The 57671-nt window shown below is 71.4% G+C and carries 55 protein-coding genes (1 of these 55 running past the window's edge); 8 read left to right on the top strand and 47 right to left on the bottom strand.

Features of this window, described 5'->3' with window-relative positions; genetic code table 11:
* Positions 1 to 230 precede the first annotated feature (230 nt).
* From coaBC to pyrR, 12 genes are all read right to left on the bottom strand, one after another.
* Complete coding sequence (gene coaBC, locus IE241_RS25100) at positions 231 to 1439, bottom strand: bifunctional phosphopantothenoylcysteine decarboxylase/phosphopantothenate--cysteine ligase CoaBC (protein WP_190024112.1); 1209 nt, start codon at positions 1437 to 1439, stop codon at positions 231 to 233.
* Positions 1440 to 1549: 110 nt separating this feature from the next.
* Positions 1550 to 1822 (bottom strand): DNA-directed RNA polymerase subunit omega, encoded by a 273-nt coding sequence (gene rpoZ / locus IE241_RS25105; RefSeq protein ID WP_004948662.1) that lies wholly within the window; start codon positions 1820 to 1822, stop codon positions 1550 to 1552.
* A 35-nt stretch (positions 1823 to 1857) separates the two neighbouring features.
* Positions 1858 to 2448, bottom strand: coding sequence for a guanylate kinase (gmk, locus tag IE241_RS25110; protein WP_190024113.1), 591 nt, complete (start codon positions 2446 to 2448; stop codon positions 1858 to 1860).
* Between the two features lie 38 nt (positions 2449 to 2486).
* A complete protein-coding gene (locus tag IE241_RS25115; protein WP_030365336.1) occupies positions 2487 to 2810 on the bottom strand; it encodes an integration host factor in 324 nt (107 codons plus the stop codon).
* Positions 2811 to 3086: 276 nt separating this feature from the next.
* The gene (gene pyrF, locus IE241_RS25120) at positions 3087 to 3953 is read right to left on the bottom strand and encodes an orotidine-5'-phosphate decarboxylase (RefSeq protein ID WP_190024114.1); all 867 of its coding nucleotides are present in this window, start codon (positions 3951 to 3953) and stop codon (positions 3087 to 3089) included.
* Positions 3950 to 5083: a quinone-dependent dihydroorotate dehydrogenase gene (locus IE241_RS25125; protein ID WP_190024342.1), complete on the bottom strand. Its 1134-nt coding sequence runs from the start codon at positions 5081 to 5083 to the stop codon at positions 3950 to 3952. Before IE241_RS25125 ends, pyrF begins: the two co-directional genes overlap by 4 nt.
* A gap of 82 nt (positions 5084 to 5165) precedes the next feature.
* The gene (gene carB, locus IE241_RS25130; protein ID WP_190024115.1) at positions 5166 to 8477 is read right to left on the bottom strand and encodes a carbamoyl-phosphate synthase large subunit; all 3312 of its coding nucleotides are present in this window, start codon (positions 8475 to 8477) and stop codon (positions 5166 to 5168) included.
* On the bottom strand, positions 8470 to 9612 hold the full coding sequence (gene carA, locus IE241_RS25135; RefSeq protein ID WP_190024116.1) for a glutamine-hydrolyzing carbamoyl-phosphate synthase small subunit: 1143 nt from the start codon (positions 9610 to 9612) through the stop codon (positions 8470 to 8472). Before carA ends, carB begins: the two co-directional genes overlap by 8 nt.
* A complete protein-coding gene (locus IE241_RS25140) occupies positions 9609 to 10190 on the bottom strand; it encodes a PH-like domain-containing protein (protein ID WP_229899792.1) in 582 nt (193 codons plus the stop codon). The genes carA and IE241_RS25140 overlap by 4 nt, the downstream gene beginning before the upstream one ends.
* Positions 10187 to 11476 (bottom strand): dihydroorotase, encoded by a 1290-nt coding sequence (locus IE241_RS25145; RefSeq protein ID WP_190024117.1) that lies wholly within the window; start codon positions 11474 to 11476, stop codon positions 10187 to 10189. The genes IE241_RS25140 and IE241_RS25145 overlap by 4 nt, the downstream gene beginning before the upstream one ends.
* Complete coding sequence (locus tag IE241_RS25150; protein WP_190024118.1) at positions 11476 to 12462, bottom strand: aspartate carbamoyltransferase catalytic subunit; 987 nt, start codon at positions 12460 to 12462, stop codon at positions 11476 to 11478. Before IE241_RS25150 ends, IE241_RS25145 begins: the two co-directional genes overlap by 1 nt.
* A 101-nt stretch (positions 12463 to 12563) precedes the next feature.
* On the bottom strand, positions 12564 to 13154 hold the full coding sequence (gene pyrR / locus IE241_RS25155; protein WP_190024119.1) for a bifunctional pyr operon transcriptional regulator/uracil phosphoribosyltransferase PyrR: 591 nt from the start codon (positions 13152 to 13154) through the stop codon (positions 12564 to 12566).
* Positions 13155 to 13350: 196 nt separating this feature from the next.
* Between pyrR and bldD the strand changes: the two genes are divergently transcribed.
* On the top strand, positions 13351 to 13851 hold the full coding sequence (bldD, locus tag IE241_RS25160; RefSeq protein ID WP_004948690.1) for a transcriptional regulator BldD: 501 nt from the start codon (positions 13351 to 13353) through the stop codon (positions 13849 to 13851).
* A gap of 118 nt (positions 13852 to 13969) precedes the next feature.
* Here the strand turns inward: bldD and nusB are convergent, their stop codons facing one another.
* The 10 genes from nusB to mltG all read right to left on the bottom strand — a co-directional run bounded on the left by nusB (position 13970) and on the right by mltG (position 22890).
* On the bottom strand, positions 13970 to 14404 hold the full coding sequence (gene nusB / locus IE241_RS25165; RefSeq protein WP_190024120.1) for a transcription antitermination factor NusB: 435 nt from the start codon (positions 14402 to 14404) through the stop codon (positions 13970 to 13972).
* A gap of 2 nt (positions 14405 to 14406) precedes the next feature.
* Complete coding sequence (gene efp, locus IE241_RS25170) at positions 14407 to 14973, bottom strand: elongation factor P (RefSeq protein WP_190024121.1); 567 nt, start codon at positions 14971 to 14973, stop codon at positions 14407 to 14409.
* 50 nt (positions 14974 to 15023) lie between these two features.
* Positions 15024 to 16133: a M24 family metallopeptidase gene (locus tag IE241_RS25175; RefSeq protein WP_190024122.1), complete on the bottom strand. Its 1110-nt coding sequence runs from the start codon at positions 16131 to 16133 to the stop codon at positions 15024 to 15026.
* Positions 16134 to 16295: 162 nt separating this feature from the next.
* Positions 16296 to 17132, bottom strand: a complete 837-nt coding sequence (locus IE241_RS25180) for an AAA family ATPase (RefSeq protein WP_190024123.1) — start codon at positions 17130 to 17132, stop codon at positions 16296 to 16298.
* A gap of 196 nt (positions 17133 to 17328) precedes the next feature.
* Positions 17329 to 17781, bottom strand: a complete 453-nt coding sequence (aroQ, locus tag IE241_RS25185; protein ID WP_190024124.1) for a type II 3-dehydroquinate dehydratase — start codon at positions 17779 to 17781, stop codon at positions 17329 to 17331.
* Positions 17778 to 18869: a 3-dehydroquinate synthase gene (gene aroB / locus IE241_RS25190; RefSeq protein ID WP_190024125.1), complete on the bottom strand. Its 1092-nt coding sequence runs from the start codon at positions 18867 to 18869 to the stop codon at positions 17778 to 17780. The genes aroQ and aroB overlap by 4 nt, the downstream gene beginning before the upstream one ends.
* 7 nt (positions 18870 to 18876) lie before the next feature.
* The gene (locus IE241_RS25195) at positions 18877 to 19422 is read right to left on the bottom strand and encodes a shikimate kinase (protein ID WP_190024126.1); all 546 of its coding nucleotides are present in this window, start codon (positions 19420 to 19422) and stop codon (positions 18877 to 18879) included.
* Positions 19419 to 20603: a chorismate synthase gene (aroC, locus tag IE241_RS25200; RefSeq protein WP_190024127.1), complete on the bottom strand. Its 1185-nt coding sequence runs from the start codon at positions 20601 to 20603 to the stop codon at positions 19419 to 19421. The genes IE241_RS25195 and aroC overlap by 4 nt, the downstream gene beginning before the upstream one ends.
* Before the next feature lie 164 nt (positions 20604 to 20767).
* The gene (locus IE241_RS25205) at positions 20768 to 21598 is read right to left on the bottom strand and encodes a shikimate dehydrogenase (protein WP_190024128.1); all 831 of its coding nucleotides are present in this window, start codon (positions 21596 to 21598) and stop codon (positions 20768 to 20770) included.
* A complete protein-coding gene (gene mltG, locus IE241_RS25210; RefSeq protein ID WP_308433740.1) occupies positions 21595 to 22890 on the bottom strand; it encodes an endolytic transglycosylase MltG in 1296 nt (431 codons plus the stop codon). Before mltG ends, IE241_RS25205 begins: the two co-directional genes overlap by 4 nt.
* Between mltG and IE241_RS34840 the strand changes: the two genes are divergently transcribed.
* Complete coding sequence (locus tag IE241_RS34840; RefSeq protein ID WP_308433741.1) at positions 22870 to 23412, top strand: hypothetical protein; 543 nt, start codon at positions 22870 to 22872, stop codon at positions 23410 to 23412. The genes mltG and IE241_RS34840 overlap by 21 nt on opposite strands.
* On the opposite strand, the gene ruvX is transcribed toward IE241_RS34840, so the two are convergent.
* From ruvX to rpsD, 5 genes are all read right to left on the bottom strand, one after another.
* Positions 23405 to 23869: a Holliday junction resolvase RuvX gene (gene ruvX, locus IE241_RS25215; protein WP_043188057.1), complete on the bottom strand. Its 465-nt coding sequence runs from the start codon at positions 23867 to 23869 to the stop codon at positions 23405 to 23407. The two genes, IE241_RS34840 and ruvX, sit on opposite strands and share 8 nt — an antisense overlap.
* 2 nt (positions 23870 to 23871) lie before the next feature.
* Positions 23872 to 26541: an alanine--tRNA ligase gene (gene alaS / locus IE241_RS25220; RefSeq protein WP_190024130.1), complete on the bottom strand. Its 2670-nt coding sequence runs from the start codon at positions 26539 to 26541 to the stop codon at positions 23872 to 23874.
* Positions 26541 to 26870, bottom strand: coding sequence for a DUF6167 family protein (locus IE241_RS25225; protein WP_190024131.1), 330 nt, complete (start codon positions 26868 to 26870; stop codon positions 26541 to 26543). Before IE241_RS25225 ends, alaS begins: the two co-directional genes overlap by 1 nt.
* 7 nt (positions 26871 to 26877) lie before the next feature.
* Complete coding sequence (locus IE241_RS25230) at positions 26878 to 27318, bottom strand: DUF948 domain-containing protein (RefSeq protein ID WP_229899794.1); 441 nt, start codon at positions 27316 to 27318, stop codon at positions 26878 to 26880.
* 229 nt (positions 27319 to 27547) lie between these two features.
* Complete coding sequence (gene rpsD, locus IE241_RS25235) at positions 27548 to 28162, bottom strand: 30S ribosomal protein S4 (protein WP_190024133.1); 615 nt, start codon at positions 28160 to 28162, stop codon at positions 27548 to 27550.
* Between the two features lie 188 nt (positions 28163 to 28350).
* Here rpsD and IE241_RS25240 point away from each other — a divergent pair, with 188 nt between their 5' ends.
* Positions 28351 to 29064, top strand: coding sequence for a DUF2470 domain-containing protein (locus IE241_RS25240; RefSeq protein ID WP_190024344.1), 714 nt, complete (start codon positions 28351 to 28353; stop codon positions 29062 to 29064).
* Positions 29065 to 29243: 179 nt separating this feature from the next.
* On the opposite strand, the gene IE241_RS25245 is transcribed toward IE241_RS25240, so the two are convergent.
* The 4 genes from IE241_RS25245 to IE241_RS25260 form a co-directional block, all read right to left on the bottom strand.
* A complete protein-coding gene (locus IE241_RS25245; protein ID WP_190024134.1) occupies positions 29244 to 30602 on the bottom strand; it encodes a replication-associated recombination protein A in 1359 nt (452 codons plus the stop codon).
* An 81-nt stretch (positions 30603 to 30683) separates the two neighbouring features.
* A complete protein-coding gene (locus IE241_RS25250; protein WP_190024135.1) occupies positions 30684 to 31346 on the bottom strand; it encodes a vitamin K epoxide reductase family protein in 663 nt (220 codons plus the stop codon).
* Positions 31347 to 31406: 60 nt separating this feature from the next.
* Positions 31407 to 32669, bottom strand: a complete 1263-nt coding sequence (gene hisS / locus IE241_RS25255) for a histidine--tRNA ligase (protein WP_190024136.1) — start codon at positions 32667 to 32669, stop codon at positions 31407 to 31409.
* 10 nt (positions 32670 to 32679) lie between these two features.
* Positions 32680 to 33402 (bottom strand): MBL fold metallo-hydrolase, encoded by a 723-nt coding sequence (locus tag IE241_RS25260; RefSeq protein ID WP_190024137.1) that lies wholly within the window; start codon positions 33400 to 33402, stop codon positions 32680 to 32682.
* A gap of 186 nt (positions 33403 to 33588) precedes the next feature.
* Here IE241_RS25260 and IE241_RS25265 point away from each other — a divergent pair, with 186 nt between their 5' ends.
* Positions 33589 to 34410, top strand: coding sequence for a peptidylprolyl isomerase (locus IE241_RS25265; RefSeq protein ID WP_190024138.1), 822 nt, complete (start codon positions 33589 to 33591; stop codon positions 34408 to 34410).
* A 254-nt stretch (positions 34411 to 34664) separates the two neighbouring features.
* Positions 34665 to 35894, top strand: a complete 1230-nt coding sequence (locus IE241_RS25270) for a DUF349 domain-containing protein (RefSeq protein WP_190024139.1) — start codon at positions 34665 to 34667, stop codon at positions 35892 to 35894.
* Positions 35895 to 35950: 56 nt separating this feature from the next.
* Here the strand turns inward: IE241_RS25270 and IE241_RS25275 are convergent, their stop codons facing one another.
* From IE241_RS25275 to IE241_RS25330, 12 genes are all read right to left on the bottom strand, one after another.
* Complete coding sequence (locus IE241_RS25275) at positions 35951 to 38467, bottom strand: RelA/SpoT family protein (RefSeq protein WP_190024140.1); 2517 nt, start codon at positions 38465 to 38467, stop codon at positions 35951 to 35953.
* A 192-nt stretch (positions 38468 to 38659) separates the two neighbouring features.
* Positions 38660 to 39226 carry an adenine phosphoribosyltransferase gene (locus IE241_RS25280; RefSeq protein ID WP_190024141.1) on the bottom strand — a complete coding sequence of 189 codons (567 nt, stop codon included), beginning with the start codon at positions 39224 to 39226 and terminating at the stop codon, positions 38660 to 38662.
* Entirely contained in the window at positions 39223 to 40347 is a 1125-nt protein-coding gene (gene secF, locus IE241_RS25285) for a protein translocase subunit SecF (protein WP_190024142.1), read from the bottom strand. The genes IE241_RS25280 and secF overlap by 4 nt, the downstream gene beginning before the upstream one ends.
* A 1-nt stretch (position 40348) precedes the next feature.
* Entirely contained in the window at positions 40349 to 42184 is a 1836-nt protein-coding gene (gene secD, locus IE241_RS25290) for a protein translocase subunit SecD (RefSeq protein WP_190024143.1), read from the bottom strand.
* Between the two features lie 148 nt (positions 42185 to 42332).
* Positions 42333 to 42848 carry a preprotein translocase subunit YajC gene (gene yajC, locus IE241_RS25295; protein WP_190024144.1) on the bottom strand — a complete coding sequence of 172 codons (516 nt, stop codon included), beginning with the start codon at positions 42846 to 42848 and terminating at the stop codon, positions 42333 to 42335.
* A 161-nt stretch (positions 42849 to 43009) separates the two neighbouring features.
* Complete coding sequence (gene ruvB / locus IE241_RS25300; protein ID WP_190024145.1) at positions 43010 to 44098, bottom strand: Holliday junction branch migration DNA helicase RuvB; 1089 nt, start codon at positions 44096 to 44098, stop codon at positions 43010 to 43012.
* A gap of 67 nt (positions 44099 to 44165) precedes the next feature.
* A complete protein-coding gene (ruvA, locus tag IE241_RS25305) occupies positions 44166 to 44783 on the bottom strand; it encodes a Holliday junction branch migration protein RuvA (RefSeq protein WP_190024146.1) in 618 nt (205 codons plus the stop codon).
* Complete coding sequence (ruvC, locus tag IE241_RS25310) at positions 44780 to 45331, bottom strand: crossover junction endodeoxyribonuclease RuvC (RefSeq protein WP_190024345.1); 552 nt, start codon at positions 45329 to 45331, stop codon at positions 44780 to 44782. Before ruvC ends, ruvA begins: the two co-directional genes overlap by 4 nt.
* Positions 45332 to 45437: 106 nt before the next feature.
* Positions 45438 to 46190 (bottom strand): YebC/PmpR family DNA-binding transcriptional regulator, encoded by a 753-nt coding sequence (locus tag IE241_RS25315; protein ID WP_190024147.1) that lies wholly within the window; start codon positions 46188 to 46190, stop codon positions 45438 to 45440.
* Positions 46191 to 46254: 64 nt separating this feature from the next.
* Positions 46255 to 46854, bottom strand: a complete 600-nt coding sequence (gene pdxT, locus IE241_RS25320) for a pyridoxal 5'-phosphate synthase glutaminase subunit PdxT (protein ID WP_190024148.1) — start codon at positions 46852 to 46854, stop codon at positions 46255 to 46257.
* A 104-nt stretch (positions 46855 to 46958) separates the two neighbouring features.
* Positions 46959 to 47873: a pyridoxal 5'-phosphate synthase lyase subunit PdxS gene (pdxS, locus tag IE241_RS25325; protein WP_190024149.1), complete on the bottom strand. Its 915-nt coding sequence runs from the start codon at positions 47871 to 47873 to the stop codon at positions 46959 to 46961.
* Between the two features lie 161 nt (positions 47874 to 48034).
* Complete coding sequence (locus IE241_RS25330) at positions 48035 to 48577, bottom strand: LemA family protein (protein WP_190024150.1); 543 nt, start codon at positions 48575 to 48577, stop codon at positions 48035 to 48037.
* 207 nt (positions 48578 to 48784) lie between these two features.
* Here IE241_RS25330 and IE241_RS25335 point away from each other — a divergent pair, with 207 nt between their 5' ends.
* Positions 48785 to 49462, top strand: a complete 678-nt coding sequence (locus tag IE241_RS25335; protein WP_190024151.1) for a VC0807 family protein — start codon at positions 48785 to 48787, stop codon at positions 49460 to 49462.
* Positions 49463 to 49532: 70 nt separating this feature from the next.
* On the opposite strand, the gene IE241_RS25340 is transcribed toward IE241_RS25335, so the two are convergent.
* The 3 genes from IE241_RS25340 to pgsA are packed head-to-tail and all read right to left on the bottom strand — an operon-like array spanning position 49533 to position 52437.
* Positions 49533 to 50693, bottom strand: a complete 1161-nt coding sequence (locus tag IE241_RS25340; protein WP_190024152.1) for a glycosyltransferase family 4 protein — start codon at positions 50691 to 50693, stop codon at positions 49533 to 49535.
* Positions 50690 to 51763, bottom strand: a complete 1074-nt coding sequence (locus IE241_RS25345; RefSeq protein ID WP_190024153.1) for a phosphatidylinositol mannoside acyltransferase — start codon at positions 51761 to 51763, stop codon at positions 50690 to 50692. Before IE241_RS25345 ends, IE241_RS25340 begins: the two co-directional genes overlap by 4 nt.
* A complete protein-coding gene (gene pgsA, locus IE241_RS25350) occupies positions 51760 to 52437 on the bottom strand; it encodes a phosphatidylinositol phosphate synthase (RefSeq protein ID WP_190024154.1) in 678 nt (225 codons plus the stop codon). The genes IE241_RS25345 and pgsA overlap by 4 nt, the downstream gene beginning before the upstream one ends.
* A gap of 244 nt (positions 52438 to 52681) precedes the next feature.
* Here pgsA and IE241_RS25355 point away from each other — a divergent pair, with 244 nt between their 5' ends.
* Both IE241_RS25355 and IE241_RS25360 read left to right on the top strand, forming a co-directional pair.
* Positions 52682 to 54889, top strand: coding sequence for an elongation factor G-like protein EF-G2 (locus tag IE241_RS25355; protein WP_190024155.1), 2208 nt, complete (start codon positions 52682 to 52684; stop codon positions 54887 to 54889).
* Positions 54890 to 54994: 105 nt separating this feature from the next.
* A complete protein-coding gene (locus IE241_RS25360; RefSeq protein WP_373300755.1) occupies positions 54995 to 56719 on the top strand; it encodes an AbeC-like domain-containing protein in 1725 nt (574 codons plus the stop codon).
* Between the two features lie 75 nt (positions 56720 to 56794).
* Here IE241_RS25360 and IE241_RS25365 read toward each other — a convergent pair whose 3' ends face one another.
* Positions 56795 to 57671 carry the 3' portion of a YncE family protein gene (locus IE241_RS25365; protein ID WP_190024157.1) on the bottom strand. 356 nt of this gene lie beyond the right edge of the window, so the window shows 877 of its 1233 coding nt (coding positions 357-1233); its start codon lies off the right edge, out of view; its stop codon occupies positions 56795 to 56797.

The following is a 57671-nucleotide window of genomic DNA, read 5'->3' on the forward strand; positions in this document are numbered from 1 at the left end:
TCTTGTCGGGGTGACCCTCGGTCACGGACTCCGAGGTGAACAGGCGGCGGGACACATCGCTCCCTGGGGTTGCAGCGGCTGCTGGCTGATCATTGACGGACCCGGCCGAGAGCTGCGCTCGACGCGGGGTCCTAGGTCAGTTTATCCGGCGTTCTCGTGGTTGGGGCATCCTGTCTCGTATCACCGCCCCGGTGACCTGCGACACCCGTGCACTCCGGCGCGCAAATCGCTCACGCAAAGCGCCGGACGACCAGGTCCCAGACGGTGTCCGCGAGGTCGTCCTTGGGACCGTAGGGAACGGGCGTCTCAGAGCCGTCAGGGGCCAGGACGACGGCTTCGTTCGCTTCCGAACCGAAGGTCTTCCGCTCCCCCACCTCATTGACAACCAGCAGGTCACAGCCCTTGCGGGCGAGCTTGGCGCGACCGTTGGCGAGGACGTCGTCGGTCTCCGCGGCGAAGCCCACGACGACCTGCCCGGGGCGCGGCCGGCTCCCGGAGAGCTCGGCGAGGACGTCGGGGTTCCGGACGAGCTCGACGGGCGCCGGCTCCTCGCCGTCCTTCTTCTTGATTTTGCCCTCGGCGTAGCGCGCAGGGCGGAAATCGGCCACGGCGGCGGCCATGACGACGGCGTCGGCGTCCGCGGCGGCCTTCAGCACGGCCTCCCGCAGCTGGACGGCCGTGCCCACGTGTATGACGTCGGCCCCGGCCGGATCGGCCAGCTCGCTGTTGGCGGCGACGAGCGTGACCCGGGCGCCGCGCGCGACGGCGGTGCGGGCCAGGGCGTAGCCCTGCTTGCCGGAGGAGCGGTTGCCGAGGAAGCGCACGGGGTCGAGCGGCTCGCGGGTGCCTCCGGCGCTGATGACCACGTGACGGCCGGCGAGGTCGGCGGCCGGGCCCTGGGGCCCGCGGGCCAGTACCCGGCGGCAGACCTCGAAGATCTCCTCGGGGTCGGGGAGGCGGCCCTTGCCGGTGTCGACGCCGGTGAGGCGGCCCACGGCGGGCTCGATGACGATAGCGCCGCGGCGGCGCAGCGTCGCCACGTTCTCCTGGGTGGCCGGGTTCTCCCACATCTCGGTGTGCATGGCGGGGGCGAAGACGACCGGGCAGCGGGCGGTGAGCAGCGTATTGGTCAGCAGGTCGTCGGCGAGGCCGTGGGCGGCCTTGGCCAGCATGTCGGCGGTGGCGGGTGCGACGACGACGAGGCGGGCCTCCTGGCCGATGCGCACGTGGGGCACCTCGTGGACGCTCTCCCACACCTCGGTGCCCGCGGGGTGGCCGGACAGGGCCGACCAGGTCGCCTCGCCGACGAAGTGCAGGGCCGAGGCCGTGGGCACCACCCGGACGTCATGGCCGGACTCGGTGAGCCGGCGCAGCAGCTCGCACGCCTTGTAGGCGGCGATCCCGCCGCTGACCCCCAGGACGACCTTGGGCTTGTCCATCGCTCGCTGTCTCCCCATCCATCGGTTGCGTACAGGTCCCATGACACACCAAGGGTCCGGCAGCCGCGCTGCCGGACCCTTGGTGACGAAAACGACGAAAAACGCCGTGCTTACTGCGCCGGGGCCTCGATGGCCTCGGAGGTCAGCAGGCCCGCGTTGATCTCGCGGAGCGCGATGGAGAGCGGCTTCTCGTGGACGTGGGTGTCCACCAGCGGGCCGACGTACTCCAGCAGGCCCTCGCCGAGCTGCGAGTAGTACGCGTTGATCTGACGGGCGCGCTTGGCGGCGTAGATCACCAGGCTGTACTTCGAGTCGGTTGCCTCGAGCAGCTCATCAATCGGCGGGTTGATGATGCCCTCGGGCGCGGTGATAGAAGAGGACACTCTCTGCCTTCCGAAGGGGGGGTGAAGAAAGATGGTCAACGGAGCAAGGCTAGCAGTTCACGCGCAACGTCCTCGACGGAGGTGTTGACCAGCGTGACGTCGAACTCCGACTCCGCGGCGAGCTCGACCTTGGCCACCGCGAGGCGGCGCTCGATCACCTCGGGCGACTCGGTGCCCCGGCCGGTGAGCCGGCGGACCAGCTCGTCCCAGCTCGGAGGCGCCAGGAAGACCAGCTGAGCCTCCGGCATGGTCTCACGGACCTGCCGGGCGCCCTGGAGGTCGATCTCCAGCAGCACCGGCTCGCCGGCCTCCAGGCGGTCGAGGACCGCCTGGCGCGGCGTGCCGTAGCGGTTGCCGGCGAACTCGGCCCATTCCAGCAGCTCACCGTTGGCGATGAGCTTGTCGAACTCCTCGTCGTCGACGAAGAAGTACTGGACACCGTCCTGCTCGCCGGGGCGCGGCTTGCGGGTGGTGGCCGAGACCGAGAGCCACACCTCGGGGTGCGCCTTGCGCATATGGGCGACGACCGTGCTCTTGCCGACCCCGGAGGGGCCGGAGAGCACGGTCAGCCGCGGTTGTCTGGCCGGGGATACGGGGGACGTCCCCCGGGAGACTGCAGTACTCATGCAGCGATTATCCCGGTTCGCGGGAGTGCCTGGGAACGTCAGGCGGCCTTGCCGCCGAACTCACGCTCCAGCGATGCGATCTGGTTCGAGCCGAGCCCGCGCACACGACGGCTCTCGGAGATCCCGAGCCGCTCCATGATCTGCTTGGCGCGGACCTTGCCCACGCCCGGCAGGCTCTCCAGGAGTGCGCTGACCTTCATCTTGCCGATCACTTCGTTCGTCTGGCCCTGCGCGATGACATCGTGCAGCGAGGCACCGGAGTGCTTGAGCCGATTCTTGACCTCGGCGCGCTCCCGGCGAGCCGCGGCGGCCTTTTCGAGCGCGGCAGCGCGCTGTTCAGGGGTAAGGGGCGGAAGAGCCACGCCTACGTCACCTCGGATATCGAACTGTCGGATAACGGACCGGTGAGGAACCTAGTCGGCCCACACCTGCGGAGCAACGAGCAACGCGCTTGCACGTTCGCTCTCGTCGGAGACTAGCGGCCGATTCCGCTCCAGTCAGCGAGAACAAGCGAAAAGTCCTGGTCAGACTCGCTCGACCAGGACTTTTCCGGACATATGGACCAACAATTTTGACGCTTCCGCGGCAGGCCCTCCGCGCGGCGGGCCCCCGGCGGACCCCCGGCGGCCGTCCGGCGGCTATCCGGCCGCCGGATCCGCGGCGCTCACGGCCTCCCGGACCTCGGCGGCGAACCGCTCGGCGCTCGCCCGCAGCGCCGCTGCGTCCGGTCCGTGCCGGAGCACGCCCCGGCTGACGTTCGGCACCACGTCGCGCACGGCCGCGCCGAAGACCTTGGGCAGGTCGGCGGCGGTCGCGCCCTGCGCACCGATGCCGGGCGCGAGCAGCGGGCCGTTGATGTCCAGGTCCGCGCGCGCCGCGCCGAGCGAGCCTCCCAGGGTGGCGCCGACGACCGCGCCGTACGAGCCCATGGGCGCGGCGTCCGCGTTCTCCGCCCGCAGGTGGTCCAGCATGGTCGCGGCCACGCTCACGCCGTCCGCGCGGACGGCGTGCTGCACCTCGGCGCCCTCCGGGTTCGAGGTGAGGGCCAGGACGAAGACGCCGGTGCCGCTCTCGCGCGCCAGGTCCAGCGCAGGGCGCAGCGAGCCGTAGCCGAGGTACGGGCTCACTGTCACGGCGTCGGAGAAGAGCGGCGAGGCCGGGTCGAGGTAGGTGGCGGCGTAGGCGGCCATGGTGGAGCCGATGTCGCCGCGCTTGGCGTCCATCAGGACCAGCGCGCCGGCCTCGCGGGAGTCGGCGACGGCCTGCTCCAGGACGGCGATGCCGCGCGAGCCGAAGCGCTCGAAGAAGGCGGACTGGGGCTTGAGGACCGCGACGCGGTCGGCCAGCGCCTCGACCACGGTGCGGGTGAACCGCTCCAGGCCGTCGATGGTGTCGGGGAGGCCCCAGTCGGCGAGCAGCGACGCGTGCGGGTCGATGCCGACGCAGAGGGGGCCGCGCGTGTCCATGGCGCGGCGCAGGCGGGCGCCGAAGGGTTCGAGGGTCATGCGGCTGCCTTCTTCCGGGTCTCGGCGCCGACCGCGTCGGCGAGCGTGGCGTACGGGCTGGCCGCGAGGCGCTCCGCCAGGCCCCGGTGGAGCTTGCGGCACCAGAACGGGCCCTCGTAGATGAAGGCGCTGTAGCCCTGGACGAGCGTGGCGCCCGCCAGGATGCGCTCCCAGGCGTCGTCGGCGGTCTCGATGCCCCCGACACCCACAAGGGTGATCCGGTCGCCCACGCGCGCGTACAGGCGGCTCAGGACCTCCAGCGAGCGGGCCTTGAGGGGGGCGCCGGACAGGCCGCCGGCCCCGATGGCCTCGACGGTGCGCTTCGGGGTCGTCAGGCCCAGCCCGTCGCGGGCGATCGTGGTGTTGGTGGCGATGATGCCGTCCAGGCCCAGCTCGACGGCCAGGTCGGCGACGGCGTCGACGTCCTCGTCGGCCAGGTCGGGGGCGATCTTCACCAGCAGCGGCACGCGGCGCGAGGTGACCGTGCGGTCGGCGGCCTCGCGGACGGCGGCGAGCAGCGGCCGCAGCGCCTCGGTGGCCTGCAGGTTGCGCAGCCCGGGCGTGTTGGGCGAGGAGACGTTGACGACGAGGTAGTCGGCGTGGGCGGCCAGGCGCTCGGTGGAGGTGACGTAGTCGGCGACGGCCTCGGCCTCCGGCACGATCTTCGTCTTGCCGATGTTGACGCCCACCGTCGTCCTGCTGTGCTTTTCACCGAGGGCGGCCTTCCGAGCGGCCAGGCGCGCCGCCACGGCCTCGGAGCCGTCGTTGTTGAAGCCCATGCGGTTGACGAGCGCGCGGTCCGCGACGAGGCGGAAGAGGCGCTTCTTGGGGTTGCCGGGCTGCGGCTGGGCGGTGACGGTGCCGATCTCGACGTGGTCGAAGCCGAGCATGGTCATGCCGTCGATGGCGGAGGCGTTCTTGTCGAAGCCGGCGGCGAGCCCGAAGGGGCCGTGCATGCGCAGGCCGAGCGCCTCGGTGCGCAGCGCCTTGTGGCGGGGGGCGAGGACGGCCGCGACGAAGGTGCGCAGGACCGGCACGCGGGCCGCGGCGCGGATCCAGGCGAAGGCGAGGTGGTGGGCCTTCTCGGGGTCCATCCGCTTGAAGATCAGGTCGAAGAAGAGGCGGTACATGGCGGGCCTTCCGGGGCGGGAGGGGCGGACGGGTCGCATGCCGAGGGGGACACCTTCCGGTGTCCCCCTCGGCCCGGGAGCCTTACGCCTCGCGGGCGGCGGTCAGGTGCTCCGCGTGCTCCTGCAGGGAGCGCACGCCCACGTCGCCGCGGGTGAGCGCCTCGATGCCCTGGACGGCGGCCGCGAGGGCCTGGACCGTGGTCAGGCACGGGACCGCGCGGGAGACCGCGGCGGTGCGGATCTCGTAGCCGTCGAGGCGGCCGCCGGTGCCGTACGGGGTGTTGACGATCAGGTCGACCTCACCGTCGTGGATGAGCTGGACGATCGTCTTCTCGCCGTTCGGGCCCTCGCCCTCGCTCTGCTTGCGCACGACGGTGGCGTTGATGCCGTTGCGCTTGAGGACCTCGGCGGTGCCGGAGGTGGCCAGCAGCTCGAAGCCGTGGGCGACCAGCTCACGGGCCGGGAAGATCATCGAGCGCTTGTCCCGGTTGGCCACCGAGACGAAGGCGCGGCCCTTGGTGGGCAGTGCGCCGTAGGCGCCGGCCTGCGACTTGGCGTAGGCGGTGCCGAAGACGCTGTCGATGCCCATGACCTCGCCCGTCGAGCGCATCTCCGGGCCGAGGACGGTGTCCACGCCGCGGCCGGAGGCGTCGCGGAAGCGCGACCACGGCATCACGGCCTCCTTGACGGAGATCGGCGCGTCCAGCGGCAGCGTGCCGCCGTCGCCCTCCTTGGGCAGCATGCCCTCGGCGCGCAGCTCGGCGACGGTCGCGCCCAGGGAGATCCGGGCGGCGGCCTTGGCCAGCGGCACGGCGGTCGCCTTCGAGGTGAAGGGGACCGTGCGGGAGGCGCGCGGGTTGGCCTCCAGGACGTAGAGGATGTCCCCGGCCATGGCGAACTGGATGTTGATCAGTCCGCGCACGCCGACACCCTTGGCGATGGCCTCGGTGGAGGCCCGCAGCCGCTTGATGTCGTAGCCGCCGAGGGTGATCGGGGGCAGGGCGCAGGCGGAGTCGCCGGAGTGGATGCCGGCTTCCTCGATGTGCTCCATGACGCCGCCGAGGTAGAGCTCGTGGCCGTCGTAGAGCGCGTCGACGTCGATCTCGATGGCGTCGTCGAGGAAGCGGTCGATGAGGACCGGGTGCTCGGAGATCAGACCGGCGTGGCGCTCCAGGTACTCGCCGAGGGAGGGCTCGTCGTAGACGATCTCCATGCCGCGGCCGCCGAGCACGTAGGACGGGCGGACCATGACGGGGTAGCCGATCTCGGCGGCGATGCCCTTGGCCTCCGCGAAGGAGAAGGCGGTGCCGTACTTGGGCGCGGGCAGCCCGGCCTCGGTCAGCACGCGGCCGAAGGCGCCGCGCTCCTCGGCGAGGTCGATGGCCTCGGGCGAGGTGCCGACGATCGGCACGCCGTTGTCCTTGAGCGCCTGCGCCAGGCCCAGCGGGGTCTGGCCGCCGAGCTGGACGACGACGCCCGCGACCGGGCCGGCCTCCTGCTCGGCGTGGACGATCTCCAGGACGTCCTCCAGGGTGAGCGGCTCGAAGTAGAGCCGGTCGGAGGTGTCGTAGTCGGTGGAGACGGTCTCGGGGTTGCAGTTGACCATCACGGTCTCGTAGCCGGCGTCGCTGAGCGCGAAGGAGGCGTGGACGCAGGAGTAGTCGAACTCGATGCCCTGGCCGATGCGGTTCGGGCCCGAGCCCAGGATGATCACCGCGGGCTTCTCGCGGGGCGCGACCTCGGACTCCTCGTCGTAGGAGGAGTAGAAGTACGGGGTCTTCGCCGCGAACTCGGCGGCGCAGGTGTCGACCGTCTTGTAGACCGGGCGGACGCCGAGGGCGTGGCGGACCTCGCGGACGACGTCCTCGCGCAGGCCGCGGATCTCGCCGATCTGGGCGTCGGAGAAGCCGTGCCGCTTGGCCTCGGCCAGCAGCTCGGGCTCCAGCTTCTCGGCGGCGGCCAGCTCGTCCGCGATCTCCTTGATCAGGAAGAGCTGGTCGACGAACCACGGGTCGATCTTCGTGGCGTCGAAGACCTCCTCGGGGGTGGCCCCGGCGCGGATGGCCGCCATGACCGTGTTGATGCGGCCGTCCGTGGGGACGACGGCCTTGGCCAGCAGCTCGGTCTTGTCGCCGGGCGCGGAGACGAAGTCGAACTGCGAGCCCTTCTTCTCCAGCGAGCGCAGGGCCTTCTGCAGCGCCTCGGTGAAGTTACGGCCGATGGCCATGGCCTCGCCCACCGACTTCATGGTGGTGGTGAGGGTGGCGTCGGCGGCCGGGAACTTCTCGAAGGCGAAGCGGGGCGCCTTGACCACGACGTAGTCGAGCGTGGGCTCGAAGGACGCCGGGGTCTTCTCGGTGATGTCGTTGGGGATCTCGTCCAGCGTGTAGCCGACGGCGAGGCGAGCCGCGATCTTGGCGATCGGGAAGCCGGTGGCCTTGGAGGCGAGCGCGGAGGAGCGCGAGACGCGCGGGTTCATCTCGATGACGATGACCCGGCCGTCGTCGGGGTTGACGGCGAACTGGATGTTGCAGCCGCCGGTGTCGACGCCGACCTCGCGGATGATCGCGATGCCGACGTCGCGCAGGATCTGGTACTCGCGGTCGGTCAGCGTCATCGCCGGGGCGACGGTGATCGAGTCACCGGTGTGCACGCCCATCGGGTCGAAGTTCTCGATGGAGCAGACGACCACGACGTTGTCGTTCTTGTCGCGCATCAGCTCCAGCTCGTACTCCTTCCAGCCGAGGATGGACTCCTCCAGGAGCACCTCGGTGGTCGGGGAGAGCGTGAGGCCCTGGCCGGCGATGCGGCGCAGCTCCTCCTCGTCGTGCGCGAAGCCGGAGCCGGCGCCGCCCATGGTGAAGGAGGGGCGGACGACGACGGGGTAGCCGCCGAGGGTGTCGACGCCCGCGATGACCTCGTCCATGGTGTGGCAGATGACCGAGCGGGCGGACTCGCCGTGGCCGATCTTGGCGTGGACGGCCTCGACGACGCCCTTGAACAGGTCGCGGTCCTCGCCCTTGTGGATGGCCTCGACGTTGGCGCCGATCAGCTCCACGCCGTACTTCTGCAGCACGCCGTTCTCGTGCATGGAGATCGCGGTGTTGAGCGCGGTCTGGCCGCCGAGGGTGGGCAGGAGGGCGTCGGGGCGCTCCTTGGCGATGATCTTCTCGACGAACTCGGGGGTGATCGGCTCGACGTAGGTCGCGTCGGCGATCTCCGGGTCGGTCATGATCGTGGCCGGGTTGGAGTTGACGAGGATGACCCGCAGGCCCTCGGACTTCAGCACGCGGCAGGCCTGGGTGCCGGAGTAGTCGAACTCCGCGGCCTGGCCGATGACGATCGGGCCGGAGCCGATGACCAGAACGGACTGGATGTCGGTGCGCTTAGGCACGCTGGCCCTCCATCAGGGAGACGAAGCGGTCGAACAGGTACGCGGCGTCGTGCGGGCCTGCGGCTGCCTCGGGGTGGTACTGGACGCTGAATGCCGGCTGGTCGAGCAACTGGAGGCCTTCCACCACGTCGTCGTTCAGACACACGTGGGAGACCTCCACCCGGCCGTACGGCGTGTCGGTCGCCCGGTCGAGCGGGGCGTCGACGGCGAAGCCGTGGTTGTGCGCGGTGACCTCGACCTTGCCGGTCGTACGGTCCTGCACCGGCTGGTTGATGCCTCGGTGGCCGTACTTCAGCTTGTACGTGCCGAAGCCGAGCGCGCGGCCGAGGATCTGGTTGCCGAAGCAGATGCCGAACAGCGGCGTCTTGCGGGAGAGGACCTCGCGCATGACGGCGACCGGGTGGTCGGCGGTGGACGGGTCGCCCGGGCCGTTGGAGAAGAACACGCCGTCGGGGTTCACGGCGTAGACGTCCTCGGCGGTGGCCGTGGCCGGCAGGACGTGCACCTCGATGCCGCGCTCGGCCATCCGGTGCGGGGTCATGCCCTTGATGCCCAGGTCGACCGCGGCGACGGTGAACTTCTTCTCACCGATCGCGGGGACGACGTAGGTCTCCTTGGTGGCGACCTCGGCGGAGAGGTCGGCGCCCTTCATCTCGGGGGCCTGGCGCACCTCGGCGAGCATCGTGCCCTCGTCGGGCAGGGAGTGCCCGGAGAAGATGCCGACGCGCATGGCGCCGCGCTCGCGCAGGTGGCGGGTGAGGGCGCGGGTGTCGATGTCGCAGATGCCGACGACGCCCTGCTTGGCCAGCTCCTCGTCCAGGGAGCGGCGCGAGCGCCAGTTGGACGGGACGCGGGCGGGGTCGCGCACCACGTAGCCCGCGACCCAGATGCGCGCGGACTCGGGGTCCTCGTCGTTGACGCCGGTGTTGCCGACGTGCGGGGCGGTCATCACGACCACCTGGCGGTGGTACGAGGGGTCGGTCAGGGTCTCCTGGTAGCCGGTCATGCCGGTGGAGAACACGGCCTCGCCGAAGGTCTCCCCCACGGCCCCGTAGGCCCGGCCGCGGAAGATCCGGCCGTCCTCCAGGACGAGTACGGCGGGGATCTTGGCAGTCCCCCTGGTGGAGGTCGTCATCGTGCGCCTTCCGTGTCGCTGTTCAGGTGGTGCAGGTGGGTGAGGGCCTCGACCCAGGCGGAGTGCTCGGCCGCCTGGTCGGAGCGGAAACCGGAATCGATCTCGCGGTCCCCGTGCACCCAGGTGATCACCAGCAGGCCGCCCTCGGTGAGGACCTTGCCGGCGATGCCCTTGTCGAGCCGGGCGCCGCGCACCCGGTCGGCGGGGATGAAGAAGTCCTGGGCCCCGGGGCGCACGACGGTGACGCCCTGGTCCGTCAGGGTGAGCTCGGCCCGGCTGCGGGTGCCGAGGCCGTGCGCGACGATGCGGTCGAGCCACTGGCCGGCCGTGGTGGAGCCGTGGTAGCGGCCCTCCATGGTGAGCGTGGGCTCACCCGCGTCGGCGGGGACGGCGGGCAGCTCGGGCAGGTCGCCCTGGAGCGCGCCGCGCCACTTCCAGCCCTCGCGCATCAGCCAGTAGACGAGCGCGATGAAGAGCAGCAGTCCCACGACCCAGCCGATGCGTGCGGCCCAGTCGGTGACGTCGGCAGACTTCTGCTCGGCCGCCAGGTTGATCAGTGCAGATGGTGCTGATGTCACGCGAGTTTCCCGTCCACGACCGTAGCCCGGCCCCGCAGGAAGGTGTGGGTGACGCGACCCGGCAGCTCGCGGCCCTCGTAGGGGGTGTTGCGGCTGCGGGAGGCGAAGCCCGCGGGGTCCACGACACCACGGTAAGCGGAATCGACCAGGGTGAGGTTGGCGGGCTCACCGGCGGCGATCGGCCGGCCGTGCCCGGCGAGGCTGCCGATGCGGGCGGGCTTGAACGACATGCGCTCGGCGACGCCGGCCCAGTCCAGCAGCCCGGTCTCGACCATCGTGTGCTGGACGACGGACAGCGCGGTCTCCAGGCCCACCATGCCCATGGCGGCCGCGGCCCACTCGCAGTCCTTGTCCTCGTGCGGGTGCGGAGCGTGGTCGGTGGCGACGATGTCGATCGTGCCGTCCGCCAGGGCCTCGCGCAGCGCCATCACGTCGCGCTCGGTGCGCAGCGGCGGGTTCACCTTGTAGACGGGGTTGTACGACCGCACCAGCTCGTCGGTGAGGAGCAGGTGGTGCGGGGTGACCTCGGCGGTGACGTCGATGCCGCGCGACTTGGCCCAGCGGACGATCTCGACGGAGCCGGCCGTGGACAGGTGGCAGATGTGCACCCGGGAGCCGACGTGCTCGGCGAGCAGGACGTCGCGGGCGATGACCGACTCCTCGGCGACGGCCGGCCAGCCGCCCAGACCGAGCTCGGCGGAGACGACGCCCTCGTTCATCTGGGCGCCCTCGGTGAGGCGGGGCTCCTGCGCGTGCTGGGCGACGACGCCGCCGAAGGCCTTCACGTACTCCAGCGCGCGGCGCATGATCACGGCGTCGTCGACGCACTTGCCGTCGTCGGAGAAGACGGTGACGCCGGCGGCGGACTCGTGCATGGCGCCCAGCTCGGAGAGCTGCTTGCCCTCCAGGCCGACGGTGACGGCGCCGATGGGCTGCACGTCGCAGTAGCCGGACTCCTTGCCCAGGCGCCAGACCTGCTCGACGACGCCGGCGGTGTCGGCGACGGGGAAGGTGTTGGCCATGGCGAAGACGGCCGTGTAGCCGCCGCTCGCGGCCGCCCGGGTGCCGGTCAGGACCGTCTCGGAGTCCTCGCGGCCGGGCTCGCGCAGGTGGGTGTGGAGGTCGACCAGACCGGGCAGCAGGATCTTGCCGCCGGCCTCGATCACCTGGGCGCCCTCGGGGGCGGTCAGGCCCGTGCCGACCTCGGCGATGGTCTCGCCGTCGATCAGGACGTCCTGGGGCTCGCCGCCGAGGACCTTCGCACCGCGGATCAGGATCTTGGTCATTACTTGTTCTCCTCGGTGCGGGCGTTGTTCAGGGTGACGGCCGGCTCGGAGCCGCCGAGCAGCAGGTAGAGGACGGCCATCCGGGTGCTGACGCCGTTGGCGACCTGCTCGACGGCCGTGCAGCGGTCGGAGTCGGCGACCTCGGCGGTGATCTCCATGCCGCGGTTCATCGGGCCGGGGTGCATCACGACGGCGTGCTCGGGCATCTTCGCCATGCGGTCGCCGTTCAGGCCGTAGCGGCGTGCGTACTCGCGCTCGGTCGGGAAGAAGGCGGCGTTCATCCGCTCGCGCTGGACGCGCAGCATCATCACGGCGTCGGACTTCGGCAGCACGGCGTCGAGGTCGTAGGAGACCTCGCAGGGCCAGCTCTCGACGCCGACGGGCACCAGCGTGGGCGGCGCGACGAGGGTGACCTCGGCGCCGAGGGTCGTCAGCAGGTGGACGTTGGAGCGAGCGACGCGGCTGTGCAGCACGTCGCCGACGATCGTGATCCGGCGCCCGGAGAGGTCCTGCCCGATGCCGGCGTCCCGCCCGACCAGGCGGCGGCGCATGGTGAAGGCGTCCAGCAGGGCCTGGGTGGGGTGCTCGTGGGTGCCGTCGCCGGCGTTGACGACGGCCCCGTCGATCCAGCCCGAGTTCGCCAGCCGGTAGGGGGCGCCGGAGGCGTGGTGGCGGATGACGACGGCGTCGGCGCCCATCGCCTCCAGGGTCAGGGCGGTGTCCTTGAGGGACTCGCCCTTGGAGACCGAGGAGCCCTTGGCGGAGAAGTTGATGACGTCGGCGGAGAGCCGCTTGGCGGCGGCCTCGAAGGAGATGCGGGTGCGCGTCGAGTCCTCGAAGAAGAGGTTGACGACGGTGCGGCCGCGCAGGGTGGGCAGCTTCTTGATCGGCCGGTCCGCGACCCGGGCCATCTCCTCGGCGGTGTCGAGGATCAGGACGGCGTCGTCGCGGGTGAGGTCGGCGGCCGAGATGAGGTGGCGCTTCATCCGGGTGCTCCGTGTGTAGGAGGTGTGCGGGTACGCGGACGGGCGTGCGAGGACGAGCAGTCACGGCCTCGCAACGGCCGGGTCCGGGAGGGGGGAGCTCGCTACTGCGCTTCGGCAGGGGTGGCCGGGCGCACGCCGAGCAGGACGCTGTCGCGCCCGTCCTCCTCGGTGAGCTGGACCTTGACCGTCTCCCGCAGCGACGTCGGGAGGTTCTTGCCGACGTAGTCGGCACGGATGGGAAGTTCGCGGTGGCCGCGGTCGACGAGGACCGCGAGCTGGACGGCGCGCGGGCGCCCGATGTCGTTCAGGGCGTCCAGCGCGGCGCGGATCGTACGGCCGGAGAAGAGCACGTCGTCCACGAGGACCACGAGGCGGCCGTCGATGCCCTCGCCGGGGATCTCGGTGCGCGCGAGGGCACGCGCCGGGCGCAGCCGCAGGTCGTCGCGGTACATGGTGATGTCGAGGGAGCCGACGCGGGTCGCGCTGCCGGTGATCTCTTCGAGCTTGGCGGCCAGCCGGCGGGCGAGGAAGACGCCGCGCGTCGGAATGCCGAGGAGCACCACATCGTCCGCGCCCTTGGCGCGCTCGACGATCTCGTGGGCGATACGGGTCAGGACCCGGGCGATGTCCGGTGCTTCGAGCACGGGACGGGCGGCGGAGCCCATGGGGCTCGCCTCAGGAATGGCGTCCATACGAAACGGACCTCCTTCTCCGCCTCACGGGACGGACATTAAAGGACGTCGGAATTACTCCCTCACCGTACCAGGCCCGCCACCGGCTGCTCCCCGTCACCCCTCCTGGAGGACGGTATGGACCATTCGGCTTGACGAAGTCAGATTACGCTGCGTAACCTCACAGTGAGTTACCAGTCTTCGTCCGGGGAGCTTTATGTCCAGCGAATACGCCAAACAGCTCGGGGCCAAGCTCCGCGCCATCCGCACCCAGCAGGGCCTCTCCCTTCACGGCGTGGAGGAAAAGTCCCAGGGCCGCTGGAAGGCCGTCGTAGTGGGTTCGTACGAGCGCGGCGACCGTGCCGTGACCGTGCAGCGCCTGGCCGAGCTGGCCGACTTCTACGGGGTTCCCGTGCAGGAACTGCTGCCCGGCACCACGCCGGGCGGCGCTGCCGAGCCGCCGCCGAAGCTGGTCCTGGACCTTGAGCGCCTGGCCCACGTGCCGGCCGAGAAGGCGGGCCCGCTCCAGCGTTACGCGGCGACCATCCAGAGCCAGCGCGGCGACTACAACGGCAAGGTCCTCTCGATCCGCCAGGACGACCTGCGGACCCTCGCCGTCATCTACGACCAGTCGCCCTCGGTGCTCACCGAGCAGCTGATCAGCTGGGGCGTGCTCGACGCCGATGCGCGCCGCGCGGTCCAGCACGAGGACGCCTGACGGCCGTCCGGCCACTGACAACCGGCCATAACGAAACCGCCTGGGGCGGGAAACCGATGGTTTCCCGCCCCAGGCGGTTCGTCTTTGGGCGGGTCCGGCTCGTTGCGAGCCGGACCGCTTACTTCTCCTCGCGCCGGAGCCCCGGCTTGAGCTCCTTGAAGCGACCGAGCAGACCGTTGACGAAAGCCGGCGACTCGTCGGTGGAGAACTCCTTGGCGAGCTGCACCGCCTCGTCGATCGCCACGGCGTCCGGGGTGCCGTCCTCCCAGATCAGCTCGTAGGCACCGAGCCGCACGATGTTCCGGTCCGCGACCGGCATGCGGTCCAGGTCCCAGTCGACCGCGTAGGTGGCGATCAGCTCGTCGATCCGGGCGACGTGCTCGGCGTACCCCTCGACCAGCTGCATCGTGTACTCGTTCACCGGCGGCTGACGGTCGTCGGACCGCGAGTGCCGGATCCAGTCCGCGAGCACGTTCTGCACGGAGATGCCGCGCTGGTCGGCCTCGAAGAGGATCTGGAAAGCGCGCTTACGGGCCTTGCTGCGGGCAGCCACGGTTAGCTGTTCACCCGGCCGAGGTAATCGCCGGTGCGCGTGTCGACCTTGATCTTCTCGCCGGTGGTGACGAAGAGCGGGACCTGGATCTCGTAGCCCGTCTCCAGCTTGGCGGGCTTGGTGCCACCGGTGGAGCGGTCGCCCTGGACGCCCGGGTCGGTGTGCTCGATGGTGAGCTCGACGGCGGCCGGCAGCTCGACGTAGAGCACCGAGCCCTCGTGCGTGGCCACGGTGGCGGTGAAGCCCTCGAGCAGGAAGTTGGCGGCGTCGCCGACGGCCTTGCGGTCGACCATCAGCTGGTCGTAGGTCTGCATGTCCATGAAGACGAAGTACTCGCCGTCCATGTACGAGAACTGCATGTCGCGGCGGTCGACGGTGGCCGTCTCGACCTTCACGCCGGCGTTGAAGGTCTTGTCGACGACCTTGCCGGAGAGCACGTTCTTCAGCTTCGTACGGACGAAGGCGGGGCCCTTGCCGGGCTTGACGTGCTGGAACTCGACGACGGACCAGAGCTGGCCCCCGTCGAGCTTGAGCACCATGCCGTTCTTGAGGTCGTTCGTGGATGCCACGGTTGCGGTATCTCCTGGACTGGTGGAACCAGAAAGTGCGGTGCGCCCGGCTAGAGCGCGAGCAGCTCTTTGGTCGTGATGGTGAGTAGCTCGGGTCCGCCGTCCGCCTCGGGGCGGACGACGAGCGTGTCATCGATCCGGACGCCGCCGCGGCCCGGGAGGTGTACCCCCGGATCTACGGTGACCGGCACGCAAGCGTCCAGTTTACCCATTGCCGAAGGTGTCAGCCGAGGGTCCTCGTCGTTTTCGAGCCCCACGCCGTGTCCGATCCGCGGCCCGACGCGTTCGCCGTGGCCCGCGGCCTCCAGCACCACCCGCGCGGCGCGGTCCACATCCCGGCAGGGCGTGCCCGGCGCGAGCGCCTCACGGCCCGCCCGCTGGGCGGCGAACACCTGGTCGTAGAGCTCGATCTGCCAGTCCGCCGGGCTGGTGCCGATCACGAAGGTGCGCCCGATCTCGCTGCGGTAGCCGCGGTAGTCCGCGCCGACGCACACGCTGAGGAAGTCGCCCTCCTCCACCCGGCGGTCGCTCGGCAGGTGCCCTGCCAGCCCCGAGTTCGGCCCGGTGCCGACGGACGTGGGGAAGGCCGGGCCCGTCGCGCCGTGGTCGACCAGACGGCGCTCCAGCTCCAGCGCGAGGTGCCGCTCCGTGCGCCCGACCAGGATCGACTCCAGCAGCTCCCCCAGGGCCTGGTCGGCGATCTCCGCGGCGATGCGCAAGGAGGCGATCTCCTCGTCGTCCTTGACGAGCCGCTGCTGCTCCACGGCGGGGCCCAGGTCCGCGAGGCGCAGCCGGGGCGCGACGGACTGCAGGGCGCGGTGCCGGGAGACCGTCAGGTGGTGTTCCTCCACGGCGAGCGAGCCGGCCCCGGCGGCCGCGGCCCGCTCGGCGCCGGCGACGGCCGGATCGCCGTCGGCCCCGTCCAGCACGACGACGCGCAGATCCTCCGCCACGGGCCGGGTGACGGCGGCGGTGCCGCAGGGGTCGCAGGGGCACAGGAGGACGTCCTGGCCGGGGCACACGAGCAGCGCCGCCCCGGCCGGGGCGGGTCCGGCCAGATAGCGGACGTTGGCGTTCCCGGAGACCAGGGCGGCCTCGCTCCCGGCCGCGTGGCAGCGCTCGCGCAGCCGGTCGCGGCGTGCCGCGTACACCTCGGACATGTCTCCGAGCGTACGGCCGGGCTTCGCGGGCGGCCGTCCCAGCGCGTCCGACCGGGCAGCGGGCCCGCGCGCCCGGAGCCCGGGCGGAAAGCGCAGACCGGGCCGGAACCGGGGCCCGGCCGAACCGGAGTCAGGGCCGAACCGGAGCCGGCGCCGGGCCCGTCACCAGCTGGGCGGGCTGGCCAGCGAGCGGGCGACGACGTCGTCGAGGAGGCGGGCGGTGGTGGTGACGTCCTGCTGGGAGTTGTCGATGATGGGCAGGCCCGAGCCGTACCAGCCGGCCATCCGGCCGTGGATGCGGGCGACCTCCTCGTCGCCGAGGCGGCGGTTGCCCGTGCGCTCGGCGTTGCGCTCCAGGACGACCTCCAGGCCGGGGAGCAGGACGACGGGCAGCAGGCCGGGGCCCACGTGGCGCTTCCAGCCGCCCAGGCCGACGGCGGGCCGGTCGGGGAAGACGGCGTCGTCCAGGATGCAGGAGATGCCGTTGGCGAGGAAGTTGCGGGCGGCGAAGCCGCAGGTGCGGCGGGCGAGGCGGTACTGCGCCTCGGAGTGGTCGTTCCAGCCGGACTGGGGGTCGGCGAAGCCCGAGCGCACCCACTCACGGACGTCGTCCAGGCTGATGTGGGCGGTGGGCACGCGGCGGGTGTCCGCCCAGTGCCGGGCCACGGTCGTCTTCCCGGCGCCGGCCGGGCCGATGAGGATCACGGCGACGGGGGCGTGGGCGGGGTCGAGGGGCTGCGCGGCGGGCACGGGTGCACACTGCGGAACCATGAGGTGGCCCGTCGCATCGACGGGCGGCTGCGGCTGCGGCGGCGCCTGCGGGGGCGCGGCGGGCCAGCCGGGCGGCGGACCCGCGGCGGGCGGGGCGGCGGGGACCGGCGGGAGGGGCGGTACGGGGTGGGACCCCATGGGCGGATGGCCCGGCGGGTGGCCGTTCAGCCGGCTGCCCGGCCCCTGCCCAGGGGGCGGTGGCAGCGGCGCTCCCACTGCGTGCTGCATCCGGTGGCACTCCGTCTCGTGCGGTCGACTGGCGCATGGTGAAGGGCCGCGAGGCCGGCCAGGAGGGGAGAGTACCGGAGAGTACCGGGCCTGCCCCCCTTGCCCCGGCCGCCGTGGGGTGAACGGCCGGGGAAGGCGGGAAGTGCCCGAAGTGGGCGGAATCAGCCGGGAATCGATCCGGAAGACGGCCGGGGCGTCAGCCCGCCGCGCCCGGGAGTTCCTCGGCCAGGGCCCGCAGCGCGAGCCGGTAGGAGCCGATGCCGAAGCCCGCGACGGTGCCGCTGGCGACGGCCGCGATCACGGAGGTGTGGCGGAACTCCTCGCGGGCGTACGGGTTGGAGATGTGCACCTCGATGAGCGGCGCGGTGCGCTGGGCGGCCGCGTCGCGCATGGCGTACGAGTAGTGCGTGAACGCACCGGGGTTGATGACGACGGGGACCGACCCGTCGGCGGCCTCGTGCAGCCAGCGGACCAGCTCGCCCTCGTCGTTCGTCTCACGCACCTCGACGGCGAAGCCGAGCTCCCCGCCGAGCCGGGTGCACTCCTCCACCAGGCCCTTGTAGGACGTCGAGCCGTAGACATCGGGCTCACGGGAGCCGAGGCGGCCGAGGTTGGGGCCGTTCAATACGAAGACCCGGCGCCCGCTCACGCGGCGATCTCCGCGTGAGCGGCCAGCAGCATCGCCGGGTCCGGGCCCTCCAGGACGGTGGGCTTGGCCAGGCCGTCGAGGACGATGAAGCGCAGCAGGTCGCCGCGGGACTTCTTGTCGACCTTCATGGTCTCCACCAGCTTGGGCCACTGGTCGCCCCGGTAGGTGACCGGCAGGCCCACGGACGTGAGGATCGCCTTGTGCCGGTCGGCCGTCGCGTCGTCGAGGCGGCCGGCGATGCGGCCGAGCTCGGCGGCGAAGACCATGCCCACGGCGACCGCCGCGCCGTGGCGCCAGTTGTAGCGCTCGTTCTTCTCGATGGCGTGGGCGAGGGTGTGGCCGTAGTTGAGGATCTCGCGCCGGCCGGACTCCTTGAGGTCGCCGGAGACGACCTCCGCCTTGACCCGGATCGAGCGCTCGATCAGCTCGGCGGTGTGCGCCCCGGCGGGGGTGCGGGCCGCCTCGGGGTCCGCCTCGATCAGGTCGAGGATGACCGGGTCGGCGATGAAGCCGGCCTTGATGATCTCGGCGAGGCCGCTGACGTAGTCGTTCACCGGCAGCGAATCCAGCGCGGCCAGGTCGCACAGGACGCCGGCCGGCGGGTGGAATGCGCCGACGAGGTTCTTGCCCTCGGCCGTGTTGATGCCGGTCTTGCCGCCGACGGCGGCGTCGACCATGGCCAGCACGGTGGTGGGCACGGCGATCCAGCGCACGCCGCGCAGCCAGGTGGCGGCGACGAAGCCGGCGAGGTCCGTGGTGGCGCCGCCGCCCACGCCGACGATGACGTCGGTGCGGGTGAAGTTGGTCTGGCCCAGCGCCTTCCAGCAGTAGGCCGCGACCTCGACGGTCTTGGACTCCTCCGCGTTGGGCAGCTGGACGGCGATGGCCTCGTAACCCTGCTCGGCCAGATCCTGGCGGATCGCCTCGCCGGTCTCGGCGAGCGCCTCCGGGTGGAGCACGGCGACCCGCTTGGCCTTGGGGCCGATGAGGCCGGGCAGCTCGCCCAGCAGCTGTCGCCCGACCAGGACCTCGTAGGGGTCGGTGCCCGCGCTGCCGGCGACCTGGATACGGGTGGGGGCGTCGGTCATGCGTTCCTCACTGCGTGGTGTCCTGTGTTCGGTCCCGCGGCTCCGGCGCCGGGTGAAGGGCCTCCAGCACCGCGTCGGCGACCTCGTCCGGCGTGCGGCCGCCGGTGGCGACGGTGGCCCGGGCGACCTCCGTGTAGAGCGGGCGGCGGGCCTCCATCAGCTCGCGCCAGCGCTGCCGCGGGTTGACCGCGAGCAGCGGGCGCGGGGCGTCGAGGCCGACGCGCCGTACGGCGTCGGCCAGCTCGACGTCGAGGAAGACCACCGGCAGCCCCGCGAGGAGGGCACGGGTCCCGTCGTCCATGATCGCGCCGCCGCCGAGGGAGAGCACGCCCGCGTGCTCGGCGACGGCCGCACGGACGGCCTGCCGCTCCAGCTCGCGGAAGTGCGGCTCGCCCTCGTCGATGAAGATCTCGGGGATGGGCTTGCCCGCGGTCTTCTCGATGTCGGCGTCGGTGTCGCGGTAGCCGGTGCCCAGCCGCTGCGCGAGCAGGGCACCGATGGTGGACTTGCCGGCTCCCGGCGGGCCCACCAGCACGACGACGGGCGGGGTCACTTGATGGCCAGGTTCTCGAGGTAGCCCTGGACGTTGCGGCGGGTCTCGGCGACGTTGTCGCCGCCGAACTTCTCCGCCACGGCGTCGGCCAGGACGAGGGCGACCATGGCCTCGGCGACGATGCCGGCGGCCGGGACCGCGCAGACGTCGGAGCGCTGGTGGTGCGCCTGGGCGGCCTCGCCCGTGGTCACGTCCACCGTGCGCAGGGCGCGCGGCACGGTGGCGATCGGCTTCATCGCGGCGCGCACGCGCAGCAGCTCGCCCGTGGTCAGGCCGCCCTCGGTGCCGCCGGAGCGGCCGGAGGTGCGGCGGATGCCGTCCTCGGTGGAGACGATCTCGTCGTGGGCCTGCGAGCCGGGCACCCGGGCCAGCTCGAAGCCGTCGCCGACCTCGACGCCCTTGATCGCCTGAATGCCCATCAGGGCGGCGGCGAGGCGGGCGTCCAGGCGGCGGTCCCAGTGGACGTGCGAGCCCAGGCCGACGGGGACGCCGTAGGCCAGGACCTCGACGACGCCGCCGAGCGTGTCGCCGTCCTTGTGGGCCTGGTCGATCTCGGCGACCATCGCCTTGCTCGCCGCCTCGTCCAGGCAGCGCACCGGGTCCGCGTCGAGCTTCTCGACGTCGGAGGGGGTCGGGTAGACACCGAGCGGGGCCTTGGCCGCCGCCAGCTCGATGACGTGGGAGACGATCTCGATGCCCGTCGTCTCCTTCAGGTAGGAGCGGGCGACGGCGCCGAGCGCGACGCGGGCGGCGGTCTCGCGCGCGGAGGCGCGCTCCAGGATCGGACGCGCCTCGTCGATCCCGTACTTCTGCATGCCCGCCAGGTCGGCGTGGCCGGGGCGGGGACGCGTCAGCGGGGCGTTGCGGGCCATCGCCGCCAGCTCCTCCGGGTCCACCGGATCGGCCGCCATGACCTTCTCCCACTTCGGCCACTCGGTGTTGCCCACCATGACCGCGACCGGGGAGCCCATCGTCAGGCCGTGGCGCACACCGCCGAGGAAGGTGACCTCGTCCCGCTCGAACTTCATGCGCGCGCCGCGGCCGTAGCCCAGGCGCCGGCGGGCCAGGTGGTCCGCCACCATGTCCGTGGTGATCGGCACGCCGGCGGGCAGGCCCTCCAGCGTCGCCACGAGGGCCGGACCATGCGACTCACCGGCAGTCAGCCAGCGCAACCTGCTCAACGGGACTCCTCTTGCTCGCGCGCCTCGGAACGTACGGCGTCCGGGTGCGCGGCCCCGGCCCGCCGCTTCTGATCCTCCCATGCCGCGGTGACAGGACCGCCCTCCGGTCCGTGTTGGTGGAAAGGACTGAGTCAGGTCCCGGCCATAAGTGGGTCAGGTTTGCGTCAACCCCGGGCGGCGAGGGCGGCCTCGCCGGCGGCGCGCATGGCGGCCAGCGGGGCCTGCGGGCAGCCGGTCATCCGCTCGACCTGGAGCACGGCCTGGTGCACCAGCAGGTCCAGGCCGCCGAGGACCGCTCCGCCGCGCGCGGACCAGGCCGCGGCCAGCGGCGTGGGCCAGGGCTCGTAGAGCACGTCGAAGAGCGCGCCGGGGCGGTCCGGGACGGCGCCGGCGAGCGCGTCGGTAGCCCCGGCCGGCGTGGTGGCGATGACCAGCGGGGCGGTGAGGGCCTCGGCCGCGCGCGACCAGTCCGCGGTGCGGACGGCCACACCGAGGCGCTCGCCCCACGCGCGCATCTCGGCGGCGCGGGCCTCGCTGCGGACGTAGACGGTGACCTCGCCGGTGCAGATGCCGGACAGGGCGGCGAGGGCCGAGGAGGCGGTGGCACCCGCGCCCAGCACGGCGGCGGAGCCGGTCCGCGTCACTCCGCGCTCGCGCAGGGCCGCGGCGATACCGGGGATGTCGGTGTTGTCGCCGAGCCGGCGGCCGTCGTCGGTGAGGACGACGGTGTTGACGGCCTCGACGGAGGCGGCCGTATCGCTGATCTCGTCGAGCAGCGGGATCACCGCCCGCTTCAGCGGCATGGTCAGGGACAGACCGGCCCAGCTGCCGTCCAGCCCGCCGAGGAAGGCGGGCAGCGCGGCCTCGTCCACCTCGAAGCGGTCGTAGGTCCACTCCCCCAGGCCCAGCTCCGCATACGCGGCGCGGTGCAGGACCGGGGAGAGCGAGTGGGCGATCGGGGATCCGAGAACCGCCGCGCGGTGCCGTCGCGTCACTGGCCTGCCGCCTTCTTGTGCTCCTTGTTGTACCGCTCGCGGTTCTTGTTGTGCTCCTCGTTCGTCACCGCGAACAATGTCTCGTTTTCGTTGATCGAAACGAAGTAGTACCAGGGGCCGGGCGCGGGTGCCATCGACGACTTCAGGGCTTCGAGACCGGGGTTGTTGATCGGCCCGGGGGGCAGGCCCTTGATCTTGTAGGTGTTGTACGGGTCCTTGAACTGCCGCAGGTCACTGACCGCGCCCGTGTCCAGCGTGGACGTGTTCTTGGCGTAGTTGACCGTCGAGTCGAAGTCGAGGAGGCCGTACGTCTCCTTGTTCTCCGGCTTGAGCCGGTTGTAGATGACCCGGGAGACCTTGTCGAAGTCGTGCTTGTAGCGGCCCTCGGCCTGGACGAGACTCGCGACGGTGATCACCTGCAGCGGCGATTTCAGGCCGAGCTCCTTGGCCTTGCCCTCCAGGTCCTGCTTCGCGTAGTTGTCCTTGGCCCGGGTGACCATCTGCCGCAGGATCTCCTCGGGCTTGGTGCCCTTGCCCGCGCCGTACTGCGACGGGAAGAGGAAGCCCTCCAGGGGGTCCTTGATGTTGGGGTCGGTGCCCGCCCACTCCGGCAGGCCGAGGTTCTTGGCCTGGCTCTTGGCGACGCCCTTGGTGGTGCCCTCGGCGAGCCCGAGCTTCTTGTCGATCGCGGCGTAGATCTGGCCGGCCCGCTGGCCCTCGCTGATCGTCAGGAAGTTGGCGGCGTTGGTCATCATCTCGACCGCGGCCGCGCCCGACATCTGCTTGTGCAGGGTGTACGTGCCCGGCTGGATGGACTTCTTGGCCGCGGCGTTGGTGAACGCGCCGACGCTCTTGACGACCCCGGCCTTCTCCAGGGCCTGGCCCATCACGGTGAGGCTGGCCCCCTTGGGGATCTCGACCTGGACCTGGCCGCTGCCCTCGCCCTCGTAGTCGGGCGCGGCGCCGAAGTGGGTCTGCCAGTAGTCGTACGCGAAGTAGCCGCCACCGCCGACGACGCCGAGCAGGGCCACGGCGACCACCAGGCAGGCGGTGCCGCTGCGGCGCTTGTTCTTCTTGGTCTTCTTGGACTTCTTGCCGCGCCGGTCACGGCCGCGGGAGCGCTCCTCGCGGGGCTCGTCGTCGTCCTCGTCCTCGGCCGCGGGCTCGCCGTCGTGCTCGCCGGGGCGGGGCGTGGCGGGGGGCAGGTCGTCGAAGAGGGAGATCTTCTCCTCGTCGGGCTCGGACCACTCCTGCTGCGGCTGGTAGGCCTGGTGCTGCGACTGCTGCGGCACCTGATGGCCCTGCTGCTGAGGCTGCTGGGGCTGCTGATGCCCCTGCTGGCCGTGCGGCTGATGGCCCTGCGGCTGGTGCGGATGCCGGCCCTGCGGCTGATGGGGCTGCTGTCCGTGCGGCTGCTGGGGCTGTTGCGGCTGCTGATAGCCGTCGGGCGTGCCGTAGTAGTCGCCCTGCCCGCCGCCGTACGTGCCGCCGCCCTGCTGCTGCCCGCCCTGCGAGGGGTCCCAGCCGTACTGCTGCTGGCCATGGCCGTACTGAGGATGCTGAGGGTGCTGCGACTGCTGCGGATGCTGCTGCTGTCCGCTGTAGCCCTGGTCCCCGTACAGCGGGTCGTCAGGATGCCACGGTTGGGAGCCGGAGCCCCGGCCGTACTCAGTCATCGATCCCCTAGAGCCGCGCAGCGGCAGCAGGTGGGCGCTCCGAGGAGCGCGGTTCCCAGTCGCCCGGCCGTCGTCGGAGACGACAGCCGGGCGGCTGCCTTGTTCAGCGCGGAACGTTACCGTACTGCGATCAGATGACCACTTCGACGGTCTCGCCCGGAGGCCTGCCGGAGACCTTCTCGGTCTCCAGGGCGTTCTGCAGGATGACCACTGCAGCCGCCTGGTCGACCACGGACCGGCCCTTCTTCGAGCTGACGCCCGAGGCGCGCAGGCCCTGCGTGGCCGTCACCGTCGTCATCCGCTCGTCGACGAGGCGCACCGGCACGGGCGCCACGCGGCGCGCCATCTCCTTGGCGAAGGTGCGCACCTTGGCCGCGGCCGGCCCCTCCCCTCCTTTGAGGGAACGGGGCAGGCCCACGACGACCTCGATCGGCTCGTACTCCGCGACGATCTCCACGAGCCGCTTGTGGGCCTTGGGGATGTCACGGCCGGGCACCGTCTCCACCGGGGTGGCGAGGATCCCGTCGGGGTCGCACGAGGCGACCCCGATCCGGGCGTCCCCGACGTCGACGGAGATGCGTCTGCCACGTCGCACGGTCAGGCCGCCTCGGCCACGAGGCGCTCGACGGCGGCCATGGCCTCGTCGACGGCCTCGGGGTTCTGGCCGCCGCCCTGGGCGACGTCCGGCTTGCCGCCACCGCCGCCGCCGAGGGTCTTGGCGGCCGTACGGACCAGGTCGCCGGCCTTGAGACCGCGCTCGCGGGCGGCCTCGTTGGTGGCGATGACCGTCAGCGGACGGCCGTTCGCGACGGTGAAGAGGGCGACCACGGCCGGGCGGCCGCCGTTGATGCGGCTGCGCACGTCGAGGACGAGCTTGCGCAGGTCGTCGGCGCCGGTGCCGTCCGGGACGCGGCCGGTGACCAGGGCCGTGCCGTGTACGTCCTTGGCGCTCTCGGCCAGGCCCGCGGCGGCCTGGAGGACCTTCTCGGCGCGGAAGCGCTCGATCTCCTTCTCGGCGTCCTTGAGCTTGGCGAGCATCCCGGAGATCTTCTCCGGCAGCTCCTCCGGGCGGCCCTTGACGAGCTCCTGGAGCTGGGCGACGACCGTGTGCTCCTTGGCCAGGAAGTTGTAGGCGTCGGCGCCGACGAGGGCCTCGACACGGCGCACGCCGGAGCCGATGGACGACTCGCCCAGCAGCTTCACCAGGCCCAGCTGGGCGGTGTTGCCCACGTGGGTGCCGCCGCACAGCTCCTTGGAGAAGTCGCCGATGGTCACGACGCGCACGCGCTCGCCGTACTTCTCGCCGAACTCGGCGATGGCGCCGGCCTTCTTGGCCTCGTCCAGGCTCATCACCTCGGCCTGCACCTCGAGCTCCCGGGAGAGGACCTCGTTGATGCGCTGCTCGACGTCGGTCAGCACGCTGCCGGGGACGGCGGTCGGCGAGCCGAAGTCGAAGCGGAAGCGGCCCGGGGAGTTCTCCGAGCCGGCCTGGGCGGCCGTCGGGCCGAGCGCGTCGCGCAGGGCCTGGTGGGTGAGGTGGGTGGCCGAGTGGGCGCGGGCGATGGCACGCCGGCGCTTGACGTCGATCGCGGCGTAGGCGGAGGCGCCCACGGTGACCTCGCCGACCTGCACGACGCCCTTGTGGACGTGCACGCCCGGCACGGGCTTCTGCACATCGCGGATCTCGATCACGGCACCGGTGTCGAGCTTGATGCGGCCGGTGTCGGCGAGCTGGCCGCCGCCCTCGGCGTAGAAGGGGGTGCGGTCGAGGATGACCTCGACCTCATCGCCCTCGGTGGCGGCCGGCGAAGGCAGGCCGTCGACGAGGAGACCCACGATCGTGGACTCGTTCTCGGTGCGGGTGTAGCCGGTGAAGTCGGTCTCGCCCGCGGTGTCGGCGACCTCGCGGTAGGCGGACAGGTCGGCGTGACCGGTCTTCTTGGCCTTGGCGTCGGCCTTGGCGCGCTCCCGCTGCTCCTTCATCAGGCGGCGGAAGCCGTCCTCGTCCACGGAGAGGCCCTGCTCGGCGGCCATCTCCAGGGTGAGGTCGATCGGGAAGCCCCAGGTGTCGTGGAGCAGGAACGCCTTGTCGCCGGCGAGGACCTTGCCGCCGGCGGCCTTGGTCTCCGTCACGGCGGTGTCGAGGATGTTGGTGCCGGCCTTCAGCGTCTTGAGGAAGGCGGCCTCCTCGGCGAGGGCGACGGTCTCGATGCGCTTGCGGTCGCTCTCCAGCTCCGGGTACTGCTGGCCCATCGTCTTGACGACGACGTCGAGCAGGTCGGCCACGACGGGGCCGGTGGCGCCCATCAGGCGCATGTTGCGGATGGCGCGGCGCATGATGCGGCGCAGGACGTAGCCACGGCCCTCGTTGCCGGGGGTGACGCCGTCGCCGATGAGCATGGTGGACGTGCGCATGTGGTCGGCGACCACGCGCAGCGAGACGTCCGTGTCGTGGGCGGCGCCGTAGCGCACGCCCGTCAGCTCGGTGGCCTTGTCCATGACGACGCGCAGGGTGTCGGTCTCGTACATGTTCTGCACGCCCTGCAGGATCATGGCGAGGCGCTCGAGGCCGAGACCGGTGTCGATGTTCTTCGACGGCAGCTCCCCGAGGATCGGGAAGTCCTCCTTGCCGTCGCCCGCACCGCGCTCGTACTGCATGAAGACCAGGTTCCAGATCTCCACGTAGCGCTCGTCGTTGACGGCCGGGCCGCCCTCGGCGCCGAACTCCGGGCCCCGGTCGTAGTTGATCTCGGAGCACGGGCCGCACGGGCCGGGCACGCCCATGGACCAGTAGTTGTCCTTCTTGCCCAGGCGCTGGATCCGCTCGGCGGGCACACCGACGACGTCGCGCCAGATGCGCTCGGCCTCGTCGTCCTCGAGGTAGACGGTGATCCAGAGCCTCGAAGGCTCCAGGCCGAAGCCGCCGTCCGCCACGGGAGTCGTCAGCAGCTCCCAGGCGAGCTTGATGGCGCCTTCCTTGAAGTAATCGCCGAAGGAGAAGTTGCCGCACATCTGGAAGAACGTGCCGTGGCGGGTGGTCTTGCCGACCTCCTCGATGTCCGGCGTGCGGACGCACTTCTGCACGCTGGTGGCGCGCGTGAAGGGCGGCTTGACCTCACCGAGGAAGTACGGCTTGAAGGGCACCATGCCCGCGGGGACCAGAAGCAGGGTCGGGTCGTCCGCGATGAGCGATGCCGACGGCACGACGGTGTGCCCACGCTCCTCGAAGAAGCGCAGCCAGCGCCTGCGGATTTCAGCCGACTCCATCAGTGGTCCTCTTTCCGGGTGAACGAGTGGTAAGTGTGCTGCTGTTCGAGCGCGACGAGATGACGCTGCCCGGGGAGTGCGCGGTGCTCGGGGGCGGGCGGCGCGGCCGTGAGGCCGAGCGCGTCCTTGAGCGCCGCTTCCCGGTGCGCCATGCCGTCGCGGACGTCCAGCGCGAAGAGCTTGACCTTGCGCCCGGCGATGACCGCGCGGTCCGCGGCCTGCAGGGCCAGGCTCTCCGGGGTGAGCTTGGCGAGCTTCCGGTTGACCTTGGTAGTGGCCCAGACACCGGCTGCTACACCGGTTGTGAACCAGAAGGTGCGGCGGAACATTCCTTGGTCAACCCTTCCCACGGGTGCGGCGGCCGGCGCGTGCGGACGGCAGGGGGCCGCCGGAGGCCTTGCCGACGAAGACGGAGCCCTTCGGCTCGGGAGCGGCCTTGCGGCCCATCGCCCGCCGTACGCCGTAGCCGAACGCGGCGACCTTCACCAGCGGCCCGCCGAAGGCGGAGGAGACGGTCGAGGAGAGCGCCGAGGCGTTCGCCGTGACCTCCTGGACGTCCGCGGCGATCGAGTCGACGCGGGCGAGCTGGGTGTGCGCGGAGCGGACGGTCGCCGAGGCGTCGGCGAGGAGCGGAACGGCCTGATCGGTGACGTCCGCGACCAGCCTGGTGGCCGCCTTGAGCGTCTGCGCGAGCCGCACCAGCACCAAGGCGATGAAGGACACCAGAATGGCCCAGAAGACGGCCACGAGGATCCCGGCCACCTCTCCACCGGACACGATGCACCCGCTCCCTAGCTGGTCTTCGTCGCTGTCTGTACCTGCCCGGCTGTCTTTCGGGGCAGGTACTGACCTTATCGCGCCGGGCATCGCGGCCCGCACCCCATTTGCCGCTGTATTCGGCGGGCCCGCCGGGCGCACCGGAAACGCGGCAGCCCGCCGTCTCGCCGGCCACGAGGGCCGGGGAGACAGCGGGCTGAGCGTGAAAGGAAGGCCTACAGTCGCTGGATCAGCGGGCGTAGTACTCGACGACGAGCTGCTCGTCGCAGATGACCGGAACTTCCTTGCGGTTGGGCAGGCGGTCCAGGCGGAAGGCCAGGGCGCCCAGGTTGACCTGCAGGTAGCGCGGGGTCTCACCCTCGGCGGCGAAGCCACCGGCGCGGGAAACCTCGAACAGCGGCTTGCTGCGGCTGCGCTCGCGGACCATCACGACGTCGTTCGGGGCGACGCGGAAGGACGGCTTGTCGACCTTGCCACCGTTGACCTCGATGTGGCCGTGGACGACCATCTGGCGGGCCTGGTAGATGGTGCGGGCGATGCCCGAACGCAGGACGAGGGCGTCGAGGCGGCGCTCGAGCTCGACCACCAGGGCCTCGCCGGTCTTGCCCTCGGCCTTGCGGGCGCGGTCGTAGGCGCGGACCATCTGGCGCTCGCTGATGTCGTACTGGGCGCGCAGACGCTGCTTCTCGAGCAGACGGACCTTGTAGTCGCTGTTCTGCTTGCGGCCACGGCCGTGCTCACCCGGCGGGTAGGGGCGGGCCTCGAAGTACTTGACAGCCTTCGGGGTCAGCGCGATGCCGAGCGCACGAGACTTCTTGACCTTGGGACGCGACTGGTTAGGCACGTTCTCCAGACCTCCGAAATAGGTTAGGTTAGGCTTACCTTACTCAAGGAGATCGCATGTCTCGCCCGGGGAACACCAGTCACATCACGGACAGCACGCAGAAGACCGGCGCTCTCGATGGCGCCGACGTGACGGAGGTCCGATCAGATCGTGGTCAGCCGCGTCCCAGCGGACTTGAAATCGCGCGGATGCCGTCAGCAGCCGAGCGCACACGAACTCTCGTACAGAGTACATGCTCCGCGGTGCTGCTGATCCCCGGGGCCGCCGCCACCCGCCCCGACCAGCTGATGCCCGAGGCGCGCAGCGTCGGCCCCGACGGCGAGATCTTCCTGGTCTTCCCCTCCGACAGCCCGGTCGTGCGGGCCGCGACCCACGCCCAGGACGACGAGCTGGCCGCCGTCCTGGAGCTCACCGACGTGGCTCCCGTCTCGGTGCCCAACCGCATCCGCGGCCGCGCCTGGGTCTCCGGCTGGGTCACCTGCGTCCCCGGCGTGACCGAACCCGGCCGCATGATGGTGCGCCTGGAGGTCGGCGAGGCGAGCGTCGACGACCTGTGGGGGGCGGAGGACGTCGAGCCCGAGGAGTTCGCCCGGGCCCACCCCGACCCGCTGGTCGCCCACGAGGCCGAGCTGCTGCAGCACCTGCACTCCGGCCACGGCGAGCAGGTGCGCGGACTGTACACGCTCCTCGGCGAGCGGGCCGAGGACGTGCGCCGCGCGGGCGACCGGGCGGTACCGCTGGCGCTGGACCGCTTCGGGCTGCGGGTGCGGTTCACCCGTGCGGGCGGCGGGACGCCGGTGGACCGGTCCTTCGACGCCCGGTTCGAGTTCCCGGAGCCGGTCCGCGACGTGGTCGGCTTGCGCCGGGCGATGCACACGCTCTTCGAGGCCGCGGCGGATTGACGGCTGCCGGCTGAGCGGGGCTCGGCACCGCCGAGCAGGTACGTACGACGTCTCGCCGTTGCGGCGGATTAAACCCCCGGAGCTGCCAGCAGCTCTCATCCCGCCGCGACGGCGCCCGACCCCCACCGGAGGTGCTGGGGGTCCCCCCAGCGGTAGCTGGGGGAGGTGCCGGACCGGGCTCAGCCCTCCTGCTCTCCGCGCAAGCGCGAGCGAACCCGTTCGACCACATCCGCGTAGCGGGCCTCCGCCCCGTACCGCGTCGGCGCGTAGTACTGCTTGCCCCGGACCGCATCCGGCGCGTACTGCTGTGCCACGATGCCGCCGGGCAAATCGTGCGGGTACACGTACCCCTGCGCGTGCCCCAGCTTCTCCGCGCCCTTGTAGTGGCCGTCCCGCAGATGCGGCGGCACCGGACCGGCGAGGCCCGCCCGGACGTCCGCGAGGGCGGCGTCGACGGCGAGATACGCGGCATTGGACTTCGGGGCCAGGGCCAGCGCGATCGCGACCTGGCTCAGGGTGATCCGCGCCTCGGGGAAGCCGATCAGGGCGACCGCCTGCGCACCGGCGACCGCCGTCTGCAGGGCCGTCGGGTCGGCCAGGCCGATGTCCTCGCTCGCGGAGATCATCAGCCGCCGCGCGATGAACCGCGGGTCCTCCCCCGCCTCGATCATGCGCGCCAGATAGTGCAGCGTGGCATCCACGTCGGAGCCGCGGATCGACTTGATCAGAGCGCTCGCGACGTCGTAGTGCTGGTCGCCGTCGCGGTCGTACTTCACCGCCGCCCGGTCGACCGACTCCTCCAGCGTCTCCAGGGTGATCTCGGCCTCGCCCTTGGCGATGGCCGAGCCGGCCCCCGCCTCCAGGGCGGTGAGGGCACGCCGGGCGTCACCGCCGGCGATCCGCAGCAGATGCGCCTCGGCGTCCCCGGGCAGCGTCACCGCGCCGCCGAGCCCGCGCTCGTCGGTGAGGGCGCGGTGCAGCAGCCCCCGCAGATCCTCGTCGGTGAGGGCCTGCAGGGTCAGCAGCAGGGAGCGGGACAGCAGCGGCGAGATGATCGAGAAGTAGGGGTTCTCCGTGGTGGCCGCGATGAGCGTGACCCAGCGGTTCTCCACGGCGGGCAGCAGGGAGTCCTGCTGGGCCTTGCTGAAGCGGTGGATCTCGTCCAGGAAGAGCACCGTCTCCTTGCCGTAGCCGCCGGAGGCACGGCGCGCGCCGTCGATGACGGCCCGCACCTCCTTGACGCCCGCGGTGATCGCGGAGAGCTCCACGAAGCGCTTGTTGGTGGCCTGGCTGACGACGTACGCAAGCGTCGTCTTGCCGATGCCGGGCGGGCCCCACAGGATCACCGACGACGGGCCGGCCGGGCCGCCGCTGCCCTCCCCCACCAGCCTCCGCAGCGGGCTGCCGGGCTTGAGCAGGTGCCCCTGCCCCACGACCTCGTCGAGCGTGCGGGGGCGCATGCGCACGGCCAGGGGACTGCTCGCCGGGTCTTTCTCCTGGCGGTCCTCTGCGGCGGCGGTGAACAGGTCTGGCTCCACGTTCGAAACCCTATGCCACGGCACTGACAAGGCCGCCGGACCAGGGGTCCGGCGGCCTTGATCAAGCCAGTGCGGCGGCGGTCAGGCGGTGCCGCCCGTCCAGAAGTCCCACCACCGGGTGAGGATCAGCATGCCGATGATGCCGATCCACAGTACCGGCACCACCCAGTGGAACTCCAGGACCGCGCGGCGCAGGCCGTCCGGCAGCGGGATGAAGCGGTGCCGGATGTTCTGCACGGTGACGTAGCAGAACATGACGATCGTGGCGACCCAGGCCAGGCAGCACCACAGGCACAGCGACCCGATGACGTACAGCGACTGGTACTGCAGCCAGCTGCAGAATCCGACGCCGAAGAGCGTGCCGGCCTGCATGCCCAGCCAGTACCAGCGGGGGAAGCGGGCACCCGAGAGCAGCGCCAGGCCGATCGCGATGATCGCGCCGTAGCAGACGAGCCCCAGCATCGGGTTGGGGAACCCGAAGGCGTGGGCCTGCTCGCTCTCCATGATGTTGCCGCAGGAGACGATCGGGTTGAGGCTGCACCCGGGGGTGAAGGTCTTCCCGACCGCCTTGGCCTCGAGGATCTTGTTCTTGTCGATCGTGATGACCCAGGCGGCGAGCAGCCCCAGCGCACCCGTGATGACGAGCAGCAGCGCGAACGCGCGGCCGCCGCCCACGGCCCCCGTCGCGGGGCCGTCCCGCTCCTCGCCGTCGGTGTCGGAGCGGTCGAGTGCCGAAGTGGTCATAGCGACGTCGATCCCATCAGTCGGGTCCCTGGCGCCCATTCTGCACCAGGGGACATGCAATCAGCCCTGCTCGGCCAGGAGTTCACCCACGACATCGGCCAGGGCGACGGCCTTCTGCTCGCCGCTCTCCAGGTCCTTGAGCTGCACGTTGCCCTCGGCCAGGTCGCGCTCGCCCGCGATGACCGCGAAGCGGGCACCGGAACGGTTGGCCGACTTCATGGCGTTCTTCAGGCCCTTGCCGCCGAAGGCGAAGTCGGTGGCGACGCCGTTGCGGCGCAGCTCGGTGACCACGCCGAAGAGGACCTTGCGGGCCTCCTCGCCCAGCGGGACCGCGTAGACGTCGGTCGGCGAGGGCAGGTCGAGCGCGATGCCCTCGGCCTCCAGGGCGAGGACCGTGCGGTCCACGCCGAGCGCCCAGCCGACGGACGGCAGCGCGGGGCCGCCGATCATCTCGGACAGGCCGTCGTAGCGGCCGCCGCCGCCCACCGCGGACTGCGAGCCGAGGCCGTCGTGGACGAACTCGAAGGTGGTACGGGTGTAGTAGTCGAGGCCGCGGACGAGCTTGGGGTCGTCCTCGAATGCGACGCCCGCGGCGGTCAGCAGCTCGCGCACCTGCTCGTGGTAGGCCTTGCAGGCCTCGCACAGGTGGTCGCGGAAGAGCGGGGCGCCGACGAGCTGCTTCTGGACGTCCTCGCGCTTGTCGTCCAGGACGCGCAGCGGGTTGATCTCGATGCGGCGGCGGGTGTCCTCGTCCAGCTCCAGGCCGCGCAGGAAGTCCTGCAGGGCGGCGCGGTAGACGGGGCGGCACTCCTTGTCGCCGAGCGAGTTCAGCAGGAGGCGGAAGTTCGCGAGGCCGAGCGACTTGTAGGCGTCGACGGCCAGGATGATCAGCTCGGCGTCCAGCGCCGGGTCCTCGGCGCCGATGGCCTCCGCGCCGACCTGCGAGAAGTGGCGGTAGCGGCCCTTCTGCGGGCGCTCGTAGCGGTAGTACGAGCCGGAGTACCAGAGCTTGACGGGCAGGTTGCCGTCCTTGTGGAGGTTGCCCTCCAGCGCCGCGCGCAGCACGGAGGCGGTGCCCTCGGGGCGCAGGGCGAGCTGGTCGCCGCCGCGCGTGGTGAGGGTGTACATCTCCTTGGTCACGATGTCGGTCGACTCGCCGACGCCGCGGGAGAAGAGCTCGACCTGCTCGAAGCCGGGGGTCTCGACGTAGCCGTAGCCGGCCCGCTTGAGCGGGGCGGCGATGGCCTCGCGGACCGCGAGGTAGACGGCGGAGGTGGGGGGCTTGAGGTCGTAGGTGCCCTTGGGGGCCTTGAACGTACTCACGGGAAAATCGTCACATTCCTCTTCGCGGAGCGGCGGTAGGGCCGCCTCCGGAGCCGCGCTGCGTGTCCGCCACTTCCCGCAGGTACGGGTTGGTGGCGCGCTCGCGGCCGATGCTGGTCTGGGGGCCGTGGCCGGAGAGGACCACGGTCGAGTCGTCCAGGGGCAGGCACACGCGTGCCAGCGACCGGAGCATCTCGGCGTGATCACCACCCGGCAGGTCGGTGCGTCCGATGGAGCCGGCGAACAGCAGGTCGCCCGAGAAGAACACCGACGGGACGTCGGAGCTCTCGGGCATCCTGAAGGTCACCGACCCCTTGGTATGGCCGGGCGCGTGCGCGACGGTGAACTCCAGCCCCGCGAGATCGAGGCGGGAGCCGTCGGTCAGCTCCTTGACGTCGTCGGGCTCCCCGACCGTCAGCTCGCCCATGAGCTGCTGACCGATGGAGCGGCCGAGGGCCTTCTCCGGGTCGCTCATCATGTAGCGGTCGGCGGGGTGGATCCAGGCCGGGACGTCATGGGCGCCGCACACGGGGACGACCGAGGCGACATGGTCGATGTGGCCATGGGTGAGGACGACGGCGACGGGCTTGAGCCGATGCTTCCTGAGCGCCTCCTCGACCCCGGGGGCCGCCTGGTGGCCCGGGTCGATGATCACGCACTCCTCGCCGGCGGCGGGGGCGACCAGATAGCAATTGGTCCCCCAGGCCCCGGCGGGGAACCCGGCAATCAGCACATTCGTCCTTAATGATCGACCAGCAGAATTTCGTCAGCGGTGCGGCAGGGGCTCCCCGCGGGGGAACCTCTGCCGGGACAAGAGCCTACCGGCGGCACTCCCGCGGCCGCGAACCCGTATACGGTACGGGCACACCAGCAACACAGGGCTCATGACATGGACAAGTCGGTATGAGGAGTAGACCCGGTGGTCAGTAACGAGCAGCGGCGGCGGCAGCTCGCCCGGGAGAAGTTCGAGCGGCAGCAGCAGCGTCGCGAGGAGGCCCGGCGCAAGGCCCGGCGCCGGAACGCGGTGATCGCCGCGGGCCTCGCGGTGGTGCTGGCCGCGGGCGCGGGCGCGTACGCCACGGGCGCGCTGTCCGGCGACGACAAGAAGGACAGCACCGACGCCGCGGCCCCCGACACCTCGCAGAAGCCCTCCAAGGGCCCCGACCCGTGCGCCAAGGCCGCCCCCGGATCGCCCTCCGCCAAGACGTGGAAGGAGGAGCCGGAGATGAGCATCGACAAGTCCGCCGCCTACGCGATGAACTTGACGACCACCTGCGGCACGATCGACGTCAAGCTCGACGCGGCGAACGCCCCGCACACAGTCAACTCCTTCAACTTCCTGGCCGGCGAGGGCTACTTCGACCACTCCAAGTGCCACCGCCTGACCACCAGCGGGATCTACGTACTGCAGTGCGGCGACCCGAAGGGCCTGGGCTCGGGCGGACCGGGCTACACCCTGCCCGACGAGAACCTCAAGGACTCCAGGCTCAAGGGGAACGTCTACCCCGCGGGCACGGTGGCCATGGCCAACACCGGCCAGCCGCACACCGGCGGCAGCCAGTTCTTCCTCGTCTACCAGGACAGCCCGCTGCCCCCGACGTACACCCCCTTCGGCACGATCGGCGCCGAGGGCATGAAGACGCTCAAGAAGATCACCGGTGCGGGCGAGAACTCGGGCGCCGGCGACGGCGCCCCGAACGCGACGGTGGTCATCGACAAGGCGGCGGTCGCCAAGTCCTGACGCCGGGCTCACCGCCCCGATCAGGCCTCCGGCGCCCGGTTGTTGCCCGCAGAGCGAAATTTCGGTCGCGCGGGATACGGACAGCCAGGGCGCCGGTCGCCTATGTTGGCGTTGTGTAGGGTGCCTGATCCGGCGGCTACCCGCACCCAAATGATCAAGCCGTCGGACCGGCCAGGGCGCGGCCCTGCCCGGAACAACTGTGGACGATGCGCGAGGGCCGCACGCCGGCCTCGGCATCATGTGGAGGAGGCGCTGTGAGCAGCGACCCATGGGGCCGCGTCGACGAGACGGGGACCGTGTACGTGCGTACTGCCGACGGTGAGCAGGTCGTCGGATCGTGGCAGGCCGGGTCTCCCGAGGAGGCCCTTGCTTACTTCGAGCGCAAGTACGAGGGCCTGGTCGTCGAGATCGGCCTCCTCGAGAAGCGGGTCAAGACCACCGACCTGTCGGCCAAGGACGCGATGACCGCGATCGACCACCTGCGCACGCAGGTGGACGAGCACCACGCCGTCGGTGACCTCGCCGCGCTGCGGGTCCGGCTCGACAAGCTCGTCGCGACGGTCGAGGCACGCCGCGAGGAGCGCAAGGCCGCCAAGGCCAAGCAGACCGACGAGGCCCGTACGGCCAAGGAGGCGCTGGTCGCCGAGGCCGAGGAGCTGGCGGCGAGCGAGCAGTGGCGGTCCGCCGGCGAGCGGCTGCGCGCCCTGGTCGACACCTGGAAGGGCCTGCCGCGGCTGGACCGCAAGGCCGACGACGAGCTCTGGCACCGCTTCTCGCACGCCCGCTCGGCGTTCTCCAAGCGGCGCAAGGCGCACTTCGCCTCCCTCGACGCCCAGCGCGAGGACGCCCGCAAGGCCAAGGAGAAGCTGGTCGCCGAGGCCGAGGCGCTCTCCGGCTCCACCGACTGGGGCCCGACGGCCGCGCGTTACCGGGAGCTGATGGCCGAGTGGAAGGCCGTCGGCCGTGCGCAGCGCGAGGCGGAGGATGACCTGTGGAGCCGTTTCCGCGGCGCACAGGACGTCTTCTTCCAGGCCCGCAGCGAGGTGTTCGCCGAGCGCGACGCCGAGCAGCAGGTCAACCTGACGCAGAAGGAGGAGCTCGCGGTCGAGGCCGAGAAGCTGCTTCCCGTCACCGACCTGAAGGCGGCCCGTGCCGCGTTCCGTTCGATCAACGAGCGCTGGGAGGCCATCGGGCACGTCCCGCGGGACGCCCGCCCGAAGATCGAGGGCCGGATGCACGCGGTGGAGCGCGCCATCCAGGAGGCCGAGGAGGCCGAGTGGCGGCGTACGAACCCCGAGGCGCGGGCCCGCGCGGCCGGTCTCACCGGCCAGCTGCAGGCGGCCGTCGACAAGCTGCAGGAGCAGGTCGACAAGGCGCGTGCGGCCGGCAACGACGCCAAGGCCGACAAGCTCGCCAAGGAGCTTGAGGGCCGCAAGGCGCTGCTGGACCAGGCCCTGAAGGGCCTGGAGGAGTTCGGCGGCTGAACAGTCACATGAGTAAGGGGCTCCGGCTATTGCCGGAGCCCCTTACTCATGTGCGCTTACGGTCTGCGGGCCGACGTCACGCGGTAGACGTCGTACACGCCCTCCACACCCCGTACGGCCTTCAGGACGTGACCGAGGTGCTTGGGGTCGCCCATCTCGAAGGTGAAGCGGGACGTGGCCACCCGGTCCCGGGACGTCTGCACGGCCGCGGACAGGATGTTGACGTGCTGGTCGGACAGGACGCGCGTGACGTCCGACAGCAGCCGGGAGCGGTCCAGCGCCTCGACCTGGATCGCGACCAGGAAGACCGAGGACTGGGTGGGCGCCCACTCGACGTCGATGATCCGTTCGGGCTGCTGCGAGAGCGACTCGACGTTGACGCAGTCGGCGCGGTGCACCGAGATGCCGTTGCCGCGGGTGACGAAGCCGATGATGGGGTCGCCGGGCACCGGCGTACAGCACCGGGCGAGCTTCACCCAGACGTCCTCGACGCCCTTGACGATCACGCCGGGATCCGCGCTGGAGCGCCGCTTGGAGCGGCCGCGGATCGGGGCGGTCTCCTCGATGTCCTCGGTGGCCGCGTCCTCGCCGCCGAGGGCCTGCACCAGCTTCTGCACGACGCCCTGCGCCGCGACGTGGCCCTCGCCGATGGCGGCGTAGAGGGAGGAGATGTCGGGGTAGCGCATCTCGTGCGCGAGGGTGACCAGGGAGTCGCCGGTGAGGATCCGCTGGATCGGCAGGTTCTGCTTGCGCATGGCGCGCGCGATGGCGTCCTTGCCTTGCTCGATGGCCTCGTCGCGGCGCTCCTTGGAGAACCAGGCACGGATCTTGTTGCGCGCGCGGGGGGACTTGACGAAGCCCAGCCAGTCGCGGGAGGGGCCGGCGCCGGGAGCCTTGGAGGTGAAGACCTCGACCAGATCGCCGTTGTCGAGCGTGGACTCCAGCGGCACGAGGCGCCCGTTGACCCGGGCCCCTATCGTGCGGTGGCCGACCTCGGTGTGGACGGCGTAGGCGAAGTCGACCGGGGTGGCCCCTGCCGGGAGCGCTATGACATCGCCCTTGGGGGTGAAGACGAAGACCTCGTTGCGGGAGAGGTCGAAGCGCAGGGACTCCAGGAACTCTCCGGGGTCCTCGGTCTCCTTCTGCCAGTCCAGCAGCTGCCGCAGCCAGGCCATGTCATTGACGGTGTCCTGGTTCTTGCCGGCGTTCTTGGGCACGTCGGTGCGGACCTTGGAGGCTCCGGCGACGGCTTCCTGCTTGTACTTCCAGTGCGCGGCGATGCCGTACTCGGCGCGGCGGTGCATGTCGAAGGTGCGGATCTGCAGCTCGACGGGCTTGCCGCTGGGCCCTATGACCGTCGTGTGCAGCGACTGGTACATGTTGAACTTGGGCATCGCGATGTAGTCCTTGAACCGCCCGGGCACCGGATTCCACCGGGCGTGGACGGTGCCGAGCGCCGCGTAGCAGTCGCGGACGGTGTCGACGAGGACGCGGATGCCCACCAGGTCGTAGATCTCGGCGAAGTCGCGGCCTCGCACGATCATCTTCTGGTAGACGCTGTAGTAGTGCTTCGGCCGGCCGGTGACGGTGGCCTTGATACGGGCGGCACGCAGGTCGGCCTGGACCTCGTCGGTCACGATGGCCAGGTACTCGTCGCGCTTGGGGGCCCGCTCGGCGACGAGGCGGACGATCTCGTCGTACATCTTGGGGTAGAGGATCGCGAAGGCGAGGTCCTCCAGCTCCCACTTGATGGTGTTCATGCCCAGCCGGTGCGCCAGCGGGGCGTAGATCTCCAGGGTCTCGCGGGCCTTCTTCTCCTGCTTCTCCCGCTTGAGGTAGCGCATGGTGCGCATGTTGTGCAGGCGGTCGGCGAGCTTGATGACCAGGACGCGGGGGTCCTTGGCCATGGCGACGACCATCTTGCGGACAGTCTCGGCCTGCGCGGCCTCGCCGAACTGCACGCGGTCGAGCTTGGTGACGCCGTCGACGAGGAGGGCGACCTGGTCGCCGAAGTCACGGCGCAGGTCGTCCAGGCCGTACTCGGTGTCCTCGACGGTGTCGTGCAGCAGCCCGGCCATCAGGGTGGCCGGATCCATGCCCAGCTCGGCGAGGATGGTGGTCACCGCGAGGGGGTGGGTGATATACGGATCGCCGCTCTTGCGCTTCTGGCCGCGGTGCCAGCGCTCGGCGACCTGGTAGGCGCGCTCGATCTGGCGCAGGGTCGTCGCGTCGGCCTTCGGATCGTTTCCGCGCACGATGCGCAGGAGCGGCTCTAGGACCGGGTTGTACGGGCTGGAGCGCTGGACGCCGAGGCGGGCGAGGCGGGCCCGGACACGGCTGGAGGAGCCGGGGCGGGGAGCGCTGGGCGGCGGCGTGGGCCGGACGGGTGACGTACCCGCGACGGCCGGGACCTGGCTCTTCGGGCCGCTGCCCGCCCCGGGGCCGGCCGGCGGCCGGGGCGTGGACTCAGGCGCGCTCTGCGGGCGGCCCTTGGGCGTGCCCGCGGCCGCCGCGGCCTCGGGAGACGGCTTGTCCGGTGTTGCGGCGGTGAGCGGCTGGGCCTCGTCTGGCAAGAGCACTCCTCAAGCGGGGTCCGGCCCCCCGATCAGGTCCGGACAACCATGGTATCGAGCCGGACGGCGGGGTCGCCGCGCACCCGGCTGTGCTCACAAGAACGCGAGGCGGCCCCCGGGGTCTTCCCCGGGGGCCGCCCCGCGTTGCGCAGTGCGTGCCCGTCCTGCCCGGCATGGCAGGTCAGAGGCGCATCAGACCGTGATCAGCGCCTCCAGCGGGGCGTCGCCGAGGGCGTCCGCGAGCCGCTCGCGGCCGGGCAGGAAGCCGAGCTCCATGAGCACGACGACTCCGGCGACCTCGGCGCCCGCCCGGCGGATCAGCCGGAGCGAGGCCTCGGCGGTGCCACCCGTGGCCAGCACGTCGTCGATGACGAGGACGCGGTCGCCCGGGCCGACGGCGTCGGCGTGCATCTCGATCTCCGCGGTGCCGTACTCCAGCTCGTAGGCCTGGGCCAGCGTGGCCCCGGGGAGCTTGCCGGCCTTGCGCACGGGCACGAAGCCGAGCCCCGCGCGGACGGCTGCCGGGGCGCCGAGGATGAAGCCCCGGGCCTCCAGGCCGACGACCTTGGTGGCGCCGTGGCGCTTGCACAGCGCGGCGAGCTCGTCGGTCAGGGCGGCGAACGCCGTGGCATCGGCGAGCAGCGGGGTGATGTCCTTGAACATCACGCCCGGCTTCGGATAGTCGGGCACGTCGTGGATGTGCGCGAGCAGCAGCTCACGCAGCTTCTCGTCGGCCGTGCCGACGCCGGTGGCGCTCATCGGCGCTTCCCCTGGGGACGGCCGCCGCGGCTGCCGCGGGCGCGGGCGGTGGACTGGCGGGGGCCGACGACGCCGGTCGCGGCGTCCTCCGTCTCCTCGTCCTCGCCGCCGGGGATCTCATCGCGCGGGTCCTCGGCCGACTCGCCCTTGGCGGCCTGGGCGGCGCGCTTGGCGCGCACCCGCTTGGCCAGGGCCTTGATCTGCGGGTCGCGCTCCTTGAGGTCGGCGACCAGCGGCGTGGCGATGAAGATCGAGGAGTAGGCACCGGCCGCGAGGCCGACGAAGAGGGCGAGCGAGATGTCGTTGAGCATGCCCGCGCCGAGGAAGCCGCCGCCGATGAACAGCAGGCCGGCGACCGGCAGCAGCGCGACCACCGTGGTGTTGATCGAGCGCACCAGGGTGCCGTTGAGGCTGCGGTTGGCGATCTCGCTGTAGGTGAAGCGGGTCTGCTTCGTGATGTCCTTCGAGCTCTCCTTCAGGCCGTCGAAGACGACGACGGTGTCGTAGAGGGAGTAACCGAGGATGGTGAGCAGACCGATCACGGTGCCCGGGGTGACCTCGAAGCCGACCAGTGCGTAGACACCGACGGTGATGGTGAGGTCGTGGATCAGGGCGATCAGGGCGGCGATGGCCATGCGCCACTCGAAGGCGATCGCCAGGTAGATCACCACGAGGATCATGAAGATGGCCAGGCCGGTCCACGCCTTGTCGGCGATCTGGTCGCCCCAGCTCGGGCCCACGATGTCGGTGTTGACCTTGTCCGTGGAGACGCCGAGCTTCTTGGCCAGGGCGTCCTGGGTGACGCGCGACTTCTCGGTGGTGAGGTCGCTGACCTGGATGCGCAGCGGGCCGTTGCCGAGCTTCTGGACGATCGCGGTGTGGCCGGAGGACTCCTCCGCCGTCCGGCGGATCTCTTCCGCCGAGACCGAGGTCTTGGGCGTGGTGAAGACCGCGCCGCCGGAGAACTCGATGCCGAAGTTCAGGCCCCGCACCGCAAGGCCCACGATGGCCGTGATGGTGATGAGGATCGAGATGCCGTACCAGATCTTCCGCTTGCCCACGAAGTCGTAGCCGACCTCGCCGCGGTAGAGCCGGGCGCCGAGATTTCCGAGCTTGGACATCTCACGCCTCCTTGGGGTCGACGGGGGCGGAGGGGCGGCGGCGGGAGGCCCGCAGCGGCGGCTTGACGCCGAGGCGCTTGGGGTCGAGCCCGGACCACGGATGGCCGCTGGCGAAGAACTTGCGCCGGGCGAGGAGCGTCATCAGCGGCTTGGTGAAGAAGAAGACCACGACGACGTCGAGGAGCGTGGTCAGGCCGAGCGTGAACGCGAAGCCCTGCACCTTGCCGACGGTGACGATGAAGAGCACCGCGGCGGCCAGGAAGGACACGAAGTCGGAGACCAGGATCGTGCGGCGGGCGCGCGGCCAGCCCCGCTCGACGGCCGGGCGCAGGGTGCGGCCCTCGCGGATCTCGTCGCGGATGCGCTCGAAGTAGACGATGAAGGAGTCGGCGGTGATGCCGATCGCGACGATCGCACCGCAGACGGCCGGCAGGTTCAGCGCGAAGCCGATGGCCTGGCCGAGCAGCACCATGATCGTGTACGTGAGGATCGCCGAGGCCAGGAGGCTGGCGAGGGCGACGAGCGCGAGACCGCGGTAGTACGCGACCAGGTAGATGATCACCAGGACGAGGCCGATGGCGCCGGCGAGCAGACCGGCGCGCAGCTGCTCACCGCCGAGCGCGGCGGTGACCGTCTGCTCGGTGACGACGTCGAAGGACAGCGGCAGGGCGCCGTAGGACAGCACGTTGGCGAGGTCCTGGGCGCTGGTCTGGGTGAAGCCGCCGGAGATCTCTGCCTGGCCGCCCGTGATCGAGGTGGAGACGGAGGGGTCGGAGACGACCTCGCCGTCCAGGACGATCGCGAACTGGTTCTGCGGGGACTGCTTGCTCGCGAGCTGACCGGTGACGTCGGCGAACTTCTTGGAGCCGGTGGAGTCGAACTTCAGCTGGACGAGCCAGCCGCGGCCCTGCTGGCTGTCGAAGACGGCGCTGGCGCCGGTGACGTTGGTGCCCTCGACGGACACCGGGCCGAGGATCTCCTTGGCCGAGCCGTCCTTCTTGCACGCGACGATGACGTCGGTGGGCTTGGCGCCCGCAGCGGCCTCGTTGGCCTTGGCACGGCCCTCGGGGGTCGTGCAGTCCAGGGCGTCGAGCTTCTTCTGCAGCGCGGCGACGTCGGCCGGGGAGGGCGTGGGCTCCTTGGACTTGTCGTCCTTGGCCTTGTCGTCCTTCTTGCCGTCGTCCTTCTTCTCGTCCTTCGCCTTGTCGTCCTTGGCGACGGCCGAGGCGGACGGGGTGGCGTCGGCCTTCACGGCGTCGGTGACGGGGCGGCCCTGCTGGCGCGGGCTCGCGCTGGCACCCGCGGAGGGGCTCGCCGCGGCCGAGGAGGAGGCGGAAGGCGTGCCGGACGGCTTGGTCTTGCCGTCCTTGTCCTTTTCCTTGTCCTTGCCGGGGGACGAGGCGTTGGGGGTGGGCTCGGTCTTGGCACCGGGGGCCATCGACAGCACGGGGCGGAAGCCGAGCTTGGCGGTGGTTCCGACCTGCTGGCGGGCCTGCTTCGCGTTCGTCCCCTTGGGGATGTTCACGATGATGTGATTGTCGCCCTGCGTCTGGACCTCGGACTCGGTGACGCCGAGACCGTTGACACGCCGCTCGATGATGCCGACCGCGGTGTTCATATTGGTCGGGTTGATCGCATTGGGCTTGCCGGGCTCGTTCTTGGCCTCCAGCGTGAAGCTGGTGCCGCCCGCGAGGTCGATGCCCAGCCGCGGCGTGGTGCGCCCGGAGGCGAACATCCCCCCGGTGAGCGCCACCATGGCGATCAGGATCAGGGCCAGGACCCGGCCCGGCCTGCCCTGGCCGCCCGGGGACCTGCGGCCCTTCTTCGGTGCTGCCACCTTGTCGTTTCTCCCTGTCCAACCGCCCGGTGCCCGTGCGTTCGCCGGGCGGCCACGAATGTTGTGGGGACCTGCCCCCCGCCGGAGCCTAGACCGTCAGGGAACCGCGGCGCACTGCCCCAGCAGTGCTCCGCGGTTCCTCGAAGGGCTACTTCGCGTCGGCGTCGCCGTCCTGCTTGCCGTCCCGCTTGGCGTCCTTGACATCCTTGGCGTCCGGCTCGGCGTCCTTGGACTCCGGCTCGGCGGCCTTCTCGGCCTCGGGGGCGGCGGCCTCCGCGGCCTCGCCCTTGCCCAGGTCGATCTTCTTGTCGGCCGGGGCCTCGGCCTCGGTCAGCGACGAGGCGTCGTCCGGGACGACAGGGGTCTCGGACTCGTCCGGCTCGATCCCGTGAACGATGCGGTTGTACTCGGCGTCCTCCAGGACGGCGCCGATGGCGTTCTTCGCGTAGATCGCGTGAACACCCGGGGCCACCTCGAGGAGGACCGTGTCGTCGCTGACCTCCTTGACGGTGGCGTACATGCCGCCGATCGTCCGCACACCGGTGCCCGGGTGCATCTGGTCGCGCATCTGCGCCGCCTGGCGCTGCTTGTTCTTGGCCGATCGCGTCATCAGGAACATGGCCCCGATGAGCACGATGAACGGCAGGAGAGTCACGATATTCACGGGACGGGGTTTCCTTCACACGACCGCGGGGGTGCGGCCTTCTACGGGGGTGGTATGCCGCGCCGGTACGGACGGCATCGGCGGAGTCTAAGCGAGTCCGCGCCTATGGAACAACGCCCAGCATGGCACCGTGGTTCCTGACCCGACCAGCCCCCGCGCCGTCACCCGCCGAAGAGGCCCTGCTGGGGAGGGGTGCCCGCCCGGCCCGCCGTTCCGGCATCGTTGACGAGGCCGAGGTGCTCCCACGCGGCCGGGGTGGCGATGCGCCCCCTGGGCGTACGGGCCAGCAGCCCCTCCCGGACGAGGAACGGCTCGGCGACCTCCTCGACCGTCTCGCGCTCCTCGCCGACGGCCACGGCCAGGGTGGACAGACCCACCGGGCCGCCGCCGAAGAGCTTGAGGAGGGCGGTCAGGACGGCGCGGTCCAGGCGGTCGAGGCCGCGGGCGTCGACCTCGTAGACGTCGAGGGCCTGGGCGGCGATCTCGCGGGTGATCACGCCGTCGGCCTTGACCTGGGCGTAGTCGCGGACGCGCCGCAGCAGGCGGTTGGCGATACGGGGGGTGCCGCGGGAGCGGCCGGCGATCTCGGCGGCGCCCTGGTCCTCTATCTCCACGTCCAGCAGCCGGGCCGAGCGGTGCACCACCCGCTGCAGCTCGGCGGGGGCGTAGAACTCCATGTGCCCGGTGAAGCCGAAGCGGTCGCGCAGCGGGGGCGGGAGCAGGCCGGCCCGGGTGGTGGCGCCGACGAGGGTGAAGGGCGGCAGCTCCAGGGGGATGGCGGTGGCGCCGGGGCCCTTGCCGACGATCACGTCGACGCGGAAGTCCTCCATGGCCATGTAGAGCATCTCCTCGGCGGGCCGCGACATGCGGTGGATCTCGTCGAGGAAGAGGACCTCTCCCTCGGTGAGGGAGGAGAGGATCGCGGCGAGGTCGCCGGCGTGCTGGATGGCGGGGCCGGAGGTGATGCGGATGGGGGCGCCCATCTCGGCCGCGATGATCATCGAGAGGGTGGTCTTGCCGAGGCCGGGGGCTCCGGAGAGCAGCACGTGGTCGGCGGTGGCGCCGCGGGCGCGGGCGGCCTTGAGGACGAGGTCGAGCTGCTCGCGCACACGCTCCTGGCCGACGAACTCGCCGAGGTCCTTGGGGCGCAGAGCGGCCTCGACGGCCCGGTCCTCGCCGTCGGCGGCGGTGGCGACGAGGCGGTCGCCTGCGGGGGGCTCCGCGTATGCGGATTCGTCGTCCCAGTTCACGGGTTGAACCTCACGGTCGAATGCTTGGTGGCTTTGCGGGCAGGCGTTCCGCCGGTGCGGCCCCTGCTCATCGCGCCCGGTTCAGCGTCTGCAGCGCGGCCCGGAGCAGCTGGCCCACCTGCGGCTGGCCGCCGTCGGCGAGGACGGCCTCCGCCTTGGGCGCCACCGCCTCCACCGCCTCGTCCGCCTCGCGGGCGGCGTAGCCCAGGCCGACGAGCGCGGCCTGCAGCTGATCGCGCCAGCCTGCGGCGGCGGGGGCGGCGGCCGGCGCGGCGGAGCCGACGGGCTTGCCGAGCCGGTCCTTCAGCTCCAGCAGCAGCTTCTGCGCGCCCTTCTTGCCGATGCCGGGCACGGCGGTGAGGGCCTTCTCGTCGCCGGAGGCGAAGGCGCGCCGCAGGGCGTCGGGGCTGTGCACGGCGAGCATGGCCTGGGCGAGGCGGGGACCGACGCCGCTGGCGGTCTGCAGCAGCTCGAAGGTCTGGCGCTCGTCGTCGTCGGCGAAGCCGTAGAGGGTCAGGGAGTCCTCGCGGACGACAAGGGACGTGGCGAGGCGGGCCTGCTGGCCGATGCGCAGGCCCGAGAGGGTGTTGGGCGTGCACTGGACGGCCATGCCGATCCCGCCGACCTCGACGACCGCGGTGTCGGGGGCGAGGGCGGCGACGGGGCCGGAGACGAAGGCGATCATCGGGTGCCCTTCGGGAGGCGGACGGGTGCGGTGGTGCGGCGCTGGGCGGCGGCGAGCTGCTGCAGGCGGCCGGCCGCCGGGGCGCGCCAGATGTGGCAGATGGCCAGGGCGAGGGCATCGGCGGCATCGGCCGGCTTCGGCGGTGCGTCGAGCCGCAGGAGGCGGGTGACCATGGCGCCGACCTGGGCCTTGTCCGCCCGGCCGGAGCCGGTGACGGCGGCCTTGACCTCGCTGGGGGTGTGCAGGGCGACGGGCAGGCCGCGGCGGGCGGCACACAGCATGGCGACGGCGCTGGCCTGGGCGGTGCCCATGACCGTGCTGACGTTGTGCTGGCTGAAGACGCGCTCCACGGCGACGAATTCGGGCCGGTGCTCGTCGAGCCACTGCTCGATGCCGCGCTCTATGAGGACGAGGCGGTCGGCGGTCTCGGCCTCGGCGGGGGTGCGCACGACGCCCACGCCGAGCATGCGCAGCGGGCGGCCCGCCGTGCCCTCGACCACGCCGACGCCACAGCGTGTCAGCCCCGGGTCCACACCCAGCACGCGCATCGCGCCCTCCCTTTCGATCACCTGCGCGCAGGCTATCGGTTGGCACTGACAACGCGACGGGCCGACGGGAGGGTGTCCTCCCGCCGGCCCGTCGGACGCGGCTGCGTCAGGCGTCGACCTTCTCCATGACGTCGTCGGAGACGTCGAAGTTGGCGAAGACGTTCTGGACGTCGTCGCTGTCCTCGAGCGCGTCGATCAGCTTGAAGATCTTGCGCGCGCCCTCCTCGTCGAGCTCCACCTGCATGGTGGGGACGAAGTTGGCCTCGGCGGAGTCGTAGTCGATGCCCGCCTCCTGGAGCGCGGTGCGGACCGCGACCAGGTCGGTGGCCTCGCTGATGACCTCGAAGTTCTCACCGAGGTCGTTGACCTCCTCGGCGCCGGCGTCCAGGACCGCGCCCAGGACGTCGTCCTCGGTCAGCTCACCCTTGGGGACGATGATGACGCCCTTGCGGTTGAACAGGTAGGACACCGAGCCCGGGTCGGCCATGGAGCCGCCGTTGCGGGTCATGGCGACGCGCACGTCGGAGGCGGCGCGGTTGCGGTTGTCGGTGAGGCACTCGATGAGGACCGCGACACCGTTCGGGCCGTAGCCCTCGTACATGATGGTCTCGTAGTCGGCGCCGCCCGCCTCAAGGCCACCGCCGCGCTTGACCGCGGAGTCGATGTTCTTGTTCGGCACCGACTGCTTCTTCGCCTTCTGGATGGCGTCGTAGAGCGTCGGGTTGCCCTCGATGTCGACGCCGCCCATGCGGGCCGCGACCTCGATGTTCTTGATGAGCTTCGCGAAGAGCTTGCCGCGCTTGGCGTCGATCACGGCCTTCTTGTGCTTCGTCGTAGCCCATTTAGAGTGGCCGGACATCCGCCTGTCTCCTTCGCGTAACCAAATTCTGAGAACGAACGACTGAGATCCTACCGGGGCCGGGCTACTGGGCTGCGCGCACCATGTCCACAAAGTAGGCGTGGACGCGGTGATCGCCGGTGAGCTCGGGGTGGAAGGACGTCGCCAGCACGTTGCCCTGGCGCACGGCGACGGTGTGGCCGTCGTAGGTGGCGACGACCTCGGCCGCGGCGCCGACGGACTCGACCCAGGGGGCGCGGATGAAGACGCCCTCGACGGGGCCGCCCTCGATGCCCGCCATCTCGACGGACGCCTCGAAGGACTCGTTCTGCCGGCCGAAGGCGTTGCGGCGGACGATCATGTCTATGCCGCCGAGCGTCTCCTGGTCCTCGCGCCCGTCCAGCAGCTTGTCGGCGAGCATGATCATGCCGGCGCAGGTGCCGTAGACGGGCATCCCGGCCCGGACGCGCTCGCGCAGCGGCTCCAGCATCCCGAAGACGACGGCGAGCTTGGACATGGTGGTGGACTCGCCGCCGGGTATCACCAGGCCGTCGACCTCGGCGAGCTCCTCGGGGCGGCGGACCGGGCGGGCGAGCGCATCGGCGGCGGCGAGGGCTATGAGGTGCTCACGGACGTCGCCCTGCAGGGCGAGGACGCCGACGGTGGGGGTGGAGAGCGGGGACACGGGGCACTACCTCTCGGACGAACGACGACCGGCGGGCGGCCCGCGCAATGCTGCGGACCGCCCGGCCGGGAAGAACTGCGGGAAGAACTGCGGGAACTACCGCGTCACCAGCCGCGGTTGGCGTAGCGCTGCTCCTCGGGCAGGGTGTCGCAGTTGATGCCGACCATGGCCTCGCCCAGGTTGCGGGAGGCGTCCGCGATGACCTTCGGGTCGTCGTAGAAGGTGGTGGCCTTCACGATGGCGGCGGCGCGCTTGGCCGGGTCGCCGGACTTGAAGATGCCGGAGCCGACGAAGACGCCCTCGGCACCGAGCTGGCGCATCAGCGCGGCGTCGGCCGGGGTGGCCACGCCGCCCGCGGAGAAGAGGACGACCGGCAGCTTGCCGAGCTCGGAGACCTCCTTGACGAGCTCGTACGGGGCGCGCAGCTCCTTGGCGGCGGCGTACAGCTCGTTGTTGTCGAAGCCGCGCAGCTTGGCGATCTCGTTCTTGATCTGGCGCAGGTGGCGCACGGCCTCCACGACGTTGCCGGTGCCGGCCTCGCCCTTGGAGCGGATCATGGCCGCGCCCTCGGCGATGCGGCGCAGGGCCTCGCCCAGGTTGGTGGCACCGCAGACGAAGGGGGTGGTGAAGGCCCACTTGTCGGAGTGGTTGACCTCGTCGGCCGGGGTGAGGACCTCGGACTCGTCGATGTAGTCGACACCGAGCGACTGCAGGACCTGGGCCTCGACGAAGTGGCCGATGCGGGACTTGGCCATGACGGGGATGGAGACGGCCCCGATGATCTCCTCGATCATGTTGGGGTCGGACATCCGGGCCACGCCGCCGTCCTTGCGGATGTCGGCCGGAACCCGCTCGAGGGCCATGACCGCGACCGCGCCCGCGTCCTCGGCGATCTTCGCCTGCTCGGCGTTGACGACGTCCATGATCACGCCGCCCTTGAGCTGCTCGGCCATGCCGCGCTTGACGCGGGCCGTACCGGTCTCAGGGGTGGTGGACGTGCTGGGGACCGTGCTGGACACGTTGTGACCTCACTAATCAAGGGCGGTGATGCTGCGCCCCTCATACAACCGATCCCGCTTTCCCCGGAAAAAGAGCCAATTCGAGGCCGGTGGCTTGTCCGGGGTGTCCGCAGAGGTCCGGGGATCTTCCGGAAACCTCCGCGATGAGGCCTCCCCAGGGGTCAGGGGCCCGTCCGCGCCTCCAGGACGGCGGGCGGTTCGTCGTCCATTTCGAAGGCCATCGGGAAGGGCGCGTGGCCCGCGAGCCGGAACCAGCGCACCACGCGGTGCTTGCGCACGGCGCGGGCGGCGCGGACCGCGTCGTTGTGGAAGCGGCGGGCCATCGGCACCCGCCGGACCGCCTCGGACAGCTCGGTCAGGGACTCCTCGCCCCCGGGAGCCTCCCGGACGGCCTCGACCTGCGGCACCTCCGCGAAGACCGCCCGCAGGGCCTGGCTCAGCTCGCTCTCGGCGACCTCGCGGTGCTCCTCCTCGGCCTGCCGTGCGGCGTGGGCGGCCTGGTAGAGCACGATCGACGCGGCCGGATCGAGGACTCCCGCCGTGCCCAGCTCCTGGGCGACCGAGGCACGGCGCAGCAGCTGGGCGTCCAGCGCGGCGCGGGCGGCGTCGATACGGCTGTGCAGGCGGTCCAGCCGGCCCGCCGTCCAGCTCAGATAGACGCCGATGACGACCAGGGCGGCGACGATCCAGATCAATGTGGTCACGCCGGGCCACGTTACCGCTCGCCCGGGCGGCCCGGGGCTGCTCCACCTGGGGGTGGAGAGCGGCCACGGGGATCTCCACCCTCTCTCGGCCCTGGCTCCGATCCTTCTCCACCCGCCCGGCGCCTAGCGTCGTTCCAGGACCATCCAGGACCATCCAGGACCTCTGAGACCGGCGCATAAGACCGGCGAGACTGGGGAGGACGCCCCATGACACCGCATGTCAGGCGAGCACTGCTCGTCCCTCTGACCGTCACGATCGCGCTGCCCCTCGCGCTGTATTACGTGCTGCGGGTGCAGGGCACCGCCCAGTGGCAGGCCCTGCTGATCAGCAGTGCCATACCGGCCGCGCATGCCGTCGTGACGGCCGTCCGCCGCCGGCACGTCGCCCTCTTCGACCTGCTCGTCGTCGCCCTGCTCGTCCTGTCCGCCGCCACGTCGCTGATCAGCGGGGATCCACGGGTGATCCTGCTGAAGGACGCCGTGCTGCCGGCCGTGCTGGGGCTGTGGATCCTGGGCACGCTCTTCCTCGCCCGGCCCTTCCCCTTCGAGTTCGGCCGGCACCTTCGCCGCGGCGCCGCCGAGGCGGACGCCGAGCGTGCCTGGCACGGGCTGCCGGAGTACCGCCAGGCCCTGCGGGGGCTGACCGTGCTGTGGGGAGGCATGCAGCTGCTCGATGCGGCGCTGAGCACCGTGGAGGCCCTGGCCCTGCCGGTCGACGCGGTCCCGGTGATCGGCCGAATCCAGTCGTTCGCCCTGCTGGGACTGGTGGCCGTGATCACCGTACGACGCAGCCGCCGCTTCCGCGCCCGGCACGGCATATCCCTGTTCGGGACGGGCGGCGAGGCGGGCGCGCCGGTGCCGCAGGAGGCGGGGAGCGGCGCCTGACGGCGAGCCGTGGCCGCAGGGGAGCCGCGCCCGCGCCGGCCGGCTCCCCTTGGTCCCGGGCCAGGCCGAATCAGTCCCGGGCCAGGCCGAAGCGGGCGCGCAGGCCGCTGCGCTCGTCGGCGGCGACCGAGGCCGCGCCGGCGGTGACCGTCTCGTAGACGGCCAGGATGTCGGCGCCCACGTGGGACCAGTCGAAGCGGCGCACATGCGCACTGCCGCGCTCGCTCAGCCCGGTCCGCAGGTCCTGGTCGCCCAGCAGGCGCACGGCCGCGGCGGCGAGCGCATCGGCGTCCTCGTTGGCGAACAGCTCCCCCGCCGAGCCCTGGTCGAGCACCTGGGCGAAGGCGTCCAGGTCGCTGGCGAGGACGGGAGCGCCCGCCGACATCGCCTCGACGAGGATGATGCCGAAGGACTCCCCGCCCGTATTGGGGGCCACATAGACGTCGACGCTGCGCAGCAGCCGCGCCTTGTCCTCGTCGCTGACCATGCCGAGGAACTCGACGCGCTCACGCATCTCCCGGGGCAGGCCTGCCACGGCCTCCTCCTCGTCGCCCCGGCCGGCGACCAGCAGCCGGGTACCGGGGCACTCGGCGAAGATCTTCGGCAGGGCGCGCATGAGCACCGGCAGGCCCTTGCGCGGCTCGTCGATGCGGCCGATGAAGCCGATCGTGCCGCCCTGCCACTCCTGCTTGGGCTCGGCGCGGGCGAAGAAGTCCACGTCGACGCCGTTGGGGATGACCACGGCGTCGCCGCCCAGGTGCTCGACCAGCGTCCTGCGGGCGTATTCGCTCACCGCGATGCGCGCGCTGATCTTCTCCAGGGCGGGCTGGAGGATCGGATAGGCCGCGATCATCGCCCGCGAGCGCGGATTGGAGGTGTGGAACGTCGCCACGATGGGGCCCTGTGCGGCCCAGCAGGTCAGCAGGCCCAGGGACGGGGAGGTGGGTTCATGGATGTGGATGACGTCGAAGTCGCCGTCGTGCAGCCAGCGCCGCACGCGGGCGGCCGACAGGAAGCCGAAGTTCAGCCGCGCCACGGAGCCGTTGTACGGGACCGGGACGGCCCGCCCCGCCGAGACCACGAAAGGCGGCAGCGGCGTCTCGTCGTCCGCCGGCGCCAGTACGGACACCTCGTGGCCCAGCCGGATGAGGTGCTCGGCCAGGTCGCGGATGTGGAACTGCACGCCGCCGGGCACGTCCCACGAGTAGGGACAGACGATCCCGATCCTCATGCCTCGGTCCTCCGGTCGCTCTCGGCGCTGCCGGCACCCTCGCCCGGCGTGCCCTGCGCACCCTGCGTCTTCCGCGCCGACCCGTTCGCCGAGGCGTCCGCCGACCCGTCGGCCGGCCCGTCCGCTGCTCCGTCCGTCCCCCCGTCCGCCACTTCGTCCGTCCCTTCGGAAGGCCGGTCCGGGCGCGGTTCGAGATCGGCCAGCCACAGTCGCTGGAGCATATGCCAGTCCTGCGGGTGCTCGGCGATGCCGGAGGCGAAGACGTCGGCCATGTGCTGCGTCATCACCGTGGCCTTCTCGGCACGCGTGCCCTCCGCGGGCACCTCGATCGGGGCGTGCACCCGCCCCTGCATCACCGGCGAGCGGTCGTACCAGAGCGTCACCGGGATCAGCAGCGCCCCGGTCTGCACGGCCAGCATGGCGGGCCCGGCGGGCATCTTCGCGGCCTCGCCGAAGAACGTCACCTCTATCCCCGAGGAGGACAGATCACGATCGGCCACCAGACACACCAGGCCTCCCGAGCGCAGCCGGCGCGCCAGCGTGCCGAAGGCGCTGCCGCCCGCGTGGGGCAGCACCTCCATGCCCAGCCCCTCGCGGTAGGCCACGAAGCGGTCGTAGAGCGTCTCGGGCTTCAGCCGCTCGGCCACCGTCGTGAAGGGCACCCCCAGGCGCGTGGTCACCCACGCCCCGGCGAGGTCGTAGTTGCCCATGTGCGGCAGCGCGATCACCACGCCGCGCCCGCTCGCCAGGCCCTCCTCCAGATGGTGCAGGCCCTCCGGGGCGAAGGCCGAGCGAGTGCGCTCCTTGCTCCACGCCGGCAGCCGGAAGGACTCCATCCAGTAGCGCATGTACGAGCGCATGCCCGCCCGGGACAGCCGCGCCAGGCGCTCCGGGGCCGCGTCCGGCAACACCCGGGCCAGGTTGGCCTCCAGCCGCAGCACGCTCCTGCCGCGCCGCCGCCACGCCGCATCGGCGATCTGCTGCCCCAGCCGGACGGCCACCGGCTCCGGAAGCTTCTTGACCGTGGCCCAGCCGAGCCCGTACAGCGCGTCGGTCAGCCGCTCCTTCACCCGTTGCCACCGCCCTGGGCCGCGGAGGCCCCGGCCTCGGCCGCCGCCTCCGCCTCGGCCGATTCGCGGCGCACCGTCACCACCCGCTGGATCAGGGTGACCAGGCTGCCGACGGCCACGATCCACAGCGCCACCGGCAGCAGGTACTGGATGCCCGGCACGCCGAACTTGTGCAGCCCCGCGAGGCCGCACGCCACCAGCGAGATGACCAGCCGCTCGGCCCGTTCGACCAGGCCGTTCACGTTCACCGGCAGGCCGATGCTCTCGCCGCGCGCCTTGGTGTACGAGACGACCTGGCCACTGGCGAGACAGAAGATCGCCACCGCGCACAGCACGTTGTCGTCACCACGGCCCGCGTACCACAGCGCGAGCCCGCCGAAGATCGCCGAATCGGCGACGCGGTCGAGCGTCGAGTCCAGGAAGGCGCCCCAGCGGCTGGAGCGGCCCAGCTGGCGGGCCATGTTGCCGTCCACCAGGTCCGAGAAGACGAACAGGGTGATGACGATCGTGCCCCAGAAGAACTCTCCCCGGGGGTAGAAGACCAGTGCGCCCGCCACCACACCACCGGTACCGATGAGGGTCACCGCGTCGGGGCTGACGCCGAGGCGGATGAGCAGGGCGGCGAACGGCGTGAGAACACGCGTGAAGAACGCACGCGCGTACTTGTTCAGCATGGCCTTCCCGGAGGGGTGTCGTATCGGGCCGCGTGGTCAGGAGGCCACCGGCTGGCCCATCGTAGCCAGGCGCCCCCGGGCAGCCGCGCACGCACCGCTCGCCGCGGGCGCACCGGCGCCCCCACCACCCACGGCGGCGCCCCCGCGGGGCGTACGGATGCGCCTCCGTGTGCGACGTATGGACGCAGCGTTACCGCAGTGGAAAGCTCGATGTACCGCAGGTGTCGACCGGGAGGCGGGACACATGGGCGAGAAGACGGGCACGTACCCAGGGGCCGCGGGCAGAGCAGTATCGGCCGACCGGCCGAGCCACGTACGCAACGTGGTGCTGGTCGGCCACAGCGGCTCAGGAAAGACGACGCTGGTGGAGGCCCTCGCGCTGGCGACGGGCGCGGTCAACCGGGCCGGCCGCGTCGAGGACGGCGGCGCACTGTCGGACTACGACGAGATCGAGCACCGCCAGCAACGCTCGGTGCAGCTGTCGCTGGCCCCTGTCGAATGGGCCGGCATCAAGATCAACCTGCTGGACACCCCCGGCTACGCCGACTTCGTCGGGGAACTCAGGGCCGGTCTGCGCGCAGCGGACGCGGCCCTTTTCGTCGTCTCGGCCGCCGAAGGCGCCGAGAACATCAACGGCGCCACCCGCATGGTCTGGGAGGAGTGCGCCGCCGTCGGCATGCCCCGCGCCATCGTCATCACCCATCTGGAGGCAGCCCGCTCCGACTTCGAGGAAATGACGGAGACCTGCCGCACGGCCTTCGGCGGGGACTCCCCCGACAGCGTGCTGCCGCTCTACCTGCCGCTGCACGGACCCGAGGGCCCCGACGGGCACCGCTCCGTCGCCGGCCTCATCGGCCTGCTCTCCCAGCGCGTCTTCGACTACTCCTCCGGAGAGCGGGCCGAGACCGCGCCCGGCCCCGAGCACCAGCCCCTCATCGAGGAGGCACGCAACCGGCTCATCGAGGGCATCATCGCCGAGAGCGAGGACGAGACCCTCATGGACCGCTATCTCGGCGGCGAGGAGATCGACGTCAAGACCCTCGTAGAGGACCTGGAGCGCGCCGTCGCACGCGGCAGCTTCCACCCCGTCCTCGCCGCGGCCCCGGCCGCCGAAGGGGCCAAGCAGGGCCTGGGCACCGTCGAGCTCCTGGAGCTGATCACCGGCGGCTTCCCCACCCCCCTCGAACGCGAGGTCCCGGCCGTCACCACCCCCGAGGGCCGCCCCCACGCGCCCGTGACCTGCGACCCCGCGGGCCCGCTCGCCGCCGAGGTGATCAAGACCTCCTCCGACCCCTACGTCGGCAGGATCTCCCTCGTCCGCGTCTTCTCCGGCACCCTGCGCCCCGACGAGACCGTCCACGTCTCGGGCCACGGCCTGGAGGACCGCGGCCACGAGAGCCACGACGTCGACGAGCGCATCGGCGCGCTCTCCTCGCCCTTCGGCAAACAGCAGCGCCCCCTCCCCCAGGCCATCGCCGGGGACATCGCCTGCGTCGCCAAGCTCAGCCGCGCCGAGACCGGCGACACCCTCTCCGCCAAGGGCGACCCCCTCCTCATGGAGCCCTGGCAGATGCCCGACCCGCTGTTGCCCGTCGCGATCCAGGCGCACAGCAAGCCCGACGAGGACAAGCTCTCCCAGGGCCTCGCCCGGCTCGTCGCCGAGGACCCCACCATGCGCCTGGAGCAGAACCAGCACACCCACCAGGTGGTCCTGTGGTGCCTCGGCGAAGCCCACCGCGACGTAGCCCTAGAACGGCTGCGCTCGCGCTACGGCGTCCAGGTCGACGTCGTGCCCCACAAGGTCTCCCTCCGCGAGACCTTCGGCAGCAAGGCGGCCGGCCGCGGGCGGCACGTCAAGCAGTCCGGCGGCCACGGCCAGTACGCCATCTGCGAGATCGAGGTCGAACCGCTGCCCGGCGGCTCCGGCATCGAATTCGTCGACAAGGTCGTCGGCGGCGCCGTCCCCCGCCAGTTCATCCCCTCCGTGGAGAAGGGCGTCCGCGCCCAGGCCGCCCGCGGCGTCGCCGCCGGGTACCCCCTGGTCGACATCCGGATCACCCTCCTCGACGGCAAGGCGCACTCGGTGGACTCCTCGGACGCCGCCTTCCAGACGGCAGGCGCCCTCGCGCTGCGCGAAGCCGCCGCCGAGGCCAGGATCCACCTCCTGGAGCCCGTCGCCGAGATCGAGGTCCTGGTCTCCGACGACTACGTGGGCCCCGTGATGAGCGATCTGTCCGGCCGGCGCGGCCGCGTCATCGGCACCGAGCAGTCCGGTGCCGGCCGCACCCTGGTGCGCGCCGAAGTGCCCGAGATCGAGATCGGCCGCTACGCCGTCGACCTGCGCTCCCTGTCGCACGGCACCGGCCGGTTCACCCGCTCCTACGCCCGCCACGAACCGATGCCCCCTCAGGTCGCCGAGCGACTGCGGGAATCGGCCGGTTCCGGAGGGTAACGGGCGCAAACCGCCCGCCTCACACCATCCGGGGCGGGCGGCCTTCACGATCTCTGCGACAGCCGGCACCCCGCGCCGATACGCTGGGCCCGCGGACCAACACGTATGACGCGGGCGGTCGTCGGCATCCGTCGGAAGGCCGCAGGACCGGCACGTGCGCGGCATTGGGGGCAAGCAGTGGCAGCAGGGGATCCGTTCGACTTCAGCCCCGGGGCACAGATCCCGCTCTCGGGCTCCTCGGGACAGACCGCGGCGACACAGGCGCTCGCCTCCGCCGCCTACCGCGACGGGCCGGTCGACCAGTTCCTCAAGACCAACACCGACTGGGCCAAGTCCGAGGTCAAGCCGCCCCGCATATCGCTCTTCGAGCCCAACCTGGGCGAGGCCTTCGCCCGCGCCGTCCAGCTGCGCGTCCTCGGCGGCGGCCGCAAGCCCCTCATCCAGTCCTTCGGCCTCGACCCCCAGCCCGTCGTCGAGCACTGCCTCGCGGCCAACCGCATCCGCAAACAGCGCGACGCCAAACTCACCCTCATCATGGGCGTCTGCGGGCTGCTGTTCCTGCCCGGCGTCCTGCTCTGGCTCGGCACCTTCCAGCTCCGCCGCACCATCGCCGGCGCCCAGAACAAGCGCGCCGGCGCCCTCGGCACGGCCCTCCTCGCGGCCCTCGGCATCCTCGCCGTCATCCTCCTGGTGAAGCTGCCCTTCCACGGCTTCTGGGCCTTCTACCTACGCGCCATGATCATCGCCCCGCTCATCGGCGGCTTCTGGGCCAAGACCGTCTGCGAGCGCACCGCCAAGGACCTCCGCGACCGCTGGACGGGCCTGCTCTCCGGCGGCGGCATCGGCGCCAAGATCCCCGAAGCCGTCCCCAAGAACCCCGGCGAGACCGCCGCCGAGCGGCTGCGCCAGTCCCTGGAGCGCCTCGCCGCCGAACAGCAGAGCAACGTCGCCTTCTACGCCGGCACCAAGGGCATCCTCGGCATGGGCACCCGCTGGGGCAGCTGGCACCTCGCCGAGGAGCTCGTCCCCGCCGAGCCCGGCAAGGAGATCAACCCCTTCCGCAGCTGGGACGTCATCCGCGCCATCCACGACCAGCTCCACCTCCTGGAGCGCAGCCCCCTGCACACCGGCGGCTTCCCCACCCCCTCCATCGAGCACTGGGTCGTCTCGGACGTCGGCGAGGGCGCCGGGGCCGTCTCCCGCCCCGAAGGCGCCGACGGCTTCCAGATAAGGGGCGCCGAACTCCAGAAGATCTGCAACGAACAGCAGTTCGGCGCCGGCAGCCGGCACTACCTCGGCGTCCAGTTCGTCCTCTGGGACGGCCAGCTCGTCATCACCCTCCTCATCACCGTCACCGTCCTCCACAAGACCCTGCGCATCGAGGTCACCGGACACGCCCTCGGCCCCGTCAGCGGCGTCTTCATGGGCAAGCCCGCCGCCCGCACCAAGACCACCCCCAAGACCATCAAGTTCTGGGAGAACCGCACCAGGACCCTCTCCGTCGTCCCGCCCCGCGAGATCGTCCGCCTCGCCGCCCGCGCCCCCCTCACCTGGTACCCCCCTCTCCTGGAGTACTGGGGCGGCAAGCTCGTCCTGCCCGAGCCCTTCGGCCTGCGGCACGCCTGGGCCGAGAAGCCCTGGCGCCACCGCTTCATGGCCGACGACGCCCTGCGCACCACCACCCCCGTCCTGCGCGTGGTGCACGAGGCCGCCCTGCGCGTCCTCAAGGAGCACGGCGTGAACACCGACCGCTTCACCAGCCGCGCCATGTCCCTCAGCGGCGCCGTCCAGGACGCCAAGCCGGGCGCAGCGGACGTCTACAACGCCTGACCGGCGTCCGCCGCGCCCTGCCTGCCGTCACCCGCCGCCGTCCGCCGTCACTCGCCGGGCCTCACCGGAAGGTCCTCACCGGAAGATGCCGGTGTGGCCCAGCGAGTACCGGCCCGGCTGCGGATACACCGCGAGGCCGTGCGGCCCCGCCCCGACGGGGATCTTGGCGATCTGGTGCCCGTCCCGCGTGTCGATGGCGTACACCTCCGAGTCGTAACGCCCCGACAGCCACAGCACGTTGCCGTCCGCCGACACCCCGCCCATGTCAGGGCTCCCGCCCTCCGGGAGCTCCCACTTCTTCACCAGCTTGCGGCTCGGCAGGTCCAGCACCGAGATCGAGCCCTCGCCCCGGTTGGAGATGTACATCGACTTCGAGTCCCGGCTCACGTACAGCCCGTGCGCGCCCTTGCCCGTCGGCATCAGCCACGGCTCGGTGAACTTGTCGCCGTCCAGCACCCACACCCCGTCCGCCATCATGTCGGCGATGTACCAGGTCCTGCCGTCCGAGGAGATCTTCACGTCCTGCGGCATCGCCCCCTCGAACGGCAGCTTCTGCTGGCCGATCACCTTCATCTTCGCGGTGTCGACCTTCAGCAGCTCGCCCGAGAACTCGCACGAGACGATGAAATACCTCCCGTCCGGCGAGAAGTCCGCGTGGTTGACCCCCTTGCACGACACCGGCTCCGTCTTCTTCCGCTTCATGGTCTGGGCGTCCCGGAACACCAGCTCCCGGTCCATCGACGCCATCACCACCGCGTACTTGCCGTCCGGCGTGAAGTAGAGGTTGTACGGATCGTGGACGTCGACCGTCCGCCCCTTCTTCCCCGTGGCCGGGTCGATCGCCGTCAGCGTGTGACCGCGGTCGTTGTTCACCCACAGCGTCTTCATGTCCCACGACGGCACCACGTGCTGCGGCTGGTTCCCCACCGGGATCGTCTCGATCACCTTGTAC

The organism is Streptomyces hiroshimensis (assembly GCF_014650335.1).
Lineage (GTDB): Bacteria > Actinomycetota > Actinomycetes > Streptomycetales > Streptomycetaceae > Streptomyces > Streptomyces hiroshimensis.

Coding starts and splice junctions, on each gene's coding strand:
- coaBC (WP_190024112.1), bottom strand. CDS start 1,439: ATGGACAAGCCCAAGGTCGTCCTGGGGGTCAGCGGCGGGATCGCCGCC.
- gmk (WP_190024113.1), bottom strand. CDS start 2,448: ATGAGTACTGCAGTCTCCCGGGGGACGTCCCCCGTATCCCCGGCCAGA.
- pyrF (WP_190024114.1), bottom strand. CDS start 3,953: ATGACCCTCGAACCCTTCGGCGCCCGCCTGCGCCGCGCCATGGACACG.
- IE241_RS25125 (WP_190024342.1), bottom strand. CDS start 5,083: ATGTACCGCCTCTTCTTCGACCTGATCTTCAAGCGGATGGACCCCGAG.
- carA (WP_190024116.1), bottom strand. CDS start 9,612: ATGACGACCTCCACCAGGGGGACTGCCAAGATCCCCGCCGTACTCGTC.
- IE241_RS25145 (WP_190024117.1), bottom strand. CDS start 11,476: ATGACCAAGATCCTGATCCGCGGTGCGAAGGTCCTCGGCGGCGAGCCC.
- IE241_RS25150 (WP_190024118.1), bottom strand. CDS start 12,462: ATGAAGCGCCACCTCATCTCGGCCGCCGACCTCACCCGCGACGACGCC.
- pyrR (WP_190024119.1), bottom strand. CDS start 13,154: ATGGACGCCATTCCTGAGGCGAGCCCCATGGGCTCCGCCGCCCGTCCC.
- bldD (WP_004948690.1), top strand. CDS start 13,351: ATGTCCAGCGAATACGCCAAACAGCTCGGGGCCAAGCTCCGCGCCATC.
- IE241_RS25175 (WP_190024122.1), bottom strand. CDS start 16,133: ATGTCCGAGGTGTACGCGGCACGCCGCGACCGGCTGCGCGAGCGCTGC.
- IE241_RS25180 (WP_190024123.1), bottom strand. CDS start 17,132: ATGCAGCACGCAGTGGGAGCGCCGCTGCCACCGCCCCCTGGGCAGGGG.
- aroB (WP_190024125.1), bottom strand. CDS start 18,869: ATGACCGACGCCCCCACCCGTATCCAGGTCGCCGGCAGCGCGGGCACC.
- alaS (WP_190024130.1), bottom strand. CDS start 26,541: ATGGAGTCGGCTGAAATCCGCAGGCGCTGGCTGCGCTTCTTCGAGGAG.
- IE241_RS25225 (WP_190024131.1), bottom strand. CDS start 26,870: ATGTTCCGCCGCACCTTCTGGTTCACAACCGGTGTAGCAGCCGGTGTC.
- IE241_RS25240 (WP_190024344.1), top strand. CDS start 28,351: ATGCCGTCAGCAGCCGAGCGCACACGAACTCTCGTACAGAGTACATGC.
- IE241_RS25250 (WP_190024135.1), bottom strand. CDS start 31,346: ATGACCACTTCGGCACTCGACCGCTCCGACACCGACGGCGAGGAGCGG.
- IE241_RS25280 (WP_190024141.1), bottom strand. CDS start 39,226: ATGAGCGCCACCGGCGTCGGCACGGCCGACGAGAAGCTGCGTGAGCTG.
- secF (WP_190024142.1), bottom strand. CDS start 40,347: ATGTCCAAGCTCGGAAATCTCGGCGCCCGGCTCTACCGCGGCGAGGTC.
- ruvA (WP_190024146.1), bottom strand. CDS start 44,783: ATGATCGCCTTCGTCTCCGGCCCCGTCGCCGCCCTCGCCCCCGACACC.
- ruvC (WP_190024345.1), bottom strand. CDS start 45,331: ATGCGCGTGCTGGGTGTGGACCCGGGGCTGACACGCTGTGGCGTCGGC.
- IE241_RS25315 (WP_190024147.1), bottom strand. CDS start 46,190: ATGTCCGGCCACTCTAAATGGGCTACGACGAAGCACAAGAAGGCCGTG.
- IE241_RS25335 (WP_190024151.1), top strand. CDS start 48,785: ATGACACCGCATGTCAGGCGAGCACTGCTCGTCCCTCTGACCGTCACG.
- IE241_RS25340 (WP_190024152.1), bottom strand. CDS start 50,693: ATGAGGATCGGGATCGTCTGTCCCTACTCGTGGGACGTGCCCGGCGGC.
- pgsA (WP_190024154.1), bottom strand. CDS start 52,437: ATGCTGAACAAGTACGCGCGTGCGTTCTTCACGCGTGTTCTCACGCCG.
- IE241_RS25355 (WP_190024155.1), top strand. CDS start 52,682: ATGGGCGAGAAGACGGGCACGTACCCAGGGGCCGCGGGCAGAGCAGTA.
- IE241_RS25360 (WP_373300755.1), top strand. CDS start 54,995: ATGACGCGGGCGGTCGTCGGCATCCGTCGGAAGGCCGCAGGACCGGCA.